Source organism: Arthrobacter gyeryongensis, assembly GCF_039543785.1.
GTDB lineage: Bacteria > Actinomycetota > Actinomycetes > Actinomycetales > Micrococcaceae > Arthrobacter > Arthrobacter gyeryongensis.
The window spans coordinates 115,344-173,014 of sequence record NZ_BAABKK010000030.1 but is presented as its reverse complement, the minus strand read 5'-3'; the positions used below and the strand labels follow the sequence as shown (position 1 = coordinate 173,014).

Below are 57,671 nucleotides of genomic sequence, written 5' to 3'. Positions count from 1 at the left end.
GTGCCCGCACGTCCACGCCGAGCGGCAGGCCGGAGGCGGAGTCGACGGCGACTGTCACGGAATCGACCAGCGTGCCGGTACTGCGCGGCTTGATCACCAATTGGTAGGCCGTGCGCCCGGCCACCGTGGTTCCGTCGCCCACTGTCACGTCTGTTGTAGGCCCGACGGCGGCGAGGAAGTGCTGCGCGACGACATCAGGCGTGACCGCTCCGGGAGTCGGCGTCGCGTGCGGGGCCGCAGCGCGGGCCGGTTCGGCGGGCATCGTCATGTGCGCCGCACTGTTGTCGGCCGAGTTGTAGAGCCAGAGATCGTTGCCGTTGCGGACGAGGTCGCGCTCGGCGAGCATGTCCATCACCTGGAACCTTGCCTTGGCGGGGCCGTCCAGGTAGACCCGGACCGTGTGTGAACCGCTCAAAAGCTCGATGACCGACGCCGGACCCTGGGTTGCAGTTGGCCCGACGGAGGGGAGCTGGGGGAGTCCCATTTCGGAACTCTGCTGGAGGGTTCCGGACAAGGCATGGACGTCGGCGCGGCCGATCATCGCGATAATTTCCTCTGCCGTTTTGTGCGGCAGGCTCGTCGCGGCCCCTGCCTGGTAGGAACCAGCCAGGGCAGCCGCAGCAAGCGCTACCGGAACCAGCGCAGCAGGCAACCAACGCAACCAAGAGCGGGTCATGGCAACCTCGCGAACCATCCACCATCGGCGAAGTTCATGCTTCCAGAGTACGCCTGGTGTCCGGAGTGATCACGTGCCTCGTTGAGGCGGGAATATTTTCACTTCGGGCCGTCCCCGACTTTTCCCGAAGAATCCAAAGTTCAACCAAGGATCACCGCAGTTTCCTCATTGAGGGGTTTGCGCGAACTAAGCTTGGTCCAGCTAGCTCCTGGTTTGAGCGTCCGGCCCGACACCTGAAGGAAGTCCAAAATTCGTTCCGCGTCCGTTTCTCGTCATATCCTGTCGCTGCTGCTGGCTACCTTCGCTGTGGCCTTTTCCGGAGTCTCCGCGGGGGCCGCCTCGCCGATCCCATCAAACCTGGCAAGCAGTGCGAAGGATGATGGACATTCCCGCTACATCGTGAAGTATGCGGCTGGAACGGATGCCGCGGCGGGGGCGCAATCCTTGCGTTCCAGCAACGTCACGGTCGCAAGGACTTTTACGAATGCGATGCAGGGGGCCGTCGTGACCGCCACGCCGGCCCAAGCGGATGAGCTGAAGCGTTCCGGACAGGTTGCCGCCGTCGAGGTTGACGCACCGCTCAAGGTGTCGGCTACCGAGCAAGGCGCGCCGTGGGGATTGGACAGGATCGACCAGCGCACCCTGCCGTTATCCGGCACCTATACCCCCGTTGCTTCGGGTGCCGGGGTAGTCGCCTACATGATCGATAGTGGGGTGCTTGCAAGCCACACCGAATTCGGTGGCAGGGTGGCAAGCGGCTGGACTGCGATAGCCGACGGCCAGGGAACAAACGACTGCGATGGCCACGGCACCCACGTCGCCGGAATTGTCGCGGGCCAGACGTACGGAGTTGCCAAAAGTGCCACGATTGTGCCCGTGCGCGTCGTCGACTGTACGGGCAGCGGGTACACCTCCGACTTGATTGCCGGACTCGATTGGGTTGCGGCAAACCACGTTGCCGGTACACCGGCCGTGGCCAATATGAGTATCGGCGGCCCTCCCAGCCCCATGGTCGACGCCGCGGTGCAGGGGCTCATCTCCAAGGGCATCACTGCGGTCGTCGCGGCAGGCAATGCCACGACAGACGCTTGTAATACTTCCCCTGCACGGGTCCTGGACGCCCTTACCGTCGCCGCGAGCGACTCCACGGACCGGCAGGCGTCCTTCTCCAACTTCGGCAACTGCGTCGACCTTTATGCTCCAGGAGTGGGCATCACGTCAGCTGGGATCGCATCGAACACCGCCACGGCCGTCATGAGCGGAACGTCTATGGCGGCTCCGCACGTCACGGGCGCAGTGGCGGCCCTGCTGTCCTTGTACCCGCGGTTGTCTCCGTCCGCCGTCGGGACGCTCCTGCTTTCAGAAGCCTCGTCCGGCGTCGTTTCCGGCTCCAGCCCGGGCACTCCGAACCACCTGCTGTTTTCGACGGTACCCTCACCTGTCTCTGTTGACGCTGCGACGGCGATCACGACGGCGGCTGCCGCGTCCCCAAGTGTCGGTGCAGCGGCCTCTGTGATGGTCTGTGGATTGCGCAACGATGGTTGCTACGAGATGTATCAGGGGGGTGCGATTGTCTGGTCTCCTGCGACCGGGGCGCACCTGAGTGTGGGGGGAATCCGTGCGGCTTGGGCTGCTACCGGTTATGAGAACGGTCCGCTCGGCTACCCGACGACGAATGAAGTGTGCGGGCTGCGGGACGGCGGTTGTTACCAGATGTATCAGGCGGGTGCGATTGTCTGGTCTCCTGCGACCGCGGCGCACGTGAGTCTCGGGGGAATCCGTGCGGCTTGGGCGGCAACCGGTTACGAGAACGGCCCGCTCGGCTACCCGACCACGAACGAAGTGTGCGGGCTGCGGGACGGCGGTTGTTACCAGATGTATCAGGGGGGTGCGATTGTCTGGTCTCCTGCGACCGGGGCGCACGTGAGTCTCGGGGGAATCCGTGCGGCTTGGGCGGCAACCGGTTACGAGAACGGCCCGCTCGGCTACCCGACGACGAACGAATACCCAGCCGGAAACGGCGGGGTGGTGCAGAACTACCAGGGCGGGCGCATCGCATGGTCCCCCGCAACGGGAACGACTGTGAGCTACGGCTGAGGAGGAACCCGTCCCGCTACCCTTCCAGCGTCCTCCGCACGAAGTCCGCGCTCGGCCGTGAATAAGCGGAACCGAGGCGCTCGAAGAGGGCGATTCCAGCCATTCCGGGCCAATCCCCGGGAAGGAAATCCGCCGGCAGTCCCGGATCCAGGTACGGAATGATCCGCCAGCGGTCAATGCATCGGACATAACGCGCGAAGGTTCCGGCCGAGGCCGGGCCGTCGTCGGAACCTTTACCCGGCCCGTCGTCGCCAGCCGCGGAACCATGATGCCGGATGAAGTCGCGATGCAGTTCTGCCACGGCATCCAGGTCCCACCATGCGGATGCGGCATCGCGGAGGCTGCCGCCGACCAGTGGAGTGTCCGTGACGAAGAGCGTAGCCATGCCGCGCAGCTCCAGGTCTTCCAGGATTTCCTCTACTTCCTCCCGAAGCGAATCCGGGCAGATCCACAGCCCGGCTGCCACCGTGCCGCAGCCGATCCAGTGCAATCGCCGCCGCAATTGGTGCCGCTTTTCCCGTTCCGTCTCCGGAATGGAAAAGGACACGAGGCACCAGCGGTCCGCGGCGGACATGTGGCGCGGGTTGAATATCCGCCTGTCGCCGCGGGCGAGCATCGATGCGGCGCCTTCGGTGACAGCAAAGCCGGGAACACCATGACGCAGCTGAGGAACGACGATTTCCTTCTTCTTCAACCGTGACAATGCGGTCCGGGAAACAGCCGCCGTTACATCAAGAGCCTCCATGAGGGCGATGATGTGCCTCGTGGACATCCACCCGCCGGCATCGCGCAGATACAGGCCGATGACAGTGCGAAGCAACGACGTGGTACTCCCGGGCCGGGAGTCCATGTCGTCGAGAACAGCGCTCACAGGAGTTCGGTGAGGGCGTCCCGGATGGCGGCCACTCCCAGCTCAACCTCCGCGTAGCTGGTGCTGAGCGGTGAGAGACCGATCCGCAGTCCGTGCGGGGGACGGAAATCGGGAATGACACCGCGTTCCCAGAGTGTCTGGGTCACCTCGGCGAACAAGGGATGGTCCACCGTGATGTGCGAGCCACGCTCCGCGGTGTTGCGCGGGCTGACAATTTCGACGCCGAGGGGCACCAGCATGTCATCAGCCAAGGCGATTGCGTACTCCGTCAGCTTGATGGACTTCTCCCGCACGGCATCCATGCCCACTGATGCGATCAGCTCAACCATGTCCTTGAGCGGTTGCATGGCCAGCACCGGGGGAGTGCCGGTGATGAAGCTTCGGATCCCTCGTGCCGGTTTGTAGCTTTCCGTCATGCCGAAGGGGTTGTCGGCGCCCATCCAGCCCCAGATCGGCTGTTGCAGGCGGTCCTGCTGCGAAGCGTGGACGTAGGCGAACGCGGGGGAGCCCGGGCCGCCATTGAGGTATTTGTAGGTGCAACCCACGGCAAGGTCCACACCCCAGGCGTCGAGTTCGAGGGGCACCGAGCCTACGGAGTGGCACAGGTCCCAGAGCATGAGCGCACCGGCTTCCTTGACCATCGCGGTGATCGCCGCGGCATCCGCCAGGAAACCGGAACGGTAAGCGACGTGGCTGAGTACGACGACGGCGGTCCGCTCGCTCAGCAGTCTTTCGAGGTCTGCGGTCCGGACGCCGCTGGCCGGATTTGAAGCGACCCACTTGATGGTGGCGCCCTTCTCCGCGGCGATGCCCTCGATGATGAAACGGTCCGTGGGGAAGTTGTCCCGGTCCACGACGATCTCATCGCGGCCCGGTTGGGCGTCGACCGCTGCCCGGATGAGCTTGTAGAGCATCACGGACGTGGAATCTCCCACGGTGACCTGGCCGGCGGCCGCCCCCAGGGTGACGACGCCGATCCGGTCGCCCACCGTGGTGGGCTCGTCCATCCACTGTTCGTCCCAACCACGGATGAGGCGGCTGCCCCACGCCTCTTCGACGAAGGACGCGAGCTTCGCCGACGTCGCTTTGAGCGGCCTGCCGAGCGAGTTCCCGTCGAGGTATGCGGTGAGCTGGCCGTCCGCCGGGGCGTAAAAGGCCTCACGCTGCCCGGCGAGGGGATCCGCTGCGTCGAGCTCGTCCGACGTCGGCCGTTGAGTTTGGTGCGCGCTGTTCATGTCTCTCCTGAAGAAAACTTTGGGGTTGCTGGAACGGGGTTGCTGTTCAGTTGCCGATCTCGGTGCGGACGGCGTAGAGCTCCGGGAAGAAGGTGAGGTCAAGGGCCCGCTTGAGGAAGTCGACGCCCGACGAGCCTCCCGTGCCCACCTTGAATCCGATGGTCCGTTGCACCGTACGCAAATGGCGGAAGCGCCAGGCGTGGAAGTTGTCCTCGATGTCTACGAGGTCTTCGCAAGCTTCGTAGAAACCCCAGGGCGTAGCTTCCGATTCATAGATCTCCTGGAAGACCGGGACGAGGTCCTTCCGGAACGTCCACGGTTCGCTGGTGTCACGTTCCAGGATTTCGGCGGGAACGGCATAACCGGCCCGCGCCAGCACGGCGAGGAAGGCGTCGTAAAGCGTCGGCTCCTCCAGGAGCGTGCTGAGCTGGCTGTGCGCCGCCGGATCGCTCTCGAAGACCCGGAGCATGCCGCGGTTCTTGTTGCCCAACAGGAATTCGACGGCCCGGTACTGGTGGGACTGGAAGCCTGACGAGCTGCCCAGGAAGCGCCGGAATTCGGAGTACTCGCGGGGAGTGAGCGTGCCCAGGACAGACCACTGTTCGGTCATGGTGCGCTGGATCGCCTTGACACGTGCGATGCATTTGAGGGCCTTGGCCAGGTTGTCCGCATCAAGGAGCCGGCGGGCTTCGAGGAGTTCATGCAGGACGAGCTTGAGCCACAGTTCGCTGGTCTGGTGCTGGATGATGAACAGCAATTCGTCATGGTGTTCCGGCGTGCTCAACGGGTGCTGGGCCGTGAGCAGGCGGTCCAGGTCCAGGTACCCGCCGTAGGACATGGCCTGGCTGAAGTCGGTGCGGACCGAATCCTCGATCGGCCTGATGTTTTGGCCCCTGATGCTCGCTTCGGAGTTGCCGGTGCTGTTTTCCATGCATTGAGAGTATCACTCTTGTGACGAACGTCAAGATAGTGAATTTCCGCGAAGCACTGGCTCCCGGTGGCGTTCCAAGGGTTAGTTTTTTGTTGCCTAGGTGAACCGCCCGCGAGGTCTATACGTTGTAAGATCGGCAAGGGGGTATGCGGGCTCCAGGAGGCTCCATGTACCAGCAGACAGTCAGCATCCGGGATGTACCAGCAGACAGTCAGCATCCGGAGGTGGACGGACCAGAACGCTTCCCCGGTCTCGAAAAGATGGCGCTACGCACGCGTACCAAGCTTCGGGCCCGGGACCTCATAGTGCAGAAATACGGAGGCTCCTCCGTAGCCGATGCAGCAGCCATCAAACGAGTGGCCCGGCGGATCGCGGAGACCCGGGCGGCCGGCCACCCGCTGGTCGTCGTGGTTTCGGCCATGGGTGACACCACCGACGAACTGCTTGACCTGGCCGTATCCCTGAGCCCCAGCCCTCCCGCCGGTGAGCTCGACACGTTGCTGACAACGGGTGAACGGATCTCGGTGACGCTCCTGGCGATTGCATTGGCCGACCTGGGTGTTCCTTCCCGGACCTTCAGCGGAAAAAAGGCCGGACTGATAACCGATGGCATCCACGGCAAGGCGCACATCGTCAACGTTGACCCGCACCATATCCGCGCTTGCCTGAAGCGCGAAGAAGTCGCCATCGTCGCTGGTTTCCAGGGCAAGGGCCTCAAGAAGAAAGAGGTCACCACCCTGGGCCGGGGCGGTTCGGACATCACTGCCGTCGCCTTGGCTGCCGCGTTGGGCGCCGGAATGTGCGAGATCTATACCGACGTCGATGGCGTCTATACGGCGGACCCGCGGGTCGTTCCCCGCGCGCGGAAAATCGACACTATTTCAAACGAGGAAATGCTGGAGCTGGCTGCGTCCGGTTCCAAAGTCGTGCATGCCAGATGCCTTGAGTATGCCCGCCGGTTTGGCGTCCCCATCCACGTGCGCTCCTCCTTCAACAGGAGCATCGGAACCATGATTCTGCCAGGCCGGGACCAGGAAGCGGAATGGGACCACAAGCCGGTCTGGGAGCGGGCTCCAGCCGTTGAGCAGCCCGTGGTCTCTGCAGTTCTGTGCGACAACTCCGTGGCGAAGCTGACGTTAATGGGCGTCGCGGACGGCGTGGGAAAGTCCGCAGAGATCTTCGGGCTTCTTGCCGATGAGCGCGCCCAGGTTGAGATGGCCGTTCAAAACACCTCGTCCGCGCGCGCCGGCGGGAGCGACATTTCGCTCGCGGTGCCCGGCCTGGACGGATTCCGTGTCCGTGCAGCGCTCTCCGCTGCCCAGGCGGCCATTGGATTCGTGGACCTCCGCTACGACGGCCAGATCGGCAGGCTGTCGCTGATCGGGCTCGGCATGCGCACTGACCCGCAGGTCTTTTCGCGGCTCTTCAAAGCCCTTTCGGATGCGGGAGCCGAGATCGAGTTGATCTCGGCGTCGGACATGCGCATCGACGTTGCTGTTCGCTCGGATGTGCTGGAGGACGCACAGCGCGCCGTGCGCTTGGCCTTCGGACTGGACCAGGCAGGACTGAACCATGCAGGACTGAACCATGCAGGACTGGACCATGCAGGACAGGAGGCCTCCAAAGCGCCGTAGCGGGGCCGCAGCACCGGCACCCCATCCTCCCCGCGTCGCCAAGGCACGGCAGCGGGAAGCGCTCAATCACTGATCCGCCTCCGCGGATCCCCGGGATAAGGACCCGATCGCCATGAACACTCTCCCGCAGCAGGCTACCTTGACCTCGGCACATGTAACCGGGCCCCTCCCAGGACCCGGATCTGCCGAGTTGCTGGCGCACCAGGAACTCAACGAATCCAATGCCCGCACCTATCCGCGGCATCTTCCCATCGCGATTGCCGAGGGCTCCGGAGCCTTTGTGCGGGACGTCGATGACAACGTCTTCATTGATTTCCTGGCCGGAGCCGGAGTGCTCTCCCTCGGGCACAGCCATCCCGAACTGGTGGAGGTCGTCGCCGCTCAGCTGCGGAGATTGAGCCACGGACTTGATTTCCCGACGCCGGCGAAGGACGCCTTCATGACGGCGCAGCTGTCCATGCTTCCCTGGGGACTTGCCGATCGGATGAAGATCCATTTCTGCGGACCGACCGGCGCAAATGCCGTCGATGCTGCCGTCAAACTATGCAAGACGGCCACCGGGCGCGCGGACATCGTGTGCTTCCAGGGAGCATTCCACGGCAGCAGTGCAGTGGGGATGGCGTTGACCGGACTAGTTGAACAGAAGCAGCCGGTGGCGAACGGGATGCCCGGAGTGCACTTCTTTCCGTACTCCTACTGTGCCCAGTGTCCTCTAGGCCTGCACCCGGAGACCAGTTCGACCAACTGCGTCCTGTTCCTCGAGCATTCCCTCAAAGACCCGCTCGGAGGCATTCCGCTTCCCGCGGCCGTCATCATGGAAATGGTCCAAGGCGAGGGGGGAGTTGTACCGGCCACCCTGGAATTCGCGCGAACAGTGCGCAGGGTGACCCGTGAGCTGGGCATCCCGTTGATTATCGACGAGATTCAGACCGGGTGCGGGCGCACGGGAACCTGGTTCGCATTCGAGCAATACGGGATCGAGCCCGATGTCATCGTCGCATCCAAGGCGCTCAGCGGAATCGGCCTCCCTGTTGCCCTGATCATCTACAACAAGGACCTCGACCGCTGGCTCCCCGGCGCCCACACCGGGACATTCCGCGGAAACCAGCTGGCCTTCGCCGCGGGTGCCGCAGCCGTGGAGATCATCCGGCGCGACGACGTGCTCGGCAACGTCCGGAGCCGCGGCGCGCAGATTGCCCGGCTTCTCGCGCCCTTGGCCGGCAATGCCTGGGTGCGCGAAGTGCGGGGCAGGGGCCTGATGTGGGGAATCGAGTTCGCCGATCCGGAAACAGCGCGTCCTGCCGGAGAGCTGGCCCGCGCAGTGCAGCGAAATGCCTTGGATCTGGGCCTGATACTCGAATGCGGTGGCCGGGACGACTGCGTGGTCAGGCTCCTGCCTCCGTTGAACATCACGGAAGAACTTGTCGACACCGCCTGCGGGCTCCTCCTGGCTGCCATCGCCGAACAAAGTTCCATTGCCGACCAGCGTGCCATTGCCGGACACAGGACCACGACAGGCGCGGCCAGATAAGGTCGCGCCCAAGGCCAGGACGAGGAGGCGAATATGGGGAGGCATGTGGACCCGGGCCGGACCTCCCGTGGAGCGGCCACGGGTGCCCGGTCTATGGTCCTTCTGAAGGACGGTGCCCCGGTCCTGGTCGGCACCTCGCGGGTCAATACGGCGGGCGGCACCCCACGCGGCAACACCATCCGGTGGAGCCCCGGCGAGCGGCTTGAGGAGCTCTTCGAGAACCGGTGCGACAGGCAACGGGCCGAAGGCCGCAGCAGTCATCCTGCCGTGGAAACAGCGGATGGTTCGCTCAGCTACCAAGAGCTCGACGCCCGGGCCAACCGGCTCGCCCGCTACCTTCTTGCCCGCGGGGTACGCCCGGGCGACAGAATCGCACTGCTGTTCGATGACGCGGTGCGGTCCTATGTCAGCATGCTTGCGGTCCTCAAGGCCCATGGTGTCTACGTGCCCCTCGACCCGGCCTTCCCTTCCGAGAGAATCGCCTACATCGCCAAAGACGCCGACGTCACCATGCTCCTGACGGTCTCCCGCCTCGCGGACAGCCTCCTGCCCGGGACTGCGGACCTTGCGGTTCGCGTGGACTTGGAGGATCGCCGGATTGCCGCGTTTGAATCCTCCCGCTTGGCGTGGACGGGGCAGATGGGCCCGGCCGACGGATTGGCCTACATCATCTACACTTCGGGATCCACTGGACGGCCCAAGGGAGTGGCCATAGCCCACGCCAGCATCTGCCACTTCGTGCGGATTGCCGCCGAAGCCTATGGCTACGATTCCCGCGACCGGGTCTACCAAGGGATGACCACGGCTTTTGATTTCTCCGTGGAGGAAATCTGGGTGCCTTGGATGGCCGGGGCCACTTTGGTGCCCCGCCCGCCCGGGAACAACCTCCTCGGGCCGGATCTTGCCGAGTTCATCGAGGCCAGGCACATCACCGCCCTTTGCTGCGTGCCGACCCTGCTCGCCACGCTCGACGAAGACTTGCCCGGGCTGCGCTTCCTGCTTGTCTCCGGTGAAGCCTGCCCGGAGGATCTTGTGGAGCGCTGGCACCGGCCCGGCCGGCGCTTCCTGAATGTCTACGGGCCCACCGAAGCGACGGTGACAGCCACCTGGGGCACGGCGGAGCCCGGCAAGCCCGTAACCCTCGGCAAACCGCTGCCCGGCTATTCGGCAGTCATCCTGGATCCCGTCCGGGACCGTGCACTGCCTCACGGCGAGCTGGGCGAAATCGGCCTGGCAGGCGTCGGGCTCGCCCGGGGCTACATCAACAGGCCCGAACTAACAGAAAAGGCATTCATTCCCGATTTCCTGGGCCTGGAGGACAACCCGTCCCATCGCATCTACCGCACCGGTGATCTCGGCCGGTTCAATGACCACGACGAAATCGAGTACCACGGCCGCACCGACACACAGGTGAAGGTCAGGGGCTATCGGATTGAACTGAGCGAAATCGAAAGCGTTCTTCTGCAGATGCCCGGGATAGCGATGGCTGTTGTGAAGACCTGGGAGCCCGTGCCGGGAATCACGGAACTCGCCGCCTACTTCACGATGCATCAGAACGCACCCAAGGTGGAAGGAACCGACATCCGCGCTTGGCTGCGCGAACGGCTCCCCGCCTACATGGTGCCAGGCTATTTCCAGCCCCTTCGGACCATGCCAATGATGGTCAGCGGGAAAGTGGACCGCAGCAGGCTGCCACATCCCACCGGGCCGCGCGCGGTCAGTACAGACATCGCAGACACCGGGCCGGCGACGCCTACGGAACGGATCCTCGCCCCGGCCTTGGCCACGGCCCTCCAGCTCGCGTCGGTCTCCACCACAGCCCACTTCTTCAACGACCTCGGGGCAAACTCCCTGCTGATGGCTCACTTCTGCGCCAACGTCCGCAAGGCAGCAGGCTCACCCTCAGTCTCAATGCGCGAAATATATGCACACCCGACCATCGCCGCCTTGGCGGCCGCCCTCGACGCCAAGAACGACGAGTCGCTGGCGGGCGCCGACGTCGGGGGCCGGGAATCGGCGACGGCGGAACCGTTCCTGCGCGTGGGGACTGCCCAGTACCTGCTGTGCGGGGTTTTGCAAGCGTTGGCGGCCCTGGCCTACGCCTACGTTGCGCTGCTCATCCCCGTAACCGGCGAGCAGTGGATCGGCGGGTCCCGGCAGCCCGGCGTCCTCGTGGCGCGCTCCGTCGTCGTCGGCACCATATCGTTCCTGGCCTTGGCGGTCATACCCATTGCGCTCAAATGGGCGCTCATCGGCCGGTGGAAAACCGAGGAATTCCCCATCTGGTCCTTGCGGTATGTCCGCTTCTGGTTCGTCAAGACTCTCGTCAACACAAGCCCTGCGCGCTTGTTCGTCGGGACACCGATCTTCCCCCTGTACCTCAAAGCCCTGGGGGCCAGGATCGGCCCAGGGGTAACGATCCTCTCGTCAAGGATTCCGGCCTGCACCGACTTGCTGACGGTAGGGGCCGATACCGTGATCCGGAGGGACTCCACCTTCAACTGCTACCGCGCCCACGCCGGCCGGATACAGACGGGGCCCGTCACCCTGGGCCGCAACGTCCTGATCGGCGAACAGACGACGCTGGACATCGACACGGCCATGGGCGACGACGCCCAATTGGGGCACAGCTCCTGCCTGCATCGCTTCCAGATTGTTCCACCTGGCCGAGCCTGGGCCGGCTCACCGGCCGAGCCCGCCGACGGCAGCTACCGCAGGGCGGGGCAATCCGTCTCTGGGACGGCCCGCCGGGCCAGCTTCAGTTTCTGGACCTTGCTGGTCCACGTGGTACTGGTGTCGTCCATCGGGCTTGCAGCCATCGACGTCGTCCTCGCTTCCCTCCCCACGGGTGAAACAAATCCGGCCAAGCCGCTTTTCTGGCAAGCGCTCCTGGTGATCTCTGCGGTCCTTCTTTTCGGCAGCATCCTGGGCGCCTTCGCCGTCGCCGCCACCGTTCCCAGGCTGCTGGCGTTGCTTCTGGTTCCAGGCAAGGACTACCCCCTCTACGGCGTCCGCTTCGGGCTCCTGCGGACCTCCCAGCGGCTGAGCAATCTCAAAGCCCTCCTCCAACTGACCGGAGACAGTTCCCTGATCGTCTACTACCTGAACGTCCTCGGCTACCACCAGCCGGACTTGGTCCAGACCGGATCCAATTTCGGTGTCGGGCTGAAGCATGACAGCCCCACCCTGACTACTGTCGGCAGCGGCACCATGGTTTCGGACGGCCTGTCGATCATCAATGCCGACTACTCGAACACCGCTTTCCGCCTCACGCCCGCCATCATCGGGGCGAGGAGCTTCTTCGGCAATAACATTGCCTATCCCGCCGGCGCCAGGATGGGGGACAACTGCCTTCTGGGGACGAAGACGATGGTGCCTTTGGAGGGTCCGCTCCGTGAGGGGGTGGGTCTCCTCGGCTCACCGCCCTTTGAGATACCGCGCACCGTGATCCGTGACAACACCTTTGATCGGTTCAGGACCGCAGCGGAACTGAAGCGCCGGATCCCGGCAAAGAACCTGCACAACACCGTGACGGTGATCTTCTACCTGCTTGCGCGGTGGGCCGAACTGTACGTGATCCTCGTTGCCGCCTGGGCATCGCAGGCCCTCCTCCCCGCCGCAGCGGGGCTCGCTGCCGTGGCCGCGTTGGGAACAATCGTCATCACCACGGGCGCCCTGATGATCCTCGTGGAGCGGGCATCCCTCGGCTTCGGAAGACTTTCGCCCACCTTTTGCTCCATCTACGAAGTGCCGTTCTGGCGGCATGAGCGATTCTGGAAACTCGGCGCCGGAGGCATTGTGCAAATGTTCAACGGCACGCCGTTCAAAGCCGTGATCTGGCGACTCCTCGGGGTCCGGATGGGCAAGAAGGTCTTCGACGACGGTTTCGGGATCCCGGAAAGGACCCTCGTCTCGGTGGGGGATTACTGCACCCTCAACGCATACGCCGTCGCGCAATGCCACTCCATGGAGGACGGCGCGTTCAAACTCGATGCGATCAACATCGGGCCCGGGTGCACACTCGGCGTGGGCGCATTCGTCCACTATGGAACCACCCTGCACGAGGGTTCCCAACTCGAAGCCGATTCGTTCCTGATGAAAGGCGAGGACGTCCCGGCCAACAGCATCTTCGGCGGCAATCCCGCACGCGAGCTGACCCGGCAAGCCGTCCCCGGACTGCGCTGACACCAGCGCTTGCCTTACGCTGGCTTTGTTCGCACGTCCAGGAGGTGGCTGCATGACCAGCGTGTCGCTGTATCTGGACGTCGACGGCGTGGTGAACCCCTTCGGTCCCATGGGCTTCACCGATTGGGGTACTGAATGGAAAATCGCCGACGCCGGGATCCTGGACGTCGTTTACGCCTCCGAACTGGTTGACGAGCTCAATGAGCTGGCCGCTCATCCTGCGGCGAGGTTTGTCTGGCTGACGACGTGGCAGCGGCTCGCCCCTGAGTTCCTGTGCCCGGCCATCGGCCTCCACGGTGAGCATTGGCCCGTCCTGACCAGCGATGGTTGGGACCAGACCGCCGATTGGTGGAAGCTGGACGTTCTGCAAAAGGACGTCCAAGAGTCCGGAGCCGAGCGGATCGTGTGGATGGACGATCAGCTGAACCATGAAGCCGCGGCCAGGTCCTGGGCCGAATTCCTCGGCAACCGTATGCTTTGGATCTCACCGGACCCGCGGAGTGGCCTGTCACGCAGCGATATAGCGGCTGTTCGGCAATTCCTTGGATGATTCTGGGCCAACGCGCAACGTTTTGCCATGCCGGCAATGGCACGTAAGATTCTTAGGGTTTCACGCCCGCCATAGTTAATTCCGCCAGTACAGTCAGATGAACGCACGCTGAACTGTTTTTTGTTGGGCAGGCCCGGGGAAGTGGAACTGCGCATCATCGACTCTGCAGATTGGGCACCAGGTGGGAATCACCTTCATGGTCGCGCTTGTCATAGCGCTGGCCTTATTTTTTGACTTCACCAACGGCTTCCACGACACTGCGAACGCCATGGCGACTCCGATCGCCACGGGTGCCATCAAACCCAAAACGGCTGTTGCCTTGGCCGCAGTGCTCAACCTCGTGGGCGCGTTCCTCTCGACCGAAGTGGCGAAGACCATTTCGGGAGGCCTTATCCGCGAGGGCACGGACGGCATCCACATCACGCCGGAGATCATCTTCGCGGGGTTGATGGGGGCGGTCCTGTGGAACATGTTCACGTGGCTCAAGGGGCTGCCGTCCAGTTCCTCGCACGCGCTTTTTGGCGGCCTCATCGGCGCGGCGATCGTCGGCATCGGATTCCACGCGGTCAACTTCGATACCGTGCTCCAGAAGGTCATCCTTCCGGCCGTTTTCTCGCCACTGCTCGCCGGTGCCGTGGCGTATCTATGCACCAAGCTGGCCTACGCCCTGACGTCCCGGCATGACCCCGAGACTGGCGACAAGCTGACCCAGAAGCGCGGCGGATTCCGTACCGGCCAGATCTTCACCTCAAGCCTGGTCGCGTTGGCCCACGGCACCAACGACGCGCAAAAGACCATGGGCATCATCACCCTCGTCCTGATTGCCGCCGGAACCCAGCCAGCCGGCAGCGGCCCGCAGCTCTGGGTCATCGGGGCCTGCGCACTCGCCATAGCAATCGGAACCTATGCCGGCGGCTGGCGCATCATCCGGACCATGGGCTCAGGGCTAACCGACGTCAAGCCGGCCCAGGGCTTCTCCGCGGAAGCCAGCACGGCTTCGGCCATCCTCGCTTCCTCCCACCTCGGCTTCGCGCTCTCAACCACGCAGGTGGCTTCCGGCTCAGTCATTGGCTCGGGACTCGGGCGCAAGGGCACCACGGTGCGCTGGGGAACGGTGGGGCGCATCGCCACCGGCTGGCTCTTCACCCTCCCTGCGGCTGCGATCGTCGGCGCCTTGACCGCGTTCCTCATCGGCACCGGCACCGTCGGCGTGGTTATCGCCGCAGTTGTGGGCACCGCCGTCGTCGTCTACATGTTCATTTATTCGAGGAAGTCGCACGTGAGCCACCACAACGCCGTCGAGGTCGAGGAAGCCGGTACTGCGGTCCGCTTCCGGAAGAAGAACGCCAAGAAACAGAATCTGGGCAAGAGCATGAGGAAGGACATCCAGGCATGAAGTGGTTGGATCTGGTACAGGTGGCCGGCGCGACCCTTGTGGCGGCGTTGGTCCTGGTAGTGCTGTATTCGCTCGGTGTCCGCCTCACCGCCATCGCGGGCGACGCCCGGCGGAAGTCACCTGCGATGGTCCGGTCCGTTGCCTACCTGTGTTTCGCGGCCTGCGGGATCGCCGTGCTTTTCGGGATCTACCTGATCGTCCCGTACTTCACGAAGTAGCTGGGAACGCCGCCGCCTCATGGGTAGGGTGGGGCCATGGCGGATTTCCAGTACTACGTGGCATCCTCGCTTGACGGGTTCATCGCCACCAAAGAAGACGATCTCGGCTGGCTGCTCCAGTTCGAAGAGGCCGAGGGCGTCACCGAAAGCTACGAAGACTTCATGGCGGGGATCGGCTGCATCGTCATGGGCGGCCAGACCTATCGCTGGCTCATGGAACACGAACCGGGCAAATGGCCCTATCCGGGTATTCCATGCTGGATCTTCACCCACCACGAATACGCCGCGCCGCCCGGTGCGGACGTCACGTTCGTCCGTGGCGAGGTTCAAGAATTCGCGCCGGATCTGGTTGCCGACGCCGGCGACAAGAACGTGTGGCTGGTGGGCGGTGGAAACCTGGTGGCCCAGTTCGCCAAGGCCGGCCTGCTGGACGAGATGATTGTCACCCTGATCCCTGTCGCCCTGGGTTCCGGTAAGCGCTTGCTGCCTGTCGAGAGCCCGACGGCGCCGCTCGAGTTGAGCTCGACCCGCACCCTTGGTGGCGCGGCAGTCGAGCTGCGCTACAGATTCCCCGCGCGCGCCGGGTCAGCGGGCCCTGTTCTCCCGGATCATGTTGGTAATCCGGGCAGTTGACAACCGTCGGCCGTGTTCGTCGGTCATGACAATTTCATGGGTGGCGAGCGTGCCGCCCAAGTGGATGGCCGTGCATGTGCCGGTCACCAAGCCGCTCGCTATGGAGCGATGGTGGGTCGCGCCCACCTCGATTCCCACCACGTGTCGTCCCGCTCCGGCATGCAGGGCAGCCGCGAAGGAGCCCAAGGTTTCGGCGAGAACCACATGGGCTCCGCCGTGGAGGATACCGGCAACCTGGGTGTTGCCTTCCACCGGCATCGTGGCGACGGTCCGTTCCGGGCCCAGTTCAAGGAACTTGATGCCCATCTTCACCACGAGCGAGCCCACGCCATAGCGGGAAAGCCAACCGTGCAACTCTTGCGGGACCCCGGCCGCAGTGAGTTCGTCAGTGAACGGGCCCGGCGTGAAATTGTCCATCATGGCAACTAGGCTGGCACCTGTGAGCGAAACAACCAAACCGGAATCAGTTCCCACGGCAACGTCAAAGCCAGTGTCAACTGCAACAGCAACTGCCACTGCAACGGCACCAGACCCTTCAACAACCATTGCGGGCACCGCGGCAGGTGGCCGGCCGAGGCTTTTGGTCCTTGATGGCCACTCCATGGCGTTCCGGGCATTCTATGCTCTGCCGGCAGAGAACTTCGCCACATCCTCGGGCCAGCACACCAACGCCGTGCATGGCTTCACCTCGATGTTGATCAACCTCATCAAGGACCAGAGGCCCACCCACGTTGCAGTGGCCTTCGATGTCTCGGACGACACGACGTTCCGCAAAGCGGAGTACAGCGAATACAAGGGTGGCCGCAACGAGACTCCGCCGGAATTCCGCGGACAGATCGATCTCATCGATCAAGTCATGGAAGCGTGGGGCATCAAGACCATCAAGATGCCCGGGTACGAGGCTGACGACATCCTCGCCACCCTCGCGGCGCAGGGCGATGCCGCGGGCTTCGAAGTCCTCCTGGTATCGGGGGACCGTGACGCTTTCCAGCTCATCACGGACAACGTGTTCGTTCTCTACCCGAAACAGGGCGTTTCAAACATTCCGCGCATGGATGCGGCGGCCATCGAAGAGAAGTACTTCGTTCCGCCGTCCCGCTACTCCGATCTCGCCGCTCTGGTGGGAGAGTCCGCCGACAACCTCGCCGGCGTTCCCGGCGTCGGCCCCAAGACCGCAGCCAAGTGGATCAACCTCTACGGCGGCCTGGAAGGGATCCTGGAGAACCTGGATTCCATCGGCGGCAAGGTAGGCGGAGCCCTCCGGGAAAACATCGACGCCGTGAAGCGGAACCGCCGCCTCAACCGACTCCTGCACGACCTCCAACTCCCCGTGACACTCGCCGACCTCGAGGAACCGCGCCCTAACCGCCAGGAGGTCGAGACTCTGTTCGACACCCTCGAATTCAGGACGCTCCGCACCCGGCTGTTCGCACTCTACGGCGACGACACAACCGGCGCGGCTCCCGAAACCATCGACGCGCCCGACTACAAGATCCTGGACAACGCGGCCGCCCTGGAGGAGTTCTTCGCCGCCGGCGCGGGTAGCCGTGCCGCCGTCGCCGTGCAGTTGGTCCCGGGTCGGATTGGCGACGACGCCGATGCCCTCGCGATCGTGCGCTCCAACGGGGCTGCCTACATCGAGCTGTCGTCCTTGGACGCCCCGGCCGATGCCGTCTTGGCCAAGTGGCTTCAAGACCCCGAAGAGGCCAAGGTCATGCACGAGTTCAAGGATGCCTTGAAGGCCTTGCACCACCGTGGGCTTGGCCTGGAAGGCGTAGTGGATGACACTGCCATTTCGGGCTACCTGATCCAGCCGGACCGCCGCAGCTACGAGCTCGCCGAGCTTGCCCAGCACCACTTGCGGATCACCGTCGCGGCTGCGGTGGCGCCAACCGGACAGTTGGAACTCGAACTCGGCGATGGGCCGGACGGTGCCGCGGCCAGCGCGCTCGTCCAGCAGGCCGCCGTCGTGCACGCACTTAGTAAGCACTTCGAAAGCGAGCTCGCCGAACGCAAGGCCGAGGCGCTCCTGACCACCTTGGAGCTGCCGGTCGCACGGGTCCTGGCCCAAATGGAACTTTCGGGCATTGCCATCTCCATGGAGCGCCTGAACGAACAGCTCGCGGACCTCGCCAAGGTGATCGACAACGCCCAGGAGCAGGCATTTGCCGCCATTGGCCACGAGGTCAATCTCGGATCGCCCAAGCAGCTGCAAACGGTCCTCTTCGAAGAGCTTGGCCTGCCCAAAACCAAGAAGATCAAGTCCGGCTACACAACGGACGCCGCTTCGCTGAAGGCCCTCCTGGAGAAGACCGGCCACGAGTTCCTGGTGCAGCTCATGGCCCACCGCGAATCCTCCAAGCTGGCCCAAATGCTGGAGACCCTCAAGAAATCTGTGGCCGAGGATGGCCGCATCCACACCACATACGCGCAGAACGTCGCGGCGACTGGGCGTATCTCCTCGAACAATCCCAATCTGCAGAACATCCCGGTGCGCAGTGAGGAAGGCCGGCGCGTCCGCGGGATCTTCGTCGTCAGTGAGGGCTACGAATGCCTGCTGTCTGCCGACTACTCGCAGATCGAAATGCGTATCATGGCGCATCTGTCCGGCGATGAGGGACTCATCCAGGCGTACAAGGAGGGTGAGGACCTGCACCGCTATGTCGGCTCCCACATCTTCAACGTGGCGCCGGAAGAGGTCACGAGTGCCATGCGCTCAAAGGTCAAGGCCATGTCTTATGGATTGGCCTACGGACTGACCTCGTTCGGCCTGTCCAAGCAACTGGAAATCTCGGTCGACGAAGCCAGGACCCTCATGAAGGACTACTTCGACCGCTTCGGCGCCGTGCGCGACTATCTGCGCGGCGTGGTGGAGCAGGCCCGGATCGACGGCTACACCGCCACGATCGAAGGCCGCCGCCGCTATCTTCCGGACCTGACCAGCACGGACCGCCAGCACCGGGAGATCGCTGAACGCATTGCGCTGAACTCGCCGATCCAGGGTTCGGCGGCGGACCTTATGAAGCGGGCCATGCTCGGTGTTTCGGCCGAGCTGACCAGCCAGGGGCTGAAGTCCCGCATGCTGCTGCAGGTCCATGACGAACTCGTGCTCGAGGTTGCCCACGGCGAACGCGAAGCTGTCGAAAAGCTCGTCACCGAACAAATGGGGACGGCGGCCCAGCTCACCGTGCCGCTGGACGTGCAGCTCGGAGTCGGCTCCAGCTGGTATGACGCGGGGCACTAGGAAACGCGCTGTGTAGACGCAGCCACGGGGCACGCCGCCTATATGGTGGCGTGCCCCATGCTGTCTGGCTAGGCTCGGGACGTGGCTGACCCCAAGGAAACAAACGAAAAATACAACGTCAAGCGCTTTCGTTCCGTCGACAAGGAGAACCCGGACTACGGACAAGCACGTGATTGGCTCCGGGCCGTTGGCTTCGGATTCCATGACGAGCAACGAAGCGATGAGCTCATCGACCAGATTCTGGCGATGTACCAAGCGGACAACCGGGAGCTGACGGGCGTTTACGTCAACGACGAACCACCGTTGCACGCGCTCAACCCGGGATTTCCGGTGGCTACCTTTGGAACGCTGGAAAACAAGCTGAATGTTGGCTTCGGCCAGGAACTGCGGACGCGCCAGATCACGGCTGTCACTGTCCGCGGAACGCACCGGCGCCACGGCATCCTGCGGGGGATGATGACCGCCGATCTCGCCGATGCCAAGGACGATGGCTTCGCCATGGCCGCCCTGACCGCGTCCGAGGCATCCATCTACGGCCGCTTTGGATTTGGCGTCGCAACCTTCGAGCGGAGCATCAAGGTGGACACCGGTCCGAAGTTCCGGATCCGTCACGAGCCCGTTGGCCGGGTGGAGATCGCCGATCCAAGAGTCCTTCTCGAACTCGCGCCGGAGGTATTCGAACGGCTTCACCACCGTACGCCCGGGTCCATTGTGAGGCAGGACTCCTACCGCCATCACGTGTCCGGGGCCATGAAGCGTGACGGCACTGAAGACAAAGCCATCAAATGCGCGCTCCACTACGGACCAGACACGGCCATTGACGGCTATGTGTCCTACAAGTTCGCCGGCTGGGACACGAAGCCATACACGGTGGAAATCGTGGACCTCGTCGCCGCGACGGATTCGGCGTACCTGGAACTGTGGCAATTCCTGGGCAGTATCGATCTCGTCGATCAGGTCTCCTGGCCTGAGGCTCCCGTTGAAGACCCCCTCGCGTGGGCACTCGTGGACGGGCGCTGCGTCACGTCTTCGGACTATCGCGACATGTTGTGGTTGCGTGTCCTGGACGTCCCTGCAGCCTTGTCGGCCCGCCGCTACGGCGCCGACGGACGGTTGGTGCTCGAAGTCCGGGACGCGCTCGGTTTTGCCGACGGTACGTGGGAATTGACGTCCGACGGCGGCGCCGTCACGGTCAAGGAGGCTGATGGCGGGAGCCCGGACCTGAGCATGGATGTCACCGATTTGGGGTCTGTCTATTTGGGTGCCGTCAATCCTGTAATCTTGGCTTCGGCTGGCCGGATCCGCGAGCACACGCCAGGGGCAGCATTGGCCGCCCAGCACATGTTCGCCGTCGAACGTCCAGCCCATTGCCTGACGCACTTCTAGGCGCATCTCCACACTCACGCACGATCTACAACAGAAGAGGATTCCATGGGGGAATTCCAGCCGGGGGGCCACTCCTCCGGCCCATCAGGGCTGCCGGGCCGGCGGTCCTTGCTGGCGGCCGCCGCCGGACTCGCGATGACCGGCCTGGCCGCCTGTGCCCAACAACCGGGAACCGCCCCCGCGCCACGCCCCGCAACGGTTTCAACGCCGGTCGCCGAAGAGGTGGGCCAGCATCCGGTCGTGCCCGAGACCCGGCCGGCACCGCCGTCGAGGTCCCAGGTTGTGGCGGAATTCTCCGGGCGCAAGCCCGTCGAATGGGGGCTTGCAGTCGCTGGCGTGGTATCGAAAACCGCGTCCACGCATGCGGTCTTGACGTTTGATGCGTGCGGTGGCCCCCAAGGCTCGGACTGCGATCAACGTTTGCTCAAGACTTTGCGCAAGCTGAACGTTCCCGCCACTCTGTTCGTCAATGGCCGTTGGATCAACGCCAACCCCGGGCTGGCGGCCGAGCTCGCGGCCGATCCCTTGTTCGAGCTCGGCAACCACGGTTACCGGCACCAGCCCCTATCGGTCAACGGGCGCTCGGCGTACGGCATCCCGGGCACCGCCAATGCCGGCGAAGTATATGACGAAATCATGGGCAACCAGGAGGTCGTGGAGCGGCTCTGCGGCAAAGCCCCCCGCTTTTTCAGGTCGGGAACCGCCTACTATGACGACGTCGCGGCGGCGATCACCAATGCCCTCGGACTGGTCCCCGTGAGCTTCACCGTGAACGGCGACGGCGGCGCGACCTTCCCGGCCCCGACGGTCGCGGCCGAAGTGGGGAAAATTGCTGGCGGACACGGCGCCGGCCAGATTGTGATCTCGCATTTCAACCAGCCCGCCGGTGGCACCGCAGAGGGATATGCCCGCGCCCTTCCAGGCTTGCTGGACCGTGGCGTGACGTTCGCGCGGCTTGGTGACACGCTGCCGCTTTGACCCTCCTTGAGGCAAACGACTAGAATGAACGGGCGCATGCTACGTGCGCGCAAATTTACAATCCACAATTCAGGATGACCCGGCGTTTTGCCGTGTCCTGCGGACCGGCGACGGAAAGCGGGCGGTTTGCCTGACCGATACTCTATCCACAACGGAGCCCCTACTACATGACCATCACCTCCACCGAGAAGCCCGGTACCCCCGTAGTCGCGATCAACGACATCGGTACCGCTGAGGACTTCCTCGCAGCTGTCGACGCGACCATCAAGTACTTCAACGACGGAGACCTCGTCGAAGGTATCGTCGTCAAGGTTGACCGCGACGAAGTTCTGCTCGACATCGGTTACAAGACCGAAGGTGTCATCCCTTCCCGCGAGCTCTCCATCAAGCACGACGTTGACCCCGGGGACGTCGTCTCCGTTGGCGATCAGGTCGAAGCCCTGGTGCTCACGAAGGAAGACAAAGAAGGCCGACTGATCCTCTCCAAGAAGCGTGCTCAGTACGAGCGTGCCTGGGGCGACATCGAGAAGGTCAAGGAAGAAGACGGTGTCGTCACCGGTACCGTCATCGAGGTTGTCAAGGGTGGTCTTATCCTCGACATCGGTCTGCGCGGCTTCCTGCCCGCATCCCTCGTCGAGATGCGCCGCGTCCGCGACCTCGCTCCGTACATCGGTCAGCAGATCGAAGCCAAGATCATCGAGCTGGACAAGAACCGCAACAACGTTGTTCTTTCCCGCCGTGCATGGCTCGAGCAGACCCAGTCCGAGGTTCGCTCCACGTTCCTCAACAAGCTGGAAAAGGGCCAGGTCCGTCCCGGCGTCGTTTCCTCCATCGTCAACTTCGGTGCATTCGTGGACCTTGGCGGCGTAGACGGTCTGGTTCACGTTTCCGAGCTGTCCTGGAAGCACATCGACCACCCGTCCGAGGTCGTCGAGGTTGGCCAGGAAGTCACCGTCGAGGTTCTCGAAGTGGATCTGGACCGCGAGCGCGTGTCCCTGTCCCTCAAGGCCACTCAGGAAGACCCGTGGCAGACCTTCGCCCGCACCCACGCCCTCGGCCAGGTTGTTCCGGGTAAGGTCACCAAGCTGGTTCCGTTCGGTGCGTTCGTTCGCGTCGAAGACGGCATCGAAGGCCTCGTTCACATCTCCGAGCTGGCTGTTCGCCACGTTGAGCTTGCTGAGCAGGTCGTCTCCGTTGGCGACGAGCTCTTCGTCAAGGTCATCGACATCGACCTCGAGCGCCGCCGCATCTCCCTCTCCCTCAAGCAGGCTAACGAGGGCGTTGACGCCGACAGCACCGAGTTCGACCCGGCTCTGTACGGCATGGCCGCTGAGTACGACGAAGAGGGCAACTACAAGTACCCCGAGGGCTTCGACCCCGAGTCGAACGAATGGCTCGAGGGCTACGAGACGCAGCGCGCCGCTTGGGAGCAGCAGTACGCTGACGCCCAGGCACGTTGGGAAGCTCACAAGAAGCAGGTTTCCCAGCACGCTGCTGACGACGCCGCTGCTGCCGCTTCCGGCGAGAGCGACTCCGGCACCACCAGCTACTCCTCCGAGCCGGCTGTCACCGAGTCCAACGCGGGCACCCTGGCATCCGACGAGGCCCTCGCAGCTCTGCGCGAGAAGCTGACCGGCAACTAATTGCCACCGGCCTGGATTTCCAGGCCGGGACAAAAGCGGCTCCTGCGGTTCATTTATGAATCGCAGGAGCCGCTTTTGTTTAACCCTGTTGCGCTGGTTGCTCAAGACCAAGGTCCCACTGGACATGCCCCCGTTCGCAGCAAGGACTGGACATACACCCACTATGTTCAACGGTGGCGATCAGGGGTGGGCATGCGCCTTCGTGTGGACACCCAGCTGACTCATAATTGATAATGGTCTATCAGATATTGGCCCGCCACAGTGGGCTCGTGGTTGGTTCCTTGGACGGAGTAGTCTCGTGCGGATGGGCGTGATCAGTCTTATGAACCCCTTGGTTCCTACTTTTCCTGAGGCAGTACTTTCTTTTGCTCCGCTCGCTTTGCTCTTGCTGGCAGCGCTGGCCATCATCACTTTCTATGCAATCAAGTTGTTCCGAAAGGCAAGATCCAAGGCGCTCCCGCATGGTTCACGCGGAAAGACTGCATCGCAGAATGACCACGATCTGAAGTAGACCCTTGCTTGTTCAAAAACTCAATGCGCGGGGTCCCACAGGACATGCCCCTCGTTCGCAGCAAGGACTGGGCATGTACCCACTATGTGCAGTGGTGCCGGTCAGCGGCGAGCATGTCCTTAGTGCGGAAGCTCAGGCCTGGACGTCGACCCATTCCGTTCCCCGCAATTGGAGTCCCGAGGCGCCGCCGGTCATCGCCGCCAGCCGCTCACCGGCGTCGGCGATTGCGTTTGCATCATCGGGCAGGGCCACCCGCAGGATTGTCTCCGTGGGCTCGTAGCTCGTTTCGGCCATGACGTAGCCCGCGGAGCGCAGATCGTTTTCAAGCCTTCCGGCCGCGTGGTGGGGCACAGGGATGTCGCAAATCCGCAAGCGGCGTCGCTGAACCAGGGGAGCGGAGTCCAGTGCGGCCGAAATTGATTCGGAGTATGCACGGACCAGTCCGCCGGCGCCCAGGAGGATCCCGCCGAAATAGCGCACGACGACGGCACTTACGTCGCTGAGGTCAGTCAGCCCGGGCAGTGTCTCGCGTTTGATGAGCGCCTCAAGCATGGGGATGCCGGCTGTTCCGGAGGGCTCGCCGTCGTCGTTGGAACGCTGGATGGCTCGATCGGGACCGAGGACGAATGCCGAGCAGTGGTGCCGGGCGTCATGGAATTCCTTGCGCAATTCCGCTACCAAGGCGCGCGCGGAGTCTTCGTCGGAGGCGCGGCGCAGCACGGTGATGAAGCGCGAACGCCTGATCTCGAGTTCGTGGCGGAAATCGTCTCCAAGCGCCAACGTTGTGTACGCGGTCGCCCGGCTTTCTTCCTGTTCTGCCACCGACCCAGTCTAGTGTGGAGGGGTGCTGAAGATTGGACTTACCGGCGGGATAGCCTCCGGCAAATCGCTCGTGTCCGCCCGGCTCAGGAAGCTTGGCGCTGTCTTGATCGACGCCGATGCGCTGGCCCGCGAGGTCGTGGAACCGGGCACGCCTGGCTTGGCGGGCGTCGTGGCCGAGTTCGGTGAAGACATTGTCGACGCCGAAGGGCGCCTTGACCGGGCACGCCTCGGCGCGATTGTGTTCGCTGAGCCGGATCGCCGGGAGGCGCTCAACGCGATCATCCATCCACGCGTCCGGGAGCGGGCTGCCGCGATGCTCGCGACCGCGAAACCCGGAGACATCGTCGTCCAGGATATTCCGCTGCTGGTCGAAACCGGGCAGGGCAGCAGCTTCCACTTGGTGGTGGTGGTCGATGCAACGGACGAGGAACGGATCCGGCGCATGACGGAGATCCGTCGCATGACAGTCGAGGACGCGGTGTCGCGCATGGCAGCGCAAGCCGGCCGGGATGAACGGTTGGCGGCGGCCGACATCGTGTTGGACAACTCCGGAACTGTTGAGGATGTCAATGAGCTCGTGGAGACCCTCTGGGAAGAACGTTTGGCACCGTTTGCCCGCAATCTTGCAGCCGGCCGCCCGGCACCGCGGGCAGGCGGACCCGTCTTGTCCCCGCCAAACTCCGACTGGCCTGTCCAGGCTGAGCGGCTGCTTGCCAGGATCCGGCGGGCGTCTCCGGAGGTCTTGGGCGCAGACCACATCGGTTCGACGGCGGTACCCTGCCTGCCTGCCAAAGACGTCATCGACCTGCAGGTAAGTGTGTCCTCCCTGGAAGCCGCAGACCGGATAGCCCGGGCCTTGGGTGAGGCCGGTTTCCCGTTGCAGGAGGCCTCCGCCCGCGACGCACCCAAGCCGCCGGACCTGGATCCATCGGCATGGCAAAAGCGCTTCCATCGCAGCGCGGACCCCGGGCGCCCCGCGAATGTCCATGTCCGTGTGCTTGGAAGTCCGGGCTGGCGTTATGCGTTGTTGTTCCGGGATTGGCTCCGAGCCAACTCCGACGCCGTCCGTATGTATGCGGACATGAAACAAGAGCTTGCCGCGCTCCACGGCGGCGACCACCGGACCTTGGAGTATGCGGAGGCCAAGGAGCCCTGGTTCACCGAGGTGGCCTGGCCGCTCATGGATGCCTGGGCCAGGAGCAGCGGGTGGCAGCCGCCGTCGTATCCCATGGCGCAAGGCTAGAAAACGCGGACAGTAACTGTCCGCGGGCGGGGGTACATTGGATTCATGAGTCTTGCCCAAGAGATCAATCGAGTCGTCGCGCCGTTTGAGGTCATTAGCGAATTCAAGCCGGCAGGCGACCAGCCGGCCGCTATCGCGGAGCTGACCGAACGGATCAACAACGGCGAGAAAGACGTCGTGCTGCTCGGTGCCACTGGTACAGGCAAGAGTGCCACCACCGCCTGGTTGATCGAACAGGTCCAGAGGCCCACTTTGGTGATGGTCCAGAACAAAACCCTGGCCGCGCAGCTCGCCAACGAGTTCCGCGAACTGCTGCCCAACAACGCGGTCGAGTACTTCGTTTCGTACTACGACTACTACCAGCCCGAAGCCTACGTTCCCCAGACGGATACCTTCATCGAGAAGGACTCCTCCGTGAATGAGGAAGTCGAGCGGCTGCGGCACTCGGCCACCAACGCGCTCCTCACGCGCCGGGATGTCATCGTTGTGGCTACCGTGTCCTGCATCTACGGCCTCGGCACTCCGGAGGAGTACATCGCCGGAATGGTCACGCTCACCAAGGGTGCCGAAATGAACCGGGACGATCTCCTGCGGAAGTTTGTAGGCATGCAGTACACCCGCAACGACATGGACTTCCACCGCGGCACGTTCCGCGTCCGCGGAGACACCGTGGAAATCATCCCCATGTACGAAGAGCTGGCCCTGCGGATCGAGTTCTTCGGCGACGAGATCGAGAACATCTACACCCTGCATCCGGTCACGGGCGATGTCATCCGTGAGGAAACCGAGATGTACATCTTCCCGGCCTCGCACTATGTCGCCGGTCCGGAACGCATGTCGCGCGCCATCACAGCCATCGAGGAAGAGCTCGCGCAGAGGCTCAAGGTCCTCGAAGGCCAGAACAAGCTCGTGGAGGCCCAGAGGCTGCGTATGCGCACCACCTACGACCTTGAGATGATGCAGCAAATGGGTTTCTGCAACGGCATCGAGAACTATTCACGCCACATCGATGGCCGCGGCTCCGGCACGGCCCCGCACTGCCTCATCGACTACTTCCCGGACGACTTCCTGCTCGTCATCGACGAATCCCACGTCACGGTCCCACAGATCGGCGCCATGTACGAGGGCGACATGTCGCGCAAGCGCACCCTTGTGGACCACGGCTTCCGGCTTCCTTCCGCCATGGATAACAGGCCGCTCAAATGGGATGAGTTCCTGGAACGGGTGGGCCAGACCGTCTATCTTTCCGCGACCCCCGGCAAGTACGAGCTCGGGAAGGCCGATGGGACCGTCCAGCAGATCATCCGCCCGACCGGACTGATCGATCCCGAAGTCATCGTGAAGCCGACCAAGGGCCAGATCGACGACCTCCTTGGCGAAATCCGGACGCGCGTGGAGCGCGACGAACGCGTGCTGGTCACCACCTTGACCAAGCGCATGGCCGAGGACCTCACCGACTACCTGCTGGGCCACGGGGTCAAGGTCCAATACCTGCACTCCGACGTCGACACCCTCCGTCGCGTGGAGCTGCTCCGTGAACTCCGCATGGGCAGCTTCGACGTCCTGGTGGGCATCAACCTGCTCCGTGAGGGCCTCGACCTGCCCGAAGTGTCACTTGTCAGCATCCTCGACGCCGACAAGGAAGGCTTCCTGCGTTCGGCCACCTCCCTCATCCAGACCATCGGGCGCGCCGCCCGAAACGTCTCGGGCCAGGTCCACATGTATGCCGACCGGATCACGGACTCCATGGCCAAGGCCATCGAGGAAACCAACCGCCGCCGGGAAATCCAGGTCAAGTACAACAGCGACAACGGTGTCGATCCACAACCGTTGCGCAAGAAGATCGCAGATATCACCGATCAGCTAGCCCGCGAGGACGCCGACACCCGCGAGTTGCTCGCCGCAGCCGGTAAGGGCGGCCGGACCGGCAAGGGCAAGGGCGCTACCAAGGTCCGGCAGGATGGCCTGGCCGCGGCGCCGGCCGAGGACCTGGTGGGCCTGATCGAACAGCTGACCGAGCAGATGCACGCGGCCGCCGCCGAACTCCAGTTCGAGATCGCTGCGAGGATCCGTGACGAGGTAGGCGACCTCAAGCGCGAACTGCGCCAAATGCAGTCCGCCGGGCACGCCTAGGGTAAAGTTGGGCCTACGTAGGGGAGTATCCCAAGCGCTAGGTCCGTCAACACGCAAGGCACAGACGCCTCGCCGGGCCTAGCGGATCGCCGTTTGAGCGCTGTTGCCTTCGGGCTTGGAGACGCAGGCAGGTCGGAGAGACTTACGCCGTTTCGGCGTACCTGCGAAAGGCATTTTAAATGCAACTCCCCGCCTGGTTTGAGATCGGCTCTTTTGTCGTTCTCGGAATCATCCTCCTTGTCGACCTTCTCCTGGTGCTTAAGCGTCCGCACGAACCCTCCATGAAGGAAGCAGGCCTCTGGGTCGCCTTCTACGTCACCCTTGCCTTGGTGTTCGCCGGAGCGATGTTCGCTTTTGCCGGCCCGGAGCATGGCAGCCAGTTCATCGCCGGATGGGTGACCGAATACAGCCTGAGTATCGACAACCTTTTTGTCTTCATCATCATCATGGCGCGGTTCTCTGTGCCCCGTAAGTACCAGCAAGAGGTGCTCATGGTGGGCATCATTATCGCCCTCGTCCTGCGCGGCATCTTCATTGCCCTGGGTGCAGTGGTGATTGAGCAGTTCAGCTGGGTCTTCTACATCTTCGGCGCGTTCCTCCTGTGGACGGCGTGGAAGCAGGCCACCGACAACGGCGAAGACGAGGAACACGGCGCCGAAAACCCGCTGATCGCCCGCATCCGCAAAGTCGTCCCGATGTCGGAGAAGTTCGACGGCGGCAAGCTGCGCACCACAGTCAACGGCAAGAAACTGTTTACGCCCATGCTGATCGTCTTCGTGACCATCGGTATGACGGACCTCTTGTTCGCCGTAGACTCCATTCCGGCGATCTTCGGACTGACTCAGAGCGCCTTTATCGTCTTCACTGCCAACATCTTCGCCCTCATGGGCTTGCGCCAGCTGTACTTCCTGCTTGGTGGCCTCATGAGCCGGCTGATCTACCTCAAGCACGCATTGTCGGTCATCCTCGCGTTCATCGGCGTCAAGCTGGTCCTGCACGCCATGCACGTCAACGAACTGCCCTTCATCAACGGCGGCCACCATATTGAATGGGCTCCGGAGATTCCGACCTATGTGTCCCTGGCGGTCATCATCGGCACCATCGTTGTGGCGGTTTTCGCGAGCCTCCTGACACCGGCCGCCAGCAAGTCCAAACTGGACGCACGGCTCGAGGAAGATTCCCGCAAGAGCATGAACGAGGTCAGCGGCCACTAAGGAGAGCGTAGCCACTAACAACAGCGGAGCGTTTTGGAGCCCCGGTCATTGCGATGGCCGGGGCTCAGTTCTTGCCGCGGGCCATCCCCAGGAGCCGGTTGAAGATTCCCTCCCCGTCTTCGCCGATGCCATCGTGATGAAAATCGCCCGTGGTCCAGGCCTGCAGTCCGCGGACGGCGGCTGCGGTTTCCATGGAGAGCTGGAAGTCCACATAGATATCGTCGCGATAAACGGCAGCTGCGACGGGCACAGTGTTCGCGTTCAGCCGGGGCACATCGTAGAGGGGTTTCCAGTCCTGCTTGGCGGCCAACAGCTCGGCTACTTCCTGCAGGGGTACGAGCGCCGGATCCTGTTTGAAGTACCAGGGGTAGACCATTTCGCCCGTCAGGAGCGGCTCCGCGACGTCGGGCTGGAACTCGGGGAATTCCGCGCGCACCCGCCACGCCGCCCAGTCGGTGGCCTGCCCTTGGCCGTAGATGGACTCGTGCAAGACCGCGTACAGGGGATTCGATGCGCGGGAAACGAGCCCGTAGACCTGTTCCAGAAACGCATCGGCGAGGCGTTCTCCGTCCTGGGAAGGTACGAAGGCATCCTCCAGGAGGGTGTGCAGGGCATCCACGCGGGCGTTCCCGCCCAGGAACGATCCCACCATTTGGAAGCGTTCCGTGGTGAGGCGTTCTCCGCTGGGCAGCCGCTCGTCCGTGGATTCCAGATGCCGCGCAATCCGGGTAACCAGCTTGCGGTCCTCCGGATACCACGCGAAGTATTCCGCGTTCCGTTCCGCAACCCGTTGGAAGGTGGCCCGGTAGACGCGCTCGGCCGGACCTTCCAGCGGGGCCAGCCCTCCCGTGATGAGTACTTCGCTCAACCCTTCCGGCGCGAAGGACAGGTATGTCAGCGCGCAGAAACCACCGAAGCTCTGGCCCAGGACGGTCCACGGCTCCGAGCCCAAGATCTTCCGGATGAGTTCGGCGTCGGCCACGATCGAATCTGCCCGGAAATGCGTGAGGTAGACCGCCTGCGCCGCGGCATCGCCCCGGAGCGGCAAGGTATTGCGGTCCGCCGGAGTGGACAGGCCCGTGCCCCGTTGATCCAGCATCAGGATACGGAAACTCCTCGCGGCAGCCTTCATCCAGCCGGACAAGGACGTTGTCCGGGTTCCGCGTCCGCCGGGCCCGCCCTGAAGGTAGAGCAACCACGGCAGCCGCGCCGCGTCCTCCTCCGAGTGCTCCGCTGAGACGAACTCCCGGGCGAAGACGGTGATCGTTTCGGCGGTGCCGGGAGCTTCCTCACCTCCGGACGCCCAATGGTTGAGCGGAACCGTGAAGAAGTGCTCCGTGGTGCGGACACCCCGGAATTCGTGGCGTGCCCGGACGGTGTGGGCCCCTTGCTGGACCGCTTGTTCAGCCACGCGTTCAGCCATGAGCCATCACCTTGTCATCGCTGCCGAAGGCACCCAGCGCTTCGCCGGTCAGCCGGAAGGTCGACCAGCCGTCCATGGGAACGGCGCCGAGGCCGCGGTAGAAGTTGATGGACGGTTCGTTCCAATCCAGGACGCTCCATTCCACCCGCGCGTAGCCGCGTTCGACGGCGGTGGCGGCCAGATGCTGCAGGAGCGCCTTCCCGTGGCCCTCGCCCCGCGCATCGGGCGTGACGTAGAGGTCCTCGAGGTAGATGCCGTGGACGCCTTCCCACGTGGAGTAGTTCAGGAACCACAAAGCGAATCCCTGCACGTCCCCGGCCGCGTTTTCCGCCATGTGCGCATATACCCGCGGATTTGCGCCGAACAAAGCCTCGGTGAGCATTTCCGGCGTGTTCTTCACGGCGTCGGGCTCTTTTTCGTAGACCGCAAGCTCATGGATCATCTGCAGGATCGCAGGGACATCGGACACTGTGGCAGGGCGGATAACACTCATGATTCGAGCTTACTAGGCGCCTAGAGGCGGTTGACCGAGGTCACCTTGACCACGGCGGTGCCGCTCTCGTCCGAGGCGGCCAGATCCACTTCGGCGGAAACGCCCCAGTCATGGTTGCGGGCCGGGTCATCGAAAATCTGCCGCACCCGCCAGATGCCGGGTTCCTCCGTGATCATGAGGAGGCCCGGGCCCCTGGCGTCGGGGCCGGTTCCGATGTCGTCGTGTTCGTCGAAGTAGTCATCCAAAGCGTCTTCCCAACGCTCCGCATCCCAGCCGCTGCCGGCGTCGAGCTCGCCCAACGCGGCCGCGTCTTCGTCCGCGAACAACTCGACCCGCCGGAACATTTCGTTGCGGACCATGACCCTGAAGGCGCGGATGTTGGACGTGAGCGACGGCGGGGGAGGCGGCGGAGCGTCGTGCGGGGTCGGAGCCACCCCGGAGGTGAGCTCTTCCCACTCGTCGAGCAGGCTGGAGTCGACCTGGCGGACCAGTTCTCCCAGCCAGGCGATGAGGTCCTCGAGGTCTTCGCGGAGCGAGTCCTGCGGCACCGTCTGGCGCAGGGCCTTGAAGCCATCGGCCAGGTACCGCAGAACGATCCCCTCGGAGCGGGCCAGACCGTAGAACTGGACGAACTCGCCGAAATTCATGGCGCGCTCGTACATGTCCCGGACCACCGACTTGGGAGCCAGTTCGAAGTCGCCCACCCACGGTGCGGCCTTGCGGTACACCTCGAATGCTTCGCCCAGGATCTCCGCCAACGGCTGCGGGTAGCTGACTTCTTCAAGCATCGCCATACGCTGGTCGTAATCAATGCCGTCGGCCTTCATCGCGGCGACCGCTTCGCCGCGTGCCTTCTTCTGCTGCGCAGAGAGAATCTGCCGGGGCTTCTCGAGGGTTGCTTCGATCACGGACACTACGTCCAAGGCGTACGACGGCGACTCCGGATCCAGCAGCTCGAGCGCGGCAAGGGCAAACGGTGAAAGCGGCTGGTTGAGGGCGAAGTTGGCTTGCAGGTGAACGGTCAGCCGGACGGAACGGCCTTCTTTCTCCTGCTCGGCCTCGGGAATGCGTTCAACCACTCCGGCTGCCAACAGCTCGCGGTAGATACTGAGGGCCTTCTTCATGAGTTGGAGTTGCGCGGGCCGTGTCTCGTGGTTTTCGGTGAGCAGACGGCGGGCAGCGGCGAAGGGGTCGCCGGGGCGCTCCATCAAGTTGAGCAGCATTGCATGCGTCACGGTGAAACTCGAGGTCAATGGGTCCGGCACGGACTCCACCAAACGGGTGAAGGTGGGCTGCCCCCAGGAGACGAAGCCTTCCGGCGGCTTTTTCCGCACGACTTGCCGCAGTTTCTTCTGGTCGTCGCCGAACTTCGCGGTGGCCTTCGCCATCGCCTTCGCGTTCTCCACGACGTGTTCGGGAGCCTGCACAACGACTGTTCCGGCAGTGTCATAGCCGGCGCGGCCGGCGCGGCCGGCGATTTGGTGGAATTCCCGGGAGTTCAGCAGGCGGGTGCGGACGCCGTCGTACTTGCTGAGCGCCGTGAGGAGGACCGTGCGGATGGGAACGTTGATCCCGACCCCGAGCGTGTCGGTGCCGCAAATGACCTTCAAGAGTCCTGCTTGTGCCAGTTGCTCCACGAGGCGGCGGTACTTGGGCAGCATGCCTGCGTGGTGGACGCCGATGCCGTGGCGGACCAGCCGGTTCAGGGTCTTGCCGAAGCCGGCGGCGAACCTGAAGCCGGCGATCAGCTCGGCAATCTTGTCTTTCTCCTCGCGGGTGCACATGTTGACGCTCATGAGGTTCTGGGCCCGCTCGATGGCTTCGACCTGGCTGAAATGCACTACGTACACGGGAACCTGCTTGGTGCTCAGCAGTTCCTCAAGGGTTTCGTGGACCGGCGTTTCCTGGAAGTAGTAGTGGAGCGGGATGGGGCGTTCGGCCGAACTGACGGTGGTGGTGGGCCGTCCGGTGAGTTCGCTCAGGCCGGTTTCGAAGCGGCTGACGTCTCCCAGGGTGGCCGACATCAGCAGGAATTGCGCCTGGGGGAGTTCCAGTAGCGGCACTTGCCACGCCCAACCGCGCTGGGGATCGGAGTAGAAGTGGAATTCGTCCATGATGACCGTGCCAAGCTCGGCTTCCTTGCCTTCGCGCAAAGCGATATTGGCGAGGATTTCGGCGGTGCAGCAGATGATCGGGGCATCCTGGTTGACTCCCGAATCGCCGGTGATCATGCCAACGTTCCCGGCTCCGAAAATGTCGCAGAGGGCGAAGAACTTCTCGGAGACCAAGGCCTTGATGGGGGCGGTGTAGTAGCTGCGCATCCCGCGGGACATCGCTTCGAAGTGCGCGGCGATCGCCACAAGGGACTTCCCGGAACCGGTGGGGGTTGCCAAGATGACATTGGAGCCCGACGCGAGTTCCATGATGGCCTCGTCCTGGGCGGGGTACAGCTGCAGCCCGCGGCTCTCCGCCCATTCGACGAAGCGTGTGTAGATTTCGTCCGGGTCAACGCGTCCGCTGTGGGGGAGCTGCTCAAGAAGTTTCATTGCCTTCCAGCTTAGTGTGGGTGGAGCGCACCACGGAGACCGACAATGGAGGATGCAGTGAAGTGGGATCCGGCCAAGTACGTCGAGTTCGGCAATCACCGCGACCGGCCGTTTTTTGACCTGACGTCGAGGATCCTGGCGGAGGACCCCCGGCACGTCGTGGATCTTGGCTGCGGACCGGGGAACTTGACGGCGACCCTCGCGACGCGGTGGCCGGATGCGGCCGTCGTCGGGCTGGACTCGTCCGAGGAAATGCTGGCCAAAGCCCAGGTCCTCGCTGCCGCGCAACCGAGGCTTTCGTTCGCGCCGGCCGACATTGCCGAGTGGACGCCGGAAGCGGACACCGACGTCGTGGTCAGCAATGCAGCGCTGCAGTGGGTGCCGGGGCACCTGACGATGCTCGCCACCTGGCTCGAAGCGCTGAAACCGGGCGCATGGTTTGCGCTCCAAGTCCCCGGAAACTTCGGTGCGCCTTCCCACGTGCTCATGCGCGAACTGGCCGCCTCACCGGAGTTGTCCGGAAGGCTGTCCGGTGTGCTGCGCCATGACGACGCGGTGGGGGAACCGGCGGACTACCTGCGGATCATGCTCGACGGCGGATGCGACGCCGACGTCTGGGAAACCATTTACCAGCAACTTCTGCCGGGAGCCGATCCTGTCCTGGAGTGGGTGCGCGGGACCGGCCTGCGTCCAGTGCTGGCGGCCCTTCCCGAAGACGAAGCACGCGACTTCGAAAACGAATACGCGGCCGCGCTCCGCGAGGCATATCCACGGGGCAGGCACGGGACCGTGTTTGCCTTCCGCAGGATTTTTGCGGTGGCACAAAAGCGAGGCTGAGCGGTCCCACCTCCAAAGGACGCCGGAAGTGCCGCAATTGCAAGGTTTCGCACTGTGTTCTGAACTAGAATGGCAACGCGATCTCGGGGTGGCATCGTGCGGAATCCGCTGCTCCGGAGGCCAACGATTGGAGGCAGTGTGCTGGCATCTTTGCTGTTGCAGCGGCTCGCCCCCTATAAGGCCCATGTGCTGGCCATCGTTCTCCTGCAGCTTGTCCAGACCGGCGCCACACTCCTCCTGCCCACCTTCAATGCCAAGATCGTCGACGACGGCCTTGTCGCCGGTAACAGCGAGGTGATTCTGCGCCTGGGCGCCTGGATGCTGGTTCTCACGGTGATCCAGGTGCTTGCCGCCGTGCTCGCAGGCTACCTTGGAGCGATTGTCGCCATGAAGGTTGGCCGCGGGCTGCGGCGGGAACTCTTCGACAAAATTCATTCCCTGCCCGATCAAGACGTCGCAGCCTTCGGACCGGCCAGCCTCGTGGTCAGGACCACCAATGACGTCCTGCAGCTGCAGAACATCACGGTGCTCGTTTTCGGCATGCTGGTGGCAGCGCCCGTCATGGGCATCGGAGGCGTGATCCTTGCAGTCGAACAGGACGTAGCCCTGTCCTGGATCGTTTTCGCCATCGTTCCAGTGCTGCTGATCATCATGCTGTTGATTGTCCGCAAGCTCGTCCCGCTGTATCGCGAGGGCCAAGGACTGGTGGACCGGATCAATGGGGTCCTCCGCGAACAGATCCTGGGGACCGCGGTCATCCGTGCCTTTGTCCGCCAGCCGTTTGAGATGAAACGGTTCGAGGCCGCCAACGACGCCCTGACAAAGAACAATCTCCATTCTGCCCGGATCGTCGCGGCCATGCTTCCGCTTGTCATGACCGTGGTCAACCTTTCGTCCGCGGGCGTGGTCTGGCTTGGCGGGCACCGCATCATCGCCGGCGACATGCAGCTGGGTGCGCTTACTGCATTCATCGCCTACATCATGCAGATCCTCCTCGCGATCATGATGGCAATGTATGTATTAAGCACGGCGCCCCGCGCGGCTGTCAGCGCTGAACGCGTCACCGAAGTGCTCGATACGGAATCCGAAATGGTCCTGCCGGGAAACACCGCCGGTGGGATGGTGGCTCGCCCCTCGCGGTCGGAAGGCCTGCGCTTCGACAACGTCGTTTTCGCCTACCCAGGAGCCGAAACGCCCGTATTGGACAGCATCACCTTCCACGCGGCTCCGGGGACGACGACGGCGGTCATCGGCTCCACGGGAAGCGGCAAGTCGACCATCGTCAGCCTTGTGCCGAGACTCCTCGAGGTAAGCAGTGGAAGCATCTCGCTCGATGGCCGGGACATCGCGACCTTTCCGCTCGCGGCTTTGCGTGACCAGCTCGGCGTCGTGCCCCAGGAGAGCTGGCTGTTCCGCGGCACCATCGCCGAGAACCTTCGGATTTCACTACCGTCGGCGACGGATTCGCAATTGTGGCATGCCCTTGAGACGGCCCAGGCCGCGGATTTCGTGAACGAGTTGCCTCAAGGACTGGAAACCACGTTGTCCCAGGGCGGCGCCGGTCTGTCCGGCGGTCAGCGACAGCGCTTATGCATAGCCCGTGCAATTCTGCGCCGCGCATCCGTCTACCTGTTTGACGATAGCTTCTCAGCGCTGGACACAGTGACGGAAGCAAAGCTCCGTGCCGCGCTTGAACCGGAACTCCGCGGTGCGACCGTCATCCTTGTCGCCCAGCGCGTCAATACGGTGGTGTCGGCGGACCAGATACTGCTCATCGACGAGGGCCGCCTGGTGGCACAAGGAACTCACGACGAACTTCTTGAGTCCTCGGAGACCTACCGGGAAATCGTAGCGTCCCAGCTGGAAACGGAAGAAGCCGCGTGAGCAGCGAAGGCGAGCACCTCGCCGTCACAGCGAAACCGTCGCGTGCGCTCCTCCGCCTGGTGGGCTTGATGAAGCCCTCCAAGGGAATCATGACCACGGCGATCCTGTGCATCTGCGGCTTTGTCACGCTCAATGTCGCCGCCCCCAAGATACTCGGTGACGCCACCGACGTCATCGCGGCCGCGGTGTTCGGCGCGCAGTTCGACGCCGGGCGCTTCGTCTTCCTGTTGCTCCTGGCCGCAGGCATGTATTGCGTCACCTCGTTGCTCAGCTGGGCGCAGGGCCGCCTCAACGCCCTCGCCGTGCAGCGGCTTGCATACGACCTCCGTGAAGCCGTGGAAGCGAAACTGCACCGGCTTCCCGTGGCCTATTACGACGGCCGCTCCCGGGGCGATGTCTTGAGCCGCGCCACGAACGACCTCGACAACGTGTCGCAGACGCTCAACCAGCTCCTTTCCCAGCTCCTGACCTCAACGCTGATGGTCATCGGTTCCCTCGGGATGATGCTGCTGCTTTCGCCGCTTCTAGCCGTCGTGTCCCTGCTGGCCGTTCCGGTTTCGGCGCTGGCGTCGATTGTCGTGACCCGACGCTCGCAGAAATACTTCGTCCGGCAGTGGGAAGCCACGGGGGACGTGAACTCCCTCGTGGAGGAGACAGCCACAGGTCATGAGACCATCAAGCTTTTCAACGCCCAGTCGTCGATGGCCGTCCGCTTCGCTGACCACAACGACGGCCTGTACGCCGCTAGTTCCAAGGCGCAGTTCGCTTCGGGGTTGCTGGTACCCCTCATGGCCTTCGTATCGAACGCCAGCTACGTGGGGGTTGCCATTGTTGGTGCACTCCAGTTCCTCGCCGGGGCGATGACCATCGGCGGCATTCAAGCGTTCATCCAATTCAACCGGCTCTTCAGCCAGCCGCTGGGCCAGATCGGCGGAATGGCCCAAGTCCTGCAATCGTGCGCAGTGTCCGCCAGCAGGGTCTTCGAGCTGTTGGACGCCGCTGAACTAACACGGGAACCGGCGGAACCGGACGGCGGCGCGCGCGCCGATGCCGGTTCGGGCTTCGATTCCCGGTTTGATGCCCCTTCGGGGAGGGTGGCCTTTGAACGTATCTCCTTCAGCTACAGGCCGGAAGCGCCCCTGATCGAGGACCTGTCCTTCCACGTGGAACCCGGACAGACGGTGGCAATCGTCGGGCACACTGGAGCGGGGAAGACCACGCTGATCAGCCTCCTCATGCGTTTCCACGAACTCGGCTCCGGCAGGATCACCATCGACGGCGTGGACATCGCCAGCATGGGACGTGATGCACTCCGTCGGAATTTCGGCGTCGTTCTCCAGGATCCGTGGATTTTCACCGGCACCATCCGGGAGAACATTGAGTATGGACTTCCGGGCGCCAGCGAGGCAGAGATCGTGGCCGCAGCCGAGGCGAGCCATGTTGACCACTTTGTCCGCTCGCTGCCCAACGGTTACTCAACCATGCTCAGCAACGGAGGAGATCCCCTCAGCCAGGGCCAGAGGCAATTGCTCAGCATCGCGCGCGCACGGCTCTCGGGCCGCCCGATTCTGATCCTGGACGAGGCGACAAGTTCGGTGGATACCCGCACGGAAGTCCTTATCCGCCAAGCGATGCACAGACTGCGGAGCAACAAGACCTCATTCGTCATTGCGCACCGCTTGTCCACCATCCGCGACGCTGATCTAATTCTCGTCATGGACCACGGACGGATCGTTGAACACGGCACCCATCATTCGCTATTGGCGCTTGGCGGGCACTACACCCACTTGCACGAAGCTCAGTATGCCGCCGGTGGCGACGAACTCGCCGCGATGCCGGTGAAGTCCGCGAAGCATCGCGCCGGCCAGGGGGAGAGGGAAGCCTCATGAGTCCGCTTGAGTTTCCCGGTTCGTGGCGTCCCAGTCAGTCCAGCACGGTCGCCTTGTATGAACAGCTTCGGCTCCGCATCATCGAGTTGGCCGACGGCGGTACCTTGGCTGTCGGTACCAAACTTCCCGCGGTGCGCAGCCTGGCCGAACAGCTGGATGTCGCCCCCCACACGGTGGCCCGGGCGTACAAGGAACTTGAAGCTGCCGGGGTAGTCGCCACCCGTGGCCGCAATGGAACCGTGGTGTGCGCCCGGGATGACCGCTGGAGCGCATTGGCAGCCGTGGCTGCGAGCTACTCGGCGGCGGCCAAAGCGCAGGGCGCCAGTTTCGCGGAGGCCGTGCAGCTTCTGGCGGCCGCCTACGACGCCGATTGATACCTGTCGGTAGGCCGTGGGAAGCCACATGGAAATTCGAAGAAGTTTTCGATTAGCATTAGTGGGTGCCTAAAGCCGTAGCTGAAGTCCCCGCCGTCGAATCCTTCGCAAGCGTTACCTCGCATCAACCTGCCACGCCGGTAAGACATGACCTGTCCCGGCTCGTGGTCAAGGGAGCGCGTGAACACAACTTGCGCAACGTCGATCTTGACCTTCCCCGTGACGCCATGATCGTTTTCACGGGCTTGTCAGGATCAGGCAAGTCGTCCTTGGCCTTCGACACCATCTTCGCCGAGGGCCAGCGCCGGTACGTGGAGTCCTTGTCGGCCTATGCCCGCCAGTTCCTGGGCCAAGTGGACAAACCGGACGTGGATTTCATCGAAGGCCTTTCCCCGGCGGTCTCGATCGACCAGAAGTCGACGAGCAAGAACCCGCGTTCCACCGTGGGCACCATTACTGAGATCTACGACTACATGCGCCTTCTCTGGGCACGAGTCGGCCGGCCGCATTGCCCGGTGTGCCACGAACCGATCACGCGCCAGACGCCGCAGCAGATCGTCGACCAGCTGCTCGAACTCGAATCCGGAACCCGCTTCCAGATCCTTGCTCCCGTTGTCCGCGGACGCAAGGGTGAATTCGTCGAGCTCTTCAAAGAGCTCACCGCCAAGGGATACTCACGTGCCCGGGTGGACGGAGATCTCGTCCAGCTGAGCGATCCGCCCAAGCTCGGCAAGCAATTCAAGCACTCCATTGAAGTGGTGGTGGACCGGCTGGTGGTCAAGGAAGGGATCAGCCAACGGCTGACCGACTCGATCGAAACCGCGCTTGGACTTGCGGAAGGCCGGGTGCTGGTCGAGTTCGTGGATCTCGACGCCGAGGACCCCGCACGGATCCGGGCCTTCTCCGAAAACCTTGCGTGCCCCAATGAGCACCCGCTGGCCATCGACGAAATCGAGCCCCGCTCCTTCTCGTTCAACAACCCCTTCGGCGCATGTGCCGCCTGCAGCGGCATCGGCACCAAGCTTGAAGTCGATGAAGAATTGGTGGTCCCCAACCCGGAACTTTCCTTGAACCAGGGGGCCATCGCGCCTTGGTCGCTGGGTACTGCCACCACGGAGTACTGGAACCGGCTCCTTGAGGGCCTGGCCTTGGAGCTCGACTTCTCCATGGACACCCCGTGGGAGAAGCTGTCGCAGGAAGTCCGGCAGACGGTGCTGCATGGCAAGGACCACAAAGTAGTTGTCCAGTACCGCAACAGGTTCGGCCGGGAGCGCAAGTACAGCACCGGCTTCGAAGGCGCGATCCAGTACGTCCACCGCAAGCACGGCGAGACGGATTCCGACTGGGCACGCGACCGCTACGAAGAGTACATGCGGCAAGTTCCCTGCCCTGCCTGCAACGGTGCCCGGCTTAATCCGGCGTCGCTGTCCGTTCTGATCAACGGCAAGTCCATCGCCGAAGTGGCAGCCCTTCCGATGCGTGACTGCGCCGATTTCCTCGGCAGCCTCACTCTCACCGACCGCGAGGCCCAGATTGCCCACCAGGTTCTCAAGGAAATCCAGGCACGCCTGACGTTCCTGCTCGATGTGGGGCTCGAATACCTGAATCTCGAACGGCCGTCCGGGACCTTGTCCGGCGGTGAGGCCCAGCGCATCCGGCTTGCCACGCAGATCGGCTCCGGCTTGGTCGGCGTCCTGTATGTCCTGGACGAGCCGTCCATCGGGCTGCACCAGAAGGACAACCGCCGCCTCATCGAAACGCTCACCCGGTTGCGCGATCTCGGCAACACGCTGATAGTCGTCGAACACGACGAAGACACCATCCAGGAGGCCGACTGGGTGGTGGACATCGGACCTGGCGCCGGCGAGCACGGTGGCCAAGTGGTGCACTCCGGTTCTTACAAGGAACTCCTGGAAAACACGAACTCGCTGACCGGCGACTATTTGTCCGGACGGCGTAAGATCGACATCCCGGCGAAGCGACGCAAGTATGACAAGAAGCGCGAGCTCAAAGTCATCGGCGCACGCGAAAACAACCTGAACAACGTTGACGCCACGTTCCCGCTGGGTCTCTTCACGGCCGTCACGGGCGTCAGTGGTTCAGGGAAGTCCACCTTGGTGAACGAGATCCTCTACAAGGTTCTCGCCAACAAGCTCAACGGTGCAAAGCAGGTCGCCGGCCGGCATCGTTCCGTGGCAGGCCTTGAGCACCTCGACAAGGTGGTCCACGTGGACCAGAGCCCTATCGGGCGGACCCCGCGTTCCAACCCCGCCACGTACACCGGGGTCTTCGACAATATCCGGAAGCTTTTCGCGGAAACCACCGAAGCCAAGGTCCGCGGATACCAGCCTGGCCGCTTCTCCTTCAACGTCAAGGGCGGCCGCTGTGAAGCATGCTCCGGCGACGGCACCCTGAAGATCGAGATGAACTTCCTGCCGGACGTATATGTTCCGTGCGAGGTGTGCCATGGCGCCCGGTACAACCGGGAAACCCTCGAGGTCCATTACAAGGGCAAGACCATTGCGGACGTCCTCAACATGCCCATCGAGGAAGGTGCCGAGTTCTTTGCCGCTTTCACCCCCATCGCCCGGCATTTGAACACCCTCGTCGACGTCGGTCTCGGCTATGTGCGGCTCGGTCAGCCTGCCACTACGCTTTCCGGTGGCGAGGCGCAACGCGTGAAGCTGGCCTCGGAACTGCAGAAGCGTTCGAACGGCAGGAGCGTCTATGTTTTGGACGAGCCCACTACAGGCCTCCATTTCGAGGACATCCGCAAGCTGCTCATGGTGCTGCAGGGGCTGGTGGACAAGGGCAATACGGTCATCACCATCGAACACAACCTTGACGTCATCAAATCCGCCGACTGGATCGTGGACCTTGGCCCCAATGGCGGCTCAGGCGGCGGGCGCGTCGTGGCAACGGGCACGCCGGAACAGGTTGCCAAGTCCACGGAAAGCCATACCGCTACCTTCCTCGCGGAGATTCTCGGCTAGTCCCGTGTGAACGGCCGGGGAATATTTCGGGGACGATCGAAGTATTCCTTGGCCGGCATGTGAGTTTCAGGCATGCCTCAACTCGTGAGAAACTAACCCGGTGACTCAAACAATGGTGCCCGTAATCTTTGATCTGGACGGCACCCTTGTCGATCCTGCAGGTGGCATAACAGGCGGCATCGCCGCGGCCCTGGGCGAAATGGGCCTCCGTGTGCCGGATCAAGCCGTGCTGGACTCCATGGTTGGACCCAAGCTCAGCGATTCGCTGGAACACATTGCCGGGGTTCCCACAGGAAAAGTCGACGACGTCATTGGGCTGTACCGCAGCTATTACCGTTCCGTCGGAATCGCTCAAAGCCGGCTCTATCCTGGTATCCGGGAGCTCCTGCAGTTCTTCGCAGAATCGCGGCGGCCGGTTGCGGTGGCCACCCAGAAACCCCAAGGCTTGGCGCACATCGTGTTGGAGCACCACGGCATTGCCGGCTTCTTTGCCTCCATCTGCGGTGCGCCGGACGACGAGTCAATGGCCGCCAATACAGCTCCGGGTAAGGTGGCAATTGTTGGTGCCGCGCTGGCCACGTTGCGTTCCCAGCCTGCGGTGATGGTCGGAGACCGCCACCAGGATGTTGCCGGTGCCATGGCCAATGGCCTTGACTGCATCGGGGTCAGTTGGGGATTTGCGCCCGACGGCGAACTTCAGGAGGCAGGCGCCGTCGCCGTTGTGGACACGGCGGCACAGCTGCTGAAGAAGATCGAAGAACTTGACGCTGTCCGCGCGGCGGCCCTGAGCGAGGTGCAGAACGATGGAAGCCTTTGATGTCATCCGCTGGACCACGCGCGGACTGATTTCCAGCACTTGCCGGCCCACGGTCATCGGGCTGGAAAACGTGCCCAAGGAAGGGCCCTTCATTGTGGCCCCGAACCATTTGTCTTTTCTGGACAGTGTGATCGTCCAGGCCTTGATGCCGCGACCGGTGGGCTTCTTTGCCAAGGCCGAGTACTTCACCACCAAAGGCTTCAAAGGCCGCGCGATGAAGGCGTTCTTCCAGGCGGTTGGATCCATTCCGGTGGAACGCGGAGAGCAAGCAGCCAGTGTGCAGGCCCTCAAGACCCTCCTGGACATCCTGGAGAACGGCCGGGGCATCGGCATCTATCCGGAGGGGACCCGCTCCCGGGACGGCTTGCTCTACCGCGGGCGTACCGGGGTCGGCTGGCTCGCCCTGACTACGGGGGCGCCTGTGGTGCCGGTCGGCCTCATCGGCACGGACAAGCTGCAGCCCGTGGACCGCAACACCGTCCGTCCGCAGCATTTCACCATGAAGGTCGGCGAGCCGCTGTACTTCGAGAAGACCGGTCCGGACCATTCCCTGCCGGCCAGGCGCGAAGTCACTGACAAGATCATGGATGCCATAGCGGTATTGAGCGGCCAGGAACGTTCCACCAGCTACAACCAGAGCAAGTCCGCGGAGTAGCTTCGGCGGGCCGGCCGGCCCGTACGGGGGAGTGCGATTCCCTTACTAGACTGGATCTGTGGCAGATCCAGCGAGTTATCGACCCCAGACGGGAGAAATCCCCACCACCCCCGGCGTCTATCGGTTCCGGGATCCGCACGGCCGTGTCATCTACGTTGGCAAGGCGAAGAACCTCCGCTCCCGGCTGAACTCGTACTTCGCCAACCCTGCGGGCTTGCTGCCGAAGACGCATGCGATGGTGCACGCGGCCAGCAGCGTCGAATGGACGATGGTGGGCAGCGAACTTGAGTCGCTTCAGCTCGAATACACCTGGATCAAGGAATTCAAGCCCCGCTTCAACGTCGTCTTCCGCGATGACAAGACCTATCCGTACCTCGCCGTGAGCATGGGGGAGAAGCTCCCGCGGGTCCAGGTCATGCGCGGGGAGCGCCGCAAGGGCACCCGCTACTTCGGGCCGTACACGGCCGGCGCAATCCGCGAAACCATGGACACCTTGCTGCGGGTCTTTCCGGTCCGCAGCTGCAGTCCCGGCGTGTTGAAGCGCGCCCAGGCCAGCGGCCGGCCATGCTTGCTGGGCTACATCGACAAATGCTCGGCCCCGTGTGTCGGCCGTGTCACCGCCGAGGAACACCGGGCCATCGCGGAAGACTTCTGCTCGTTCATGGGTGGCGAAGCCAAACGCTTCATCACCCGCCTTGAAAAGGACATGGGCGCCGCCGTCGCAGAGCTGGACTACGAACGGGCAGCCCGGCTCCGGGATGACATCATCGCCCTCCGCAAAGTGTTCGAGCGCAACGCCGTCGTGCTCTCCGAAGACACCGACGCGGATGTCTTCGCGCTGCACGACGACGACCTCGAGGCTTCCGTGCAGGTATTCCACGTCAGGGGTGGCCGGGTGCGCGGCCAGCGCGGCTGGGTCGTGGAAAAAGTCGAGGACGCCACCACTCCGGAACTCATCGAGCACCTCCTGCAGCAGGTCTACGGAGAGGACAGCGACAACCAGGGCCGCATTCCGCGCGAAGTCCTCGTGCCGGAGATTCCGAGCAACCACCACGAACTGCTTGAATGGCTCGGCGGCCTCAGGGGCGCCAAGGTGGATATCCGGGTGCCGCAGCGCGGGGACAAGGCTGCCCTCATGTCCACCGTCCGCGAAAACGCCGAGCAGGCGCTGAAGCTTCACAAAGTCCGGCGGGCGGGCGATATCACCGTGCGCTCCCTGGCGCTCCAGGAACTGCAGGAAGCGCTCGATCTTCCCGTGCCCCTGCTCCGGATCGAGTGCTACGACATTTCCCATGTGCAGGGCACCAACGTGGTTGCGTCCATGGTGGTGGTGGAGGACGGCCTCCCCAAGAAATCCGACTACAGGAAGTTCTCCATCACGGGTGCGGCGGCAAGCGACGACACCGCTGCGATGCACGACGTCCTGACCAGGCGCTTCAGGCATTACCTGCAGGATAAGTCCGCCCAGCTCCCCAAGAGTGGAGAGGTTCCGCAGCCCGGCGCCGGGGAACCGTCGTCGCCGGATGATGCTGCCCTCACGGGAGCCAAGGCGAAATTCGCCTATCCGCCCAACCTCGTCGTCGTCGACGGCGGGCAGCCCCAGGTGAATGCCGCCGCACGGGCACTCGCGGAGCTGGGGATCGACGACGTTTACGTCGTGGGCCTGGCCAAGCGCCTCGAAGAAGTCTGGTTGCCGGACAGTGACTTCCCGGTGATTCTGCCCCGGACATCGCAGGGGCTCTACTTGCTCCAGCGCATCCGCGACGAAGCCCACCGTTTCGCCATCACCTTCCACCGGCAGAAGCGTGGAAAGGCGATGACGGTGTCCGCGCTCGACGGCGTTCCGGGCCTCGGCGAGGCCAAACGGAAGGCGCTCGTGGCGCATTTCGGTTCCCTCAAGAAGATCAAGGCGGCAACGGCCCTTGAGCTCACTGCCGCGAAGGGGATCGGCCCGGCCTTGGCGGAAGCGGTCGTCAGCCATCTGGCGGCAGCCGGCGCCTCCGGAGAAGCCGCTCCCGCAGTAAACATGACCACCGGCGAAATCCTTGAAATTTAGCTAGGGTAATAAGCGGACCCCTCGTCAAGGGGGCCGGTTATGGACCATCTCAGAAACGGGGAAACTTGATGTCAGAGTCAACAGCAGGATCCGGCGCGGAGCAGGACGGTCTCATCGCCGTCAAGCCTGTCGAAGCGGAACTGCTGGTGGTGACTGGCATGTCCGGAGCAGGCCGCAGCACCGCCTCGGACGCCCTGGAAGACCACGGCTGGTACGTCGTCGAAAACCTCCCGCCGCAGATGCTGGGGACGCTTGCCGAAATCGTCTCGCACGCGCCCCAGTCCATTCCCAAGCTTGCCGTCGTTGTGGACGTGCGCAGCAAAGGACTCTTCACCGATATCAGGACGGCGCTCGGCGCCCTCAGCGCCAGCGGAATCACTTTCCGCGTCCTCTTCCTTGATGCCAGCGACAACGTCCTGGTGCGGCGCTTCGAGCAGGGCCGCCGCCCGCATCCCCTCCAAGGTGGTGGCCGGATCCTGGACGGCATCGCGGCGGAACGCGACGTCCTGAAGGAACTCAGGGAATCGGCCGACGTGGTCCTGGACACGAGTACGTACAACGTCCACGGCCTGGCAACCGCCATCACCGAACTCTTCACCGACACAGGCCCTGTGGCGTTGCGCTTGAACGTCATGAGCTTCGGCTTCAAATACGGGCTGCCCGTGGACGCCAACTTCGTGGCGGATGCACGCTTCATCCCCAACCCGCACTGGGTTCCGAAATTGCGTCCGCACACGGGACTCGACGCCGATGTCAGCGACTACGTCCTGGGGGCCGCGGGCGTGAAGGACTTCGTTGACCGCTACGTCCTTGCCTTGGAGCCCGTCCTGGACGGCTACCGGACAGAGAACAAGCACTACGCCACCATCGCTGTTGGTTGCACGGGCGGCAAGCACCGTTCGGTCGCCGTCGCCGTCGAACTTTCCAAGCGGCTCGCGCAATATCCCCGGGTCACCGTCACCACAAGCCATCGCGATCTGGGTCGCGAATAATGGGGGTCCTGACCGGACCCCTGCCGCTGGTTCCACCGAAGGGCACCCCGGGCAGTCAGCCCGCCAAGGGCCCATCGGTTGTGGCACTCGGCGGCGGACACGGGCTTTCCGCGTCGTTGTCGGCGTTGCGGCTCCTGACCTCCGAGCTCACCGGGATCGTCACCGTTGCCGACGACGGCGGATCCTCCGGGCGGCTGCGCGAAGAGTACGGCGTCCTTCCGCCCGGCGACCTTCGAATGGCGCTGAGCGCCCTTTGTGACGACACCGATTGGGGGCGCACCTGGCGGGACGTCATGCAGCATCGCTTCAAGACTCCGAGCGGACACCGAGGCTCCTTGGACGATCACGCCATGGGGAACCTGCTCATCGTCACCCTTTGGGAGCTTCTGGGCGACGCAGTGGCGGGATTGAAATGGGCAGGCGCCCTTCTGGGTGCCCGTGGCCAGGTCCTCCCGATGTCCACCCAGCCGTTGAACATCGAGGGCGACGTCCGCGTGCCCTTGCCAGGGGGCGGGTACGAGTTCCAGGTCGTCAAAGGCCAGGCCAAGTGCGCCGTTGCCGGATCGCTTGAAAACGTGAGGCTCCTCCCGGAGGACGCGCGCGCGTGCATCGAAGCGCTGACTGCAATCGAGCTTGCGGACTGGATCATTCTGGGTCCCGGCTCCTGGTACACGTCCGTGTTGCCGCATTTGCTGTTGCCCGAAATGCGCCAGGCTTTGTGCGACACTCCCGCCAAACGCTGCCTCACCATGAACCTCGCCATGGACACCAAGGAAACCTCCGGGATGTCCGCCGCGGATCATCTGGATGCCCTGCGCCACTACGCGCCCGAGTTCAGCGTGGACGTCGTCCTGGCCGATCCGACGTCGATATCGGACGTCAAGGAGTTCGAACGCGCTGCCGGGATGATTGGTGCAGAGGTGGTCTTGGGTAAAGTGGGGGCGTCGAGCCGCCGTCCAGTCCACGACCCGCTGCGTCTGGCATCGGCGTACCACGATATCTTCGGGAATAGTTAGGAACATGCGATGGCACTGACCGCATCGGTCAAGGAAGAACTTTCCCGGCTGGACATCAAGAAGTCGTCCGTCCGCAAGGCCGAAGTCTCGGCCATGCTGCGTTTTGCCGGCGGACTGCACATCATTTCGGGCCGCATCGTGATCGAGGCTGAGGTTGACCTCGCCTCCACGGCGCGGCGGCTGCGCGCCGCGATCGCCGAAGTCTACGGGCACCAGAGCGAGATCATCGTCGTCTCCGGCGGGGGACTCCGCCGCGGTAGCCGCTACGTTGTCCGTGTAGTGCGCGACGGCGAATCCCTGGCCCGCCAGACCGGCCTCCTGGACGGCCGTGGACGGCCTGTGCGTGGCTTGCCGTCCGCCGTCGTCAACGGTTCGGCGTCGGACGCGGAGGCTGTGTGGCGCGGCGCGTTCCTGGCCCACGGATCCCTTACCGAACCTGGCCGGTCCTCCTCGCTCGAGGTCACGTGTCCCGGGCCGGAATCGGCGCTTGCCCTGGTGGGGGCCGCCCGTCGCCTCGGTATCCAGGCCAAGGCGCGGGAAGTGCGCGGCGTGGATCGCGTCGTCATCCGTGACGGCGACACCATCGCCGCGCTGCTCACCCGGATGGGCGCCCATGACGCCCTCATGGTGTGGGAGGAGCACCGCATGCGGAAGGAAGTCCGGGCCACGGCCAACCGCCTCGCGAACTTCGACGACGCCAACCTGCGCCGCTCGGCCCAGGCCGCCGTCGCGGCCGGCGCCCGCGTGGACAGGGCTTTGGAAATCCTGGGCGACGACGTTCCGGACCACCTCAAATACGCCGGTGAACTCCGGGTGGCCCACAAGCAGGCCAGCCTGGATGAACTGGGCCGGCTTGCCGATCCGCCCATGACCAAGGACGCCATCGCGGGGAGGATCCGCCGGCTCCTGGCCATGGCGGACAAGCGGGCCGGGGACCTGGGAATCCCGGGTACCGAGGCAAATGTGACCCCCGAAATGATGGACGAATAAAGGACCCGCCCTAGAATCGTCAGGGTGTAGATTTCCGGCCGGTTCGCCGGTCGGATGAACAAAACGAGAGTTACCAACCGGACCCCGGTCCACTACATTGGAGGATTTCGTGACAGAGTACGTACTGCCCGAGCTCGGCTACGACTATGCAGCACTTGAGCCGCACATTTCGGCGAAGATCATGGAGCTGCACCACAGCAAGCACCACGCTGCCTATGTAGCAGGCGCCAACAATGCTTTGGCCCAGTTGGCCGAGGCCCGCGACAAGGGCGACTTCGCCAACATCAACCGCCTCTCCAAGGACCTCGCGTTCCACACCGGCGGCCACATCAACCACTCCGTGTTCTGGAACAACATCTCCCCGGACGGCGGCGACAAGCCCGAGGGCGAGCTGGCTGCAGCCATTGACGACGCCTTCGGTTCCTTCGATGCATTCCGGGCCCAGTTCTCGGCAGCCGCGCTCGGCCTGCAGGGATCCGGCTGGGGCTTCCTCGCCTACGAGCCCATCGGCGGCAACCTCCTCATTGAGCAGCTCTACGACCAGCAGGGCAATGTCGCAGTCGGCACCACCCCCCTGCTCATGCTGGACATGTGGGAGCACGCCTTCTACCTGGATTACGTCAACGTCAAGGCTGACTACGTCAAGGCCTTCTGGAACATCGTCAACTGGGCCGACGTCGCGAAGCGCTTCGAGGCAGCCCGCGCGAACGCCACCGGGCTGATCGTTTTCTAGGGAACTCCGTCCGAACCGGTGAGTGACGCGGAATACACGGGGATGTAACAAACTTCACATTCAGGTGAATTTCGCCCAAATACCGGATTGTCTGCCCCCGCAGTTGCGGGGGCAGACGTAGTTAAACGTAAGATGGGTCACGGAAGGCGGTTAGCCTTCAGCAATGTGGCTGGTCGCCCTCCGATCTGATAATCACTTCTGCCCAATGATGTGCGGGAATTGTTAGTTGGAATCAAGATCCGACTCACTAGGTGTGCTTGCAAGAGCACCAAGGAGACTGAAATAGTGACCACCCGTATTGGTATCAACGGCTTTGGCCGCATCGGCCGCAACTACTTCCGCGCAGCACTCGCCCAGGGTGCAGACCTCGAAATTGTTGCGGTCAACGACCTCACGAGTCCCGAGGCACTTGCCCACCTTTTGAAGTACGACTCCGTCGGCGGTCGCCTGACCCAGACTGTTGAAGTCAAAGAGGGCAACCTCATTGTCGACGGCAGCATCATCAAGGTCCTTGCAGAGCGCGATCCTGCGAACCTCCCCTGGGGCGAACTGGGCGTCGACATCGTCATCGAGTCCACCGGCTTCTTCACCAAGGCTGCGGCCGCACAGAAGCACATCGATGCAGGTGCCAAGAAGGTCCTGATCTCCGCCCCCGCTTCGGACGAAGACATCACCATCGTCATGGGCGTCAACCACGAGCTCTACGACCCCGCTGCACACCACATCATTTCCAACGCTTCCTGCACCACCAACTGCCTCGGCCCCCTGGCCAAGGTCGTCAACGACGCCTTCGGCATCGAGCGCGGCCTCATGACCACGGTGCACGCCTACACGGCGGACCAGAACCTGCAGGATGGCCCCCACAGCGACCTCCGCCGTGCCCGCGCCGCAGCGATCAACATGGTTCCCACCTCAACCGGTGCTGCCAAGGCGATCGGACTCGTCCTTCCGGAACTCAAGGGCAAGCTTGACGGCTACGCCATCCGCGTCCCGGTCCCGACCGGTTCCGCCACGGACCTGACCGTCACGGTTTCCCGCGAAGTGACCGTTGAGGAAGTCAACGCGGCCCTCAAGGCTGCTTCGGAGACCGAGCAGTTCAAGGGCATCCTCAGCTACACGGCAGATCCGATCGTCTCTTCGGACATCGTCGGCGACCCCTCGTCTTCGATCTTCGACTCCGGCCTCACCAAGGTCATCGGCAACCAGGTCAAGGTTGTTTCCTGGTATGACAACGAATGGGGCTACTCCAACCGCCTCGTTGACCTCACGGAGCTCGTCGCATCCAAGCTGGGCTAGGGTAGACACATGACATCTCACACCCTCAACGAACTGATCGCTGAAGGTGTCCGCGGGCGGTACATTCTTGTCAGAAGTGACCTGAATGTGCCGCTCGACGGCTCTACGGTGACCGACGACGGCCGCATCAAGGCCTCCCTCCCGGTCATCGAAAAGCTCTCGGACGCCGGTGCCCGCGTGCTCGTCACGGCCCACCTGGGACGCCCCAAGGGCTCTCCCGAGGCCAAGTATTCGCTCAAGCCGGCTGTTGCACGGCTTGCGGAGCTCGCGCCATTCAAGGTCCAGCTCGCGGATGACACCGTTGGTGAGTCTGCCAAGGAGTTGGCCGGGTCCCTGGACGACGGGGACGTCCTGGTCCTGGAGAACGTCCGCTTCGACGCCCGCGAAACCAGCAAGGACGACGCCGAGCGCGGCGCCTTCGCCGATGAACTCGTGGCGCTGACCGGTGAGAACGGTGCCTTCGTGGATGACGCCTTCGGTGCCGTCCACCGCAAGCACTCCAGCGTGTACGACGTCGCCACGAAACTTCCTTCCTACCAGGGGGACCTCGTGCACACCGAGGTGGAGGTTCTTCGCAAACTCACCACGGATACCCAGCGCCCGTACGTCGTTGTTCTCGGCGGCTCCAAGGTCTCGGACAAGCTCGCGGTGATCGACAACCTCCTGGGCAAGGCTGACACCATCCTCGTCGGTGGCGGAATGCTCTTCACCTTCCTCGCAGCGGTTGGTCACAAGGTCGCGGGCAGCTTGCTTGAAGCTGACCAGATCCCCGTGGTCCAGGACTACCTCAAGCGGGCTTCCGACGCCGGTACCGCCTTTGTCATCCCCACCGACGTCGTGGTCGCAAGCCGCTTCTCCGCTGACGCCGAGCACGAAGTGGTCGCCGCGGACGCGATCGAGGATAGCTCGTTCGGCGCCTCAGGCATTGGCCTGGACATCGGACCGGTATCAGCAGCGGCTTTCGCCGAGCAGATCAAGGCCGCCAAGACCGTGTTCTGGAACGGCCCCATGGGCGTCTTTGAATTCGAAGCCTTCTCGGGCGGCACCCGTGCTATTGCCCAGGCTTTGACCGAGACGCCGGCATTCACCGTGGTGGGCGGCGGCGACTCCGCCGCAGCGGTCCGGACCCTCGGCTTTGAGGACTCCCAGTTCGGACACATTTCCACCGGCGGCGGCGCCAGCCTGGAATACCTTGAAGGCAAGGATCTTCCCGGCCTGAGCGTTCTGGACCGCTAAGGCTACAAGGCCGGCGGGGCGCCCTTCCTGGAAGGAAAGCGCCCCGCCGGCTTCCCTATCTCAACGCATCTTTGGAGCACACGTGACAACTTCTGCCAACGGAAACTTCATCCGCAAGCCCTTCATTGCAGGTAACTGGAAGATGAACATGGACCACGTCCAGGGCATCACTTTGCTGCAGAAGCTGGCATGGACCCTCTCGGACGCCAAGCACGACTACAGCCGGGTGGAGGTTTCGGTCTTCCCGCCGTTTACCGACCTCCGCGGTGTGCAGACCCTCGTCCAGGGCGACGAACTGGACGTCGTCTACGGCGGACAAGACCTTTCACAGTTCGACTCCGGGGCCTACACCGGCGATATCTCCGGCCAGTTCCTCAACAAGCTCGGTTGCGCCTACGTCCTGGTGGGCCACAGCGAACGCCGCACCATCCACAACGAGGACGACCAGGTCCTCAACGCGAAGGTCAAAGCAGCCTTCCGCCACGACGTCACGCCGGTCTTGTGTGTCGGCGAGGGCCTTGAGATCCGCCAGGCCGGCACCCAGGTGGAACACACGCTGGCCCAGTTGCGCGCCGGCGTCGACGGCCTCTCCGCAGATCAGGCAGGCGATCTGGTTGTCGCGTATGAGCCTGTCTGGGCCATCGGGACGGGCGAAGTCGCCGGCCCCGAAGACGCGCAGGAGATGTGTGCCGCGATCCGTTCGGAGCTCGCATCCTTGTTCGACGATGCCGTGGCCGCCAAGACCCGCCTCCTCTACGGCGGTTCGGTCAAGGCCAGCAACGCGGCAGCGATCATGGCCGAAAGCGACGTCGACGGTCTGCTGGTGGGTGGCGCGAGCCTGGACCCCGCCGAGTTTGCTAACATTGTCAGGTTCGAGAGCCACCTCAGCGCGGCTTAGTCCGTTTTAGGTTCCGCTCCCGTTTTCCGTTCTTCTGAAAGGCCGTCGTGGACGTTCTTCAAGTCATTCTGCAGATCCTGCTGGGCATTACCAGTCTTCTGCTGACGCTGCTCATCCTCCTCCACAAGGGGCGTGGCGGCGGGTTGTCCGATATGTTTGGCGGTGGCATGAGCTCAGGATTGAGTTCTTCAGGTGTCGCAGAGCGAAACCTCAACCGCTTCACCATCGTCTTGGGCTGCACTTGGGGCGTCGTCATCATCGGGCTTGGCCTCATCATGCGTTTCACCACGGGCGGAGACTCCTAGCACTGCCGCCGTCGGATCCTCGCACTCGAGGTGTCCTCTCATTAGACTAGGCTGCATGGCCTTCACCGCCATGCAGCCGAACTCTCAAGGGGATCGACGATGGTTCATGGTACTTCTGGATTCCGGGGCACACGGGCCGGCGTAACAGCCGGATCGGCCCCAAGGAACCAATCCGACTCTGTAGTTGGCGAAAACTTGCCGCGTATTCGTGTTCCCTATTGGTGCGCCAAGGGACATGAAACGCGGCTTGTTTTCGTTAAGCTCCCGGAAGATCAAATCCCGATCCGATGGGACTGCCCGAAATGTGGCCTGGTTGCCGTCCGCGAGCAGGGCGAAGCCACCATGGAACGTGCGGACGACGAAGTCTTCAAGAGCCACCTGGATTACGTTAAAGAAAGACGCTCCAGCCAAGACGCGGAGATTGTCCTGGCCGGAGCGCTCAAGCGGCTACGCGCCCGCGGGGTCCTTGCGGACGAGCTGCTGGGGGACACGTGAGGCTGCATTCTCATCGATGAGCCACAGGGTCCTCGAGCGGCCACTGGGACCTGCGGCGGGAACCTGGACCGGGTTGGCCCCGGCAAGGGCCAGTCCGACGGCTCCGGCCTTGTCCTCGCCTGCCACAACCATCCAGATTTCCTGGGCGGAGTTGATGGCGGGCAAGGTCAGCGAAATCCTCGACGGCGGCGGCTTGGGGGAGTTCTCGACCCCCACGACCGTACGGTCCTTCACCCGGATACCCGCTTGCTCAGGGAAGAGCGAGGCAATGTGTGCATCCGGACCGACACCGAGCAGCAGGATGTCGAAACGGGGCAACTCGCCGGCCTCCTCGGGACGGTTGTCCGAAGTGTCCGCGGCGTGCTCGGCTTCGGCCGCAGCCTTGAGCCGCGCCGCGTAGTCCGCCGCGGCCTCGTCCGCGGTGGCGAACTCGTCCGATGAGCCCGGTTCGTGCACGCGGGCCGGGTCCACCGGCAGGCTGGAGAGCAATGCCTCATGCGCTTGGACGGTGTTGCGGTCCCTGCTGTCCTTGCCGACGAAGCGCTCGTCGCCCCACCAGAAGTTCACCCGGGACCAGTCAACTGCGGGCGCAGCGGGCGAGTCGGCCACCGCTTTCAGGGTGCCGATGCCCACGGTTCCGCCGGTGAGGACCACAGTGGCTTCCCCGTGCTTGTCCTGGACGTCCACCAGCTTGGTGATGAGCCGTGCTGCGATCGCGGCCATAAGGACGGCGGAGTCGGGATGGATGCTTACTCTTGGGTCAGCGCTCACTGGGACGGTCACTCCTTGCTATTGGTTCGGGGCAGTCCCATAGTAATCACTTCTCCGAAGACATCGTCCGGATCAAGGCGGCGGAGTTCTTCGGCGAGGCAGTCCCGCAGGCTGCGGCGCGGCAGTGAAATCCGCTGGGCGGGCTGGCCCGGCTGGGTCAGCTCGGCGATGGTCAGGCCGGGACGGACCAGCTGGACGTCGCCTGTGGCGCGGCTCAGCCGTACCCTGCGGATGCCCGTTCCTGCCGGGTCGGCCACGATCTGGACCGGGGCGTCGAGGAAGAGCGTGAGCCAGGCGGCCAGCAAAAGCGTGCTCGGGGAGTCCGAAGCGCCTTCGACGGCGATGGCCGTGACGGGTGATTCGTCCACCTGGTCCAGGGCTGCCGCGAGCTGCAGGCGCCAGTTGGTCAGGCGTGTCCAGGCGAGGTCGGTGTCGCCTGCCCGGTACGTTTTCCGTATCCGGGCCAGCGCTGCCGCAGGGTCGGCCTCGTTGGCGGAGTCCGTGATGCGGCGGTGCGCTATGCGTCCGATGGACGTTTCGCAGGCGTTCTCGGGTGCTCCGTGCGGCCACCAGGCCACGATCGGCGCGTCCGGGAGCAGCAGTGCCGCGACGAGGGATTCGCTTTCCTTGGCGAGCTCGCCGTAGCCGCGCAGCACGATCACCTCGGAGGCTCCGGCGTCCCCGCCCACGCGGATCTGGGCGTCGAGGCGGTTGGGCGCTTCGCTGCCGGCGTCCGCGAGGACGATGATCCGGCAGGGGTGTTCGCGGCTGGCCTCGTTGGCGGCCTCGATGGCTTCTTCCTCGAGGCCGGACTTGGTGACCACCACGAGGGTCAGGACGCGTCCGAGGGCGATCACGCCTCCCTGCTCGCGCAGGGAGGTGATCTTTTTGGAGATCTTGGAGGTGGTGGTGTCGGGAAGATCTACGATCATGGCCTTCTCCAGGTTCGTCCGTCGCGGGCAAGCAGCTCGTCGGCCGAGGCCGGGCCCCAGCTGCCGGGAGCGTAGGGTTCGGGCTGTTCGTCGAGTCCGGCCCAGTATTCTTCGAAGGGGTCCAGGATTTTCCAGGACTCCTCGACTTCCTGGTGCCGGGGGAAGAGCGGGGGCTCGCCCAGCAGCACGTCCAGGATGAGGCGTTCGTAGGCTTCGGGGCTGGACTCCGTGAACGAGTGTCCGTAGCCGAAGTCCATGGTGACGTCGCGGACTTCCATCTGCGTGCCCGGGACCTTGGACCCGAAGCGGATGGTGGCGCCCTCGTCGGGCTGGACCCGGATGACCACGGCGTTCTGGCCGAAGTCGTCCTCGCCGTGGCCGCGGAAGAGCAGGTTGGGTGCGCGCTTGAACACCACGGCGATTTCCGTGACGCGGCGGCCAAGACGCTTGCCTGCCCGCAGGTAGAACGGTGCCCCGGCCCAGCGCCGGGTGTTGATGTCCAGGCGGATGGCCGCGTAGGTTTCGGTCTTGGAATCGGCGGGAATGCCGTCTTCCTCGAGGTAGCCCTGGACCAGTTCGCCGCCTTGCCAGCCGCCGGTGAACTGGCCGCGCGCGGAGTGGCTGGAGAGGTCCTCGGGGAGCCTGACGGCGGCCAGGACCTTTTCCTTTTCGGCACGCAGGTCATCGGCGTTGAAGGAGATGGGCTCCTCCATGGCCGTCAGTGCCAGCAGCTGCAGGAGGTGGTTCTGGATGACGTCGCGTGCCGCCCCGACGCCGTCGTAGTATCCCGCCCGGCCGCCGGTGCCGATGTCCTCGGCCATGGTGATCTGGACATGGTCGACGTAGTTGGCGTTCCAGAGCGGTTCGAACAGCTGGTTGGCGAAGCGCAGCGCCAGGATGTTCTGGACCGTTTCCTTGCCCAGGTAGTGGTCGATGCGGAAGACCGCGTCCGGCGGGAAGACGGACTCCACGATGTCGTTGAGCTTGCGCGCGGACTCCAGGTCGTGGCCGAAGGGCTTCTCGATGACCACCCGGCGCCACTGCCCGTCGCCGGCCTGCGCCAGCCCGTGCTTGGAGAGCTGTTGGCAGACCTGCTCGAAGGCCTTGGGCGGAATTGACAGGTAGAAACCGTGATTGCCGCGCGTGCCGCGGGTCTCGTCCAGTTCATCAAGGGTGGCGCCGAGGCGCTTGAACGCCTGGTCGTCGTCGAACTCCCCCTGCACGAAGCGGATGCCCTCGGAGAGCTGGTTCCAGACGGCGTCGTCGAACGGAGTACGGGAGTGCGCCTTGACGTTCTCCTTGACCTCGTCCGCGAAGTCCTCGTTGCTCCAGTCCCGCCGGCCGAAGCCGACGAGCGCGAAGCTCGGCGGCAACAGGCCCCGGTTGGCGAGGTCGTAGACCGCCGGCATGAGTTTCTTGCGGGCGAGGTCACCGGTGACTCCGAAGAACACCAATGACGAAGGCCCTGCGATGCGGTTCAGGCGCCGGTCCCGGGGATCCCGGAGGGGATTGCGGTGGCTTGCCTTTCCGGTGGACCTGTAACCGATTTGTGTTTCTGGCATGTTTGGGTTTGTGCCTTAGCTTTCGAGCGCGCTGGCCTGGCCGGCCAGTGCGGCGACGATTTCCTGGAGCTGGGCGACTCCGGCTCCACGATCCGTGAGGTGCAGCCGCAGGACCGGACGGCCGTGGTTCTCGAGAACCTGCGCGTCGCCGGCCGCCTGGGCTGCAATCAGTTGACCGAAAGTGAACGGGCGTTCCGGGATGGCGATGTCGCCGGTCGCGGAAGCCGTAACCTGCAGGAACGAGCCGATGGCCGGTCCGCCCTTGTGGAATTGTCCGGTGGAGTGCAGGAAGCGAGGGCCCCAGCCGAACGTGACCGGCCGGCCGCTGACTCCGGCGAGTTCGTCGCGGATGCCTTCCAGTTGAGCGAACGCGATCCGGTCGAAATATGCCTGGACGCTCAGGTAGCCGTCCGTGCCTAGTTCACCGAGGAGCGCCTTGACGGCATCGGCGGCCGTAGCTGCGTCGCCGAGCCACGCACCCCCGCGGACCTCGATCGCGCCGTCGACGAAGTTCGCCGGCGTCGGCTCGGGACGTGCGTCCAGCAGGCCGCGCGCGGCAATCTTGGCTGCCTCGACGTCGGGCTGGTCAAAGGGGTTGATGCCAAGCAGGCGACCTGCCACCGAGGTGGCGAATTCCCAGACGAACATCTGGGTGGCCAGGCCACCGGCGATCGCGGCTTCGTTTTCGCCGAGTTCGACGTCGGACTCCGCACCGACGAGACGGATCACCAAGACGTCGTCCGCGCCGCTGCTGACCTCCGGCGCGGAAGGACCTGCCACAACCGGCAGAACACCCGTGCCGAGCTTGCCGGTGGATTCGGCGATGAGCTGTTCGGCCCAATCGGCAAAGCCGACAATGCCGGAACCGTCTTCGACGATGACGATCTTGTTCCGCAGCGGGGTGGTTCCGCCCAGCGCGGCACCGAGCCGGAGCCCGATGTTTTCGGGGGAGTCCTCGTTGAGGATTTCCGCTGCTTCCTCGGCCTCATCCAGGAACGCCTGGATGTCGACCCCGGCGAGGCCGCTCGGGACCAAGCCGAAAGCCGTCAGGGCCGAAAAGCGACCGCCGACGTTCGGATCCGCGTTGAAAACGGCACGGTAGCCGGCTTCACGGGAGGCCTTGTCCAGCGGGGAACCGGGATCGGTCACGATGACGATGCGGCTCTTGGCATCGATGCCGGCCTCGGTGAAGGCCTGCTCGAATACCCGTCGCTGCGAGTCGGTTTCCACGGTGGAGCCCGACTTGGAAGAGACCACGATGGCGGTCTCGGCCAGGCGGTCCGCGAGGGCAGCACCGACCTGTTCGGGGTCGGTGCTGTCCAGCACGGTCAGCTCGACGCCGGCGGT

The 57,671-nt window shown here is 63.8% G+C and carries 45 protein-coding genes (2 of these 45 cut by a window edge); 32 read left to right on the top strand and 13 right to left on the bottom strand.

Annotated elements, in window-relative coordinates:
• A protein-coding gene (locus tag ABEA18_RS19775) for a LolA family protein (protein WP_345452005.1) crosses the window boundary here: on the bottom strand, positions 1–676 show its 5' portion. It extends 410 nt beyond the left edge of the window; only the first 676 of its 1,086 coding nucleotides appear in the window; its start codon is at positions 674–676; its stop codon lies off the left edge, out of view.
• Positions 677–1,180: 504 nt separating this feature from the next.
• Here ABEA18_RS19775 and ABEA18_RS19770 point away from each other — a divergent pair.
• Positions 1,181–2,773 carry a S8 family serine peptidase gene (locus tag ABEA18_RS19770; protein ID WP_345452003.1) on the top strand — a complete coding sequence of 531 codons (1,593 nt, stop codon included), beginning with the start codon at positions 1,181–1,183 and terminating at the stop codon, positions 2,771–2,773.
• Positions 2,774–2,789: 16 nt separating this feature from the next.
• On the opposite strand, the gene ABEA18_RS19765 is transcribed toward ABEA18_RS19770, so the two are convergent.
• Genes ABEA18_RS19765 through kynA form a run of 3 tightly spaced genes read right to left on the bottom strand, consistent with a single transcriptional unit; the run spans position 2,790 to position 5,810 of the window.
• Positions 2,790–3,644, bottom strand: coding sequence for a PaaX family transcriptional regulator (locus ABEA18_RS19765; protein WP_345452001.1), 855 nt, complete (start codon positions 3,642–3,644; stop codon positions 2,790–2,792).
• A complete protein-coding gene (kynU, locus tag ABEA18_RS19760; RefSeq protein ID WP_345451999.1) occupies positions 3,641–4,879 on the bottom strand; it encodes a kynureninase in 1,239 nt (412 codons plus the stop codon). Before kynU ends, ABEA18_RS19765 begins: the two co-directional genes overlap by 4 nt.
• Positions 4,880–4,925: 46 nt before the next feature.
• Positions 4,926–5,810 carry a tryptophan 2,3-dioxygenase gene (gene kynA, locus ABEA18_RS19755; RefSeq protein WP_345451997.1) on the bottom strand — a complete coding sequence of 295 codons (885 nt, stop codon included), beginning with the start codon at positions 5,808–5,810 and terminating at the stop codon, positions 4,926–4,928.
• A 167-nt stretch (positions 5,811–5,977) separates the two neighbouring features.
• Here kynA and ABEA18_RS19750 point away from each other — a divergent pair, with 167 nt between their 5' ends.
• The 7 genes from ABEA18_RS19750 to ABEA18_RS19720 all read left to right on the top strand — a co-directional run bounded on the left by ABEA18_RS19750 (position 5,978) and on the right by ABEA18_RS19720 (position 15,957).
• Positions 5,978–7,444 (top strand): aspartate kinase, encoded by a 1,467-nt coding sequence (locus ABEA18_RS19750; RefSeq protein ID WP_345451995.1) that lies wholly within the window; start codon positions 5,978–5,980, stop codon positions 7,442–7,444.
• A gap of 112 nt (positions 7,445–7,556) precedes the next feature.
• Complete coding sequence (locus ABEA18_RS19745; RefSeq protein WP_345451993.1) at positions 7,557–8,975, top strand: diaminobutyrate--2-oxoglutarate transaminase family protein; 1,419 nt, start codon at positions 7,557–7,559, stop codon at positions 8,973–8,975.
• A 33-nt stretch (positions 8,976–9,008) separates the two neighbouring features.
• A complete protein-coding gene (locus tag ABEA18_RS19740; protein WP_345451991.1) occupies positions 9,009–13,160 on the top strand; it encodes a Pls/PosA family non-ribosomal peptide synthetase in 4,152 nt (1,383 codons plus the stop codon).
• Between the two features lie 52 nt (positions 13,161–13,212).
• Positions 13,213–13,710 carry an HAD domain-containing protein gene (locus tag ABEA18_RS19735; protein ID WP_345451989.1) on the top strand — a complete coding sequence of 166 codons (498 nt, stop codon included), beginning with the start codon at positions 13,213–13,215 and terminating at the stop codon, positions 13,708–13,710.
• Between the two features lie 181 nt (positions 13,711–13,891).
• Positions 13,892–15,106 carry an inorganic phosphate transporter gene (locus tag ABEA18_RS19730; protein WP_345451987.1) on the top strand — a complete coding sequence of 405 codons (1,215 nt, stop codon included), beginning with the start codon at positions 13,892–13,894 and terminating at the stop codon, positions 15,104–15,106.
• The gene (locus ABEA18_RS19725; protein WP_345451985.1) at positions 15,103–15,324 is read left to right on the top strand and encodes a hypothetical protein; all 222 of its coding nucleotides are present in this window, start codon (positions 15,103–15,105) and stop codon (positions 15,322–15,324) included. The genes ABEA18_RS19730 and ABEA18_RS19725 overlap by 4 nt, the downstream gene beginning before the upstream one ends.
• A gap of 36 nt (positions 15,325–15,360) precedes the next feature.
• Positions 15,361–15,957 carry a dihydrofolate reductase family protein gene (locus ABEA18_RS19720; RefSeq protein ID WP_345451983.1) on the top strand — a complete coding sequence of 199 codons (597 nt, stop codon included), beginning with the start codon at positions 15,361–15,363 and terminating at the stop codon, positions 15,955–15,957.
• Here ABEA18_RS19720 and ABEA18_RS19715 read toward each other — a convergent pair.
• Positions 15,910–16,377 (bottom strand): hotdog fold thioesterase, encoded by a 468-nt coding sequence (locus ABEA18_RS19715; protein ID WP_345451981.1) that lies wholly within the window; start codon positions 16,375–16,377, stop codon positions 15,910–15,912. The two genes, ABEA18_RS19720 and ABEA18_RS19715, sit on opposite strands and share 48 nt — an antisense overlap.
• 181 nt (positions 16,378–16,558) lie before the next feature.
• On the opposite strand from ABEA18_RS19715, the gene polA reads away from it, so the two are divergent.
• The 4 genes from polA (at position 16,559) to rpsA (ending at position 23,208) form a co-directional block, all read left to right on the top strand.
• Positions 16,559–19,201 (top strand): DNA polymerase I, encoded by a 2,643-nt coding sequence (gene polA / locus ABEA18_RS19710; protein WP_345452214.1) that lies wholly within the window; start codon positions 16,559–16,561, stop codon positions 19,199–19,201.
• An 81-nt stretch (positions 19,202–19,282) separates the two neighbouring features.
• Positions 19,283–20,587 carry a GNAT family N-acetyltransferase gene (locus ABEA18_RS19705; RefSeq protein ID WP_345451979.1) on the top strand — a complete coding sequence of 435 codons (1,305 nt, stop codon included), beginning with the start codon at positions 19,283–19,285 and terminating at the stop codon, positions 20,585–20,587.
• A gap of 45 nt (positions 20,588–20,632) precedes the next feature.
• On the top strand, positions 20,633–21,565 hold the full coding sequence (locus ABEA18_RS19700) for a polysaccharide deacetylase family protein (protein WP_345451977.1): 933 nt from the start codon (positions 20,633–20,635) through the stop codon (positions 21,563–21,565).
• A gap of 167 nt (positions 21,566–21,732) precedes the next feature.
• Positions 21,733–23,208 (top strand): 30S ribosomal protein S1, encoded by a 1,476-nt coding sequence (gene rpsA, locus ABEA18_RS19695; protein WP_078108781.1) that lies wholly within the window; start codon positions 21,733–21,735, stop codon positions 23,206–23,208.
• Between the two features lie 643 nt (positions 23,209–23,851).
• Here rpsA and ABEA18_RS19690 read toward each other — a convergent pair.
• Positions 23,852–24,541, bottom strand: a complete 690-nt coding sequence (locus ABEA18_RS19690) for an IMPACT family protein (protein WP_345451974.1) — start codon at positions 24,539–24,541, stop codon at positions 23,852–23,854.
• 22 nt (positions 24,542–24,563) lie between these two features.
• Here ABEA18_RS19690 and coaE point away from each other — a divergent pair, with 22 nt between their 5' ends.
• The 3 genes from coaE to ABEA18_RS19675 all read left to right on the top strand — a co-directional run bounded on the left by coaE (position 24,564) and on the right by ABEA18_RS19675 (position 29,131).
• Complete coding sequence (gene coaE / locus ABEA18_RS19685; RefSeq protein ID WP_345451972.1) at positions 24,564–25,784, top strand: dephospho-CoA kinase; 1,221 nt, start codon at positions 24,564–24,566, stop codon at positions 25,782–25,784.
• 45 nt (positions 25,785–25,829) lie between these two features.
• Positions 25,830–27,917: an excinuclease ABC subunit UvrB gene (uvrB, locus tag ABEA18_RS19680; RefSeq protein ID WP_345451970.1), complete on the top strand. Its 2,088-nt coding sequence runs from the start codon at positions 25,830–25,832 to the stop codon at positions 27,915–27,917.
• Positions 27,918–28,096: 179 nt separating this feature from the next.
• A complete protein-coding gene (locus ABEA18_RS19675; protein ID WP_345451968.1) occupies positions 28,097–29,131 on the top strand; it encodes a TerC family protein in 1,035 nt (344 codons plus the stop codon).
• 64 nt (positions 29,132–29,195) lie between these two features.
• Here the strand turns inward: ABEA18_RS19675 and ABEA18_RS19670 are convergent, their stop codons facing one another.
• The 3 genes from ABEA18_RS19670 to ABEA18_RS19660 are packed head-to-tail and all read right to left on the bottom strand — an operon-like array spanning position 29,196 to position 33,593.
• Positions 29,196–30,554, bottom strand: a complete 1,359-nt coding sequence (locus ABEA18_RS19670; protein ID WP_345451966.1) for an alpha/beta fold hydrolase — start codon at positions 30,552–30,554, stop codon at positions 29,196–29,198.
• Positions 30,547–31,047 (bottom strand): GNAT family N-acetyltransferase, encoded by a 501-nt coding sequence (locus tag ABEA18_RS19665; RefSeq protein ID WP_345451965.1) that lies wholly within the window; start codon positions 31,045–31,047, stop codon positions 30,547–30,549. Before ABEA18_RS19665 ends, ABEA18_RS19670 begins: the two co-directional genes overlap by 8 nt.
• A gap of 20 nt (positions 31,048–31,067) precedes the next feature.
• The gene (locus tag ABEA18_RS19660) at positions 31,068–33,593 is read right to left on the bottom strand and encodes a DEAD/DEAH box helicase (RefSeq protein WP_345451964.1); all 2,526 of its coding nucleotides are present in this window, start codon (positions 33,591–33,593) and stop codon (positions 31,068–31,070) included.
• A gap of 57 nt (positions 33,594–33,650) precedes the next feature.
• On the opposite strand from ABEA18_RS19660, the gene ABEA18_RS19655 reads away from it, so the two are divergent.
• The 17 genes from ABEA18_RS19655 to ABEA18_RS19575 all read left to right on the top strand — a co-directional run bounded on the left by ABEA18_RS19655 (position 33,651) and on the right by ABEA18_RS19575 (position 53,059).
• Positions 33,651–34,430: a trans-aconitate 2-methyltransferase gene (locus tag ABEA18_RS19655; protein WP_345451963.1), complete on the top strand. Its 780-nt coding sequence runs from the start codon at positions 33,651–33,653 to the stop codon at positions 34,428–34,430.
• Between the two features lie 138 nt (positions 34,431–34,568).
• Positions 34,569–36,314 carry an ABC transporter ATP-binding protein gene (locus tag ABEA18_RS19650; protein ID WP_345451961.1) on the top strand — a complete coding sequence of 582 codons (1,746 nt, stop codon included), beginning with the start codon at positions 34,569–34,571 and terminating at the stop codon, positions 36,312–36,314.
• Positions 36,311–38,203 carry an ABC transporter ATP-binding protein gene (locus ABEA18_RS19645; protein ID WP_345451959.1) on the top strand — a complete coding sequence of 631 codons (1,893 nt, stop codon included), beginning with the start codon at positions 36,311–36,313 and terminating at the stop codon, positions 38,201–38,203. The genes ABEA18_RS19650 and ABEA18_RS19645 overlap by 4 nt, the downstream gene beginning before the upstream one ends.
• A complete protein-coding gene (locus tag ABEA18_RS19640) occupies positions 38,200–38,577 on the top strand; it encodes a GntR family transcriptional regulator (protein WP_345451957.1) in 378 nt (125 codons plus the stop codon). The genes ABEA18_RS19645 and ABEA18_RS19640 overlap by 4 nt, the downstream gene beginning before the upstream one ends.
• Positions 38,578–38,642: 65 nt before the next feature.
• Positions 38,643–41,570 (top strand): excinuclease ABC subunit UvrA, encoded by a 2,928-nt coding sequence (gene uvrA, locus ABEA18_RS19635; RefSeq protein ID WP_345451955.1) that lies wholly within the window; start codon positions 38,643–38,645, stop codon positions 41,568–41,570.
• A gap of 100 nt (positions 41,571–41,670) precedes the next feature.
• Positions 41,671–42,387: an HAD hydrolase-like protein gene (locus ABEA18_RS19630; RefSeq protein ID WP_345451953.1), complete on the top strand. Its 717-nt coding sequence runs from the start codon at positions 41,671–41,673 to the stop codon at positions 42,385–42,387.
• Positions 42,374–43,042, top strand: coding sequence for a lysophospholipid acyltransferase family protein (locus ABEA18_RS19625; RefSeq protein ID WP_059389285.1), 669 nt, complete (start codon positions 42,374–42,376; stop codon positions 43,040–43,042). Before ABEA18_RS19630 ends, ABEA18_RS19625 begins: the two co-directional genes overlap by 14 nt.
• A 58-nt stretch (positions 43,043–43,100) precedes the next feature.
• Entirely contained in the window at positions 43,101–45,098 is a 1,998-nt protein-coding gene (gene uvrC / locus ABEA18_RS19620) for an excinuclease ABC subunit UvrC (RefSeq protein ID WP_345451951.1), read from the top strand.
• 68 nt (positions 45,099–45,166) lie between these two features.
• Positions 45,167–46,090 (top strand): RNase adapter RapZ, encoded by a 924-nt coding sequence (rapZ, locus tag ABEA18_RS19615; protein WP_345451948.1) that lies wholly within the window; start codon positions 45,167–45,169, stop codon positions 46,088–46,090.
• Positions 46,090–47,106: a gluconeogenesis factor YvcK family protein gene (locus ABEA18_RS19610; RefSeq protein ID WP_345451946.1), complete on the top strand. Its 1,017-nt coding sequence runs from the start codon at positions 46,090–46,092 to the stop codon at positions 47,104–47,106. Before rapZ ends, ABEA18_RS19610 begins: the two co-directional genes overlap by 1 nt.
• Positions 47,107–47,115: 9 nt before the next feature.
• Positions 47,116–48,096 (top strand): DNA-binding protein WhiA, encoded by a 981-nt coding sequence (whiA, locus tag ABEA18_RS19605; protein WP_345451944.1) that lies wholly within the window; start codon positions 47,116–47,118, stop codon positions 48,094–48,096.
• Between the two features lie 109 nt (positions 48,097–48,205).
• Positions 48,206–48,829, top strand: a complete 624-nt coding sequence (locus tag ABEA18_RS19600) for a superoxide dismutase (protein WP_345451942.1) — start codon at positions 48,206–48,208, stop codon at positions 48,827–48,829.
• A 285-nt stretch (positions 48,830–49,114) separates the two neighbouring features.
• Entirely contained in the window at positions 49,115–50,125 is a 1,011-nt protein-coding gene (gene gap / locus ABEA18_RS19595) for a type I glyceraldehyde-3-phosphate dehydrogenase (protein ID WP_345451940.1), read from the top strand.
• A 9-nt stretch (positions 50,126–50,134) separates the two neighbouring features.
• Positions 50,135–51,361 (top strand): phosphoglycerate kinase, encoded by a 1,227-nt coding sequence (locus ABEA18_RS19590; RefSeq protein WP_345451938.1) that lies wholly within the window; start codon positions 50,135–50,137, stop codon positions 51,359–51,361.
• Positions 51,362–51,443: 82 nt separating this feature from the next.
• The gene (gene tpiA / locus ABEA18_RS19585) at positions 51,444–52,259 is read left to right on the top strand and encodes a triose-phosphate isomerase (protein WP_345451936.1); all 816 of its coding nucleotides are present in this window, start codon (positions 51,444–51,446) and stop codon (positions 52,257–52,259) included.
• 47 nt (positions 52,260–52,306) lie between these two features.
• Positions 52,307–52,564, top strand: coding sequence for a preprotein translocase subunit SecG (secG, locus tag ABEA18_RS19580; protein WP_234749463.1), 258 nt, complete (start codon positions 52,307–52,309; stop codon positions 52,562–52,564).
• A 99-nt stretch (positions 52,565–52,663) separates the two neighbouring features.
• Positions 52,664–53,059 (top strand): RNA polymerase-binding protein RbpA, encoded by a 396-nt coding sequence (locus ABEA18_RS19575; protein ID WP_345451934.1) that lies wholly within the window; start codon positions 52,664–52,666, stop codon positions 53,057–53,059.
• On the opposite strand, the gene pgl is transcribed toward ABEA18_RS19575, so the two are convergent.
• The 4 genes in view from pgl to ABEA18_RS19555 are tightly spaced (at most 15 nt apart) and all read right to left on the bottom strand, a layout consistent with a single transcriptional unit that may run on beyond the window.
• On the bottom strand, positions 53,012–53,830 hold the full coding sequence (pgl, locus tag ABEA18_RS19570) for a 6-phosphogluconolactonase (protein ID WP_345451932.1): 819 nt from the start codon (positions 53,828–53,830) through the stop codon (positions 53,012–53,014). The genes ABEA18_RS19575 and pgl overlap by 48 nt on opposite strands.
• 8 nt (positions 53,831–53,838) lie before the next feature.
• The gene (locus ABEA18_RS19565; protein ID WP_234749456.1) at positions 53,839–54,762 is read right to left on the bottom strand and encodes a glucose-6-phosphate dehydrogenase assembly protein OpcA; all 924 of its coding nucleotides are present in this window, start codon (positions 54,760–54,762) and stop codon (positions 53,839–53,841) included.
• A complete protein-coding gene (zwf, locus tag ABEA18_RS19560; RefSeq protein WP_345451930.1) occupies positions 54,759–56,324 on the bottom strand; it encodes a glucose-6-phosphate dehydrogenase in 1,566 nt (521 codons plus the stop codon). Before zwf ends, ABEA18_RS19565 begins: the two co-directional genes overlap by 4 nt.
• A 15-nt stretch (positions 56,325–56,339) precedes the next feature.
• A protein-coding gene (locus ABEA18_RS19555; protein ID WP_345451928.1) for a glucose-6-phosphate isomerase crosses the window boundary here: on the bottom strand, positions 56,340–57,671 show its 3' portion. It continues 300 nt past the right edge of the window; 1,332 of the gene's 1,632 nt are visible here — the last part of the coding sequence; the start codon falls outside the window, past its right edge — the gene reads right to left on this strand; the stop codon is at positions 56,340–56,342.

Coding starts and splice junctions, on each gene's coding strand:
- rapZ (WP_345451948.1), top strand. CDS start 45,167: ATGTCAGAGTCAACAGCAGGATCCGGCGCGGAGCAGGACGGTCTCATC.
- ABEA18_RS19575 (WP_345451934.1), top strand. CDS start 52,664: ATGGTTCATGGTACTTCTGGATTCCGGGGCACACGGGCCGGCGTAACA.
- ABEA18_RS19665 (WP_345451965.1), bottom strand. CDS start 31,047: ATGAGTGTTATCCGCCCTGCCACAGTGTCCGATGTCCCTGCGATCCTG.
- rpsA (WP_078108781.1), top strand. CDS start 21,733: ATGACCATCACCTCCACCGAGAAGCCCGGTACCCCCGTAGTCGCGATC.
- ABEA18_RS19590 (WP_345451938.1), top strand. CDS start 50,135: ATGACATCTCACACCCTCAACGAACTGATCGCTGAAGGTGTCCGCGGG.
- ABEA18_RS19735 (WP_345451989.1), top strand. CDS start 13,213: ATGACCAGCGTGTCGCTGTATCTGGACGTCGACGGCGTGGTGAACCCC.
- ABEA18_RS19715 (WP_345451981.1), bottom strand. CDS start 16,377: ATGATGGACAATTTCACGCCGGGCCCGTTCACTGACGAACTCACTGCG.
- ABEA18_RS19660 (WP_345451964.1), bottom strand. CDS start 33,593: ATGAAACTTCTTGAGCAGCTCCCCCACAGCGGACGCGTTGACCCGGAC.
- ABEA18_RS19740 (WP_345451991.1), top strand. CDS start 9,009: ATGGGGAGGCATGTGGACCCGGGCCGGACCTCCCGTGGAGCGGCCACG.
- zwf (WP_345451930.1), bottom strand. CDS start 56,324: ATGCCAGAAACACAAATCGGTTACAGGTCCACCGGAAAGGCAAGCCAC.
- polA (WP_345452214.1), top strand. CDS start 16,559: ATGGCGTTCCGGGCATTCTATGCTCTGCCGGCAGAGAACTTCGCCACA.
- ABEA18_RS19750 (WP_345451995.1), top strand. CDS start 5,978: ATGTACCAGCAGACAGTCAGCATCCGGGATGTACCAGCAGACAGTCAG.
- ABEA18_RS19625 (WP_059389285.1), top strand. CDS start 42,374: ATGGAAGCCTTTGATGTCATCCGCTGGACCACGCGCGGACTGATTTCC.
- kynA (WP_345451997.1), bottom strand. CDS start 5,810: ATGGAAAACAGCACCGGCAACTCCGAAGCGAGCATCAGGGGCCAAAAC.
- ABEA18_RS19565 (WP_234749456.1), bottom strand. CDS start 54,762: ATGATCGTAGATCTTCCCGACACCACCACCTCCAAGATCTCCAAAAAG.
- ABEA18_RS19670 (WP_345451966.1), bottom strand. CDS start 30,554: ATGGCTGAACGCGTGGCTGAACAAGCGGTCCAGCAAGGGGCCCACACC.
- ABEA18_RS19610 (WP_345451946.1), top strand. CDS start 46,090: ATGGGGGTCCTGACCGGACCCCTGCCGCTGGTTCCACCGAAGGGCACC.
- ABEA18_RS19675 (WP_345451968.1), top strand. CDS start 28,097: ATGCAACTCCCCGCCTGGTTTGAGATCGGCTCTTTTGTCGTTCTCGGA.
- ABEA18_RS19745 (WP_345451993.1), top strand. CDS start 7,557: ATGAACACTCTCCCGCAGCAGGCTACCTTGACCTCGGCACATGTAACC.
- uvrB (WP_345451970.1), top strand. CDS start 25,830: ATGAGTCTTGCCCAAGAGATCAATCGAGTCGTCGCGCCGTTTGAGGTC.
- whiA (WP_345451944.1), top strand. CDS start 47,116: ATGGCACTGACCGCATCGGTCAAGGAAGAACTTTCCCGGCTGGACATC.
- ABEA18_RS19640 (WP_345451957.1), top strand. CDS start 38,200: ATGAGTCCGCTTGAGTTTCCCGGTTCGTGGCGTCCCAGTCAGTCCAGC.
- kynU (WP_345451999.1), bottom strand. CDS start 4,879: ATGAACAGCGCGCACCAAACTCAACGGCCGACGTCGGACGAGCTCGAC.
- ABEA18_RS19700 (WP_345451977.1), top strand. CDS start 20,633: ATGGGGGAATTCCAGCCGGGGGGCCACTCCTCCGGCCCATCAGGGCTG.
- ABEA18_RS19725 (WP_345451985.1), top strand. CDS start 15,103: ATGAAGTGGTTGGATCTGGTACAGGTGGCCGGCGCGACCCTTGTGGCG.
- ABEA18_RS19720 (WP_345451983.1), top strand. CDS start 15,361: ATGGCGGATTTCCAGTACTACGTGGCATCCTCGCTTGACGGGTTCATC.